The sequence below is a fragment of the Streptosporangium sp. H16 genome, from assembly GCF_051918855.1.
Lineage (GTDB): Bacteria > Actinomycetota > Actinomycetes > Streptosporangiales > Streptosporangiaceae > Streptosporangium.
This window is the reverse complement of record NZ_JBPXMD010000030.1, coordinates 1-56158: the sequence shown is the minus strand read 5'-3', so window position 1 is coordinate 56158 and position 56158 is coordinate 1. Positions and strand designations below refer to the sequence as shown.

53 protein-coding genes, 1 tRNA gene and 1 pseudogene (1 of these 55 cut by a window edge) are annotated in these 56158 nt (G+C 69.4%); 33 read left to right on the top strand and 22 right to left on the bottom strand.

Annotated elements, in window-relative coordinates; all coding sequences use genetic code 11:
- Window positions 1-932, bottom strand: the 5' portion of a protein-coding gene (locus ACTOQ2_RS34750) for a TAXI family TRAP transporter solute-binding subunit (protein WP_440105064.1). It extends 103 nt beyond the left edge of the window; 932 of the gene's 1035 nt are visible here — the first part of the coding sequence; its start codon is at window positions 930-932; its stop codon lies off the left edge, out of view.
- A 223-nt stretch (window positions 933-1155) separates the two neighbouring features.
- Here ACTOQ2_RS34750 and ACTOQ2_RS34745 point away from each other — a divergent pair, with 223 nt between their 5' ends.
- Both ACTOQ2_RS34745 and ACTOQ2_RS34740 read left to right on the top strand, forming a co-directional pair.
- Window positions 1156-1983: a helix-turn-helix domain-containing protein gene (locus ACTOQ2_RS34745; RefSeq protein WP_440105063.1), complete on the top strand. Its 828-nt coding sequence runs from the start codon at window positions 1156-1158 to the stop codon at window positions 1981-1983.
- 118 nt (window positions 1984-2101) lie between these two features.
- Window positions 2102-3535 (top strand): aldehyde dehydrogenase family protein, encoded by a 1434-nt coding sequence (locus tag ACTOQ2_RS34740; protein WP_440105062.1) that lies wholly within the window; start codon window positions 2102-2104, stop codon window positions 3533-3535.
- A 31-nt stretch (window positions 3536-3566) separates the two neighbouring features.
- Here the strand turns inward: ACTOQ2_RS34740 and ACTOQ2_RS34735 are convergent, their stop codons facing one another.
- On the bottom strand, window positions 3567-4037 hold the full coding sequence (locus ACTOQ2_RS34735; protein WP_362697335.1) for a VOC family protein: 471 nt from the start codon (window positions 4035-4037) through the stop codon (window positions 3567-3569).
- A 213-nt stretch (window positions 4038-4250) separates the two neighbouring features.
- Between ACTOQ2_RS34735 and ACTOQ2_RS34730 the strand changes: the two genes are divergently transcribed.
- A complete protein-coding gene (locus ACTOQ2_RS34730) occupies window positions 4251-7025 on the top strand; it encodes an ATP-binding protein (protein ID WP_440105060.1) in 2775 nt (924 codons plus the stop codon).
- 112 nt (window positions 7026-7137) lie between these two features.
- Here the strand turns inward: ACTOQ2_RS34730 and ACTOQ2_RS34725 are convergent, their stop codons facing one another.
- Window positions 7138-7971: an oxidoreductase gene (locus ACTOQ2_RS34725; protein WP_440105059.1), complete on the bottom strand. Its 834-nt coding sequence runs from the start codon at window positions 7969-7971 to the stop codon at window positions 7138-7140.
- 246 nt (window positions 7972-8217) lie between these two features.
- Between ACTOQ2_RS34725 and ACTOQ2_RS34720 the strand changes: the two genes are divergently transcribed.
- Window positions 8218-9084, top strand: coding sequence for a helix-turn-helix transcriptional regulator (locus ACTOQ2_RS34720; RefSeq protein ID WP_440105057.1), 867 nt, complete (start codon window positions 8218-8220; stop codon window positions 9082-9084).
- A gap of 91 nt (window positions 9085-9175) precedes the next feature.
- On the opposite strand, the gene ACTOQ2_RS34715 is transcribed toward ACTOQ2_RS34720, so the two are convergent.
- Window positions 9176-9805, bottom strand: a complete 630-nt coding sequence (locus ACTOQ2_RS34715; protein ID WP_440105056.1) for a TetR/AcrR family transcriptional regulator — start codon at window positions 9803-9805, stop codon at window positions 9176-9178.
- A gap of 71 nt (window positions 9806-9876) precedes the next feature.
- Here ACTOQ2_RS34715 and ACTOQ2_RS34710 point away from each other — a divergent pair, with 71 nt between their 5' ends.
- Window positions 9877-10560: a hemerythrin domain-containing protein gene (locus ACTOQ2_RS34710; RefSeq protein ID WP_440105055.1), complete on the top strand. Its 684-nt coding sequence runs from the start codon at window positions 9877-9879 to the stop codon at window positions 10558-10560.
- A 190-nt stretch (window positions 10561-10750) separates the two neighbouring features.
- The gene (locus ACTOQ2_RS34705) at window positions 10751-11356 is read left to right on the top strand and encodes a DsbA family oxidoreductase (protein WP_440105054.1); all 606 of its coding nucleotides are present in this window, start codon (window positions 10751-10753) and stop codon (window positions 11354-11356) included.
- 822 nt (window positions 11357-12178) lie between these two features.
- Here ACTOQ2_RS34705 and ACTOQ2_RS34700 read toward each other — a convergent pair.
- The 4 genes from ACTOQ2_RS34700 to ACTOQ2_RS34685 form a co-directional block, all read right to left on the bottom strand.
- Complete coding sequence (locus tag ACTOQ2_RS34700) at window positions 12179-13165, bottom strand: NAD-dependent epimerase/dehydratase family protein (RefSeq protein WP_440105053.1); 987 nt, start codon at window positions 13163-13165, stop codon at window positions 12179-12181.
- Window positions 13166-13380: 215 nt separating this feature from the next.
- Window positions 13381-14322: a SpoIID/LytB domain-containing protein gene (locus ACTOQ2_RS34695; protein ID WP_440105052.1), complete on the bottom strand. Its 942-nt coding sequence runs from the start codon at window positions 14320-14322 to the stop codon at window positions 13381-13383.
- A gap of 35 nt (window positions 14323-14357) precedes the next feature.
- Window positions 14358-15248 (bottom strand): peptidase inhibitor family I36 protein, encoded by an 891-nt coding sequence (locus tag ACTOQ2_RS34690; protein WP_440105051.1) that lies wholly within the window; start codon window positions 15246-15248, stop codon window positions 14358-14360.
- A gap of 101 nt (window positions 15249-15349) precedes the next feature.
- Window positions 15350-16195 carry a peptidoglycan-binding domain-containing protein gene (locus ACTOQ2_RS34685; protein WP_440105049.1) on the bottom strand — a complete coding sequence of 282 codons (846 nt, stop codon included), beginning with the start codon at window positions 16193-16195 and terminating at the stop codon, window positions 15350-15352.
- Window positions 16196-16400: 205 nt separating this feature from the next.
- On the opposite strand from ACTOQ2_RS34685, the gene ACTOQ2_RS34680 reads away from it, so the two are divergent.
- The gene (locus ACTOQ2_RS34680) at window positions 16401-16652 is read left to right on the top strand and encodes a hypothetical protein (RefSeq protein WP_440105048.1); all 252 of its coding nucleotides are present in this window, start codon (window positions 16401-16403) and stop codon (window positions 16650-16652) included.
- 355 nt (window positions 16653-17007) lie between these two features.
- Here ACTOQ2_RS34680 and ACTOQ2_RS34675 read toward each other — a convergent pair whose 3' ends face one another.
- Both ACTOQ2_RS34675 and ACTOQ2_RS34670 read right to left on the bottom strand, forming a co-directional pair.
- Window positions 17008-18216 carry a cellulose binding domain-containing protein gene (locus tag ACTOQ2_RS34675; RefSeq protein ID WP_440105047.1) on the bottom strand — a complete coding sequence of 403 codons (1209 nt, stop codon included), beginning with the start codon at window positions 18214-18216 and terminating at the stop codon, window positions 17008-17010.
- A gap of 319 nt (window positions 18217-18535) precedes the next feature.
- On the bottom strand, window positions 18536-19471 hold the full coding sequence (locus ACTOQ2_RS34670) for a PaaX family transcriptional regulator (protein WP_440105046.1): 936 nt from the start codon (window positions 19469-19471) through the stop codon (window positions 18536-18538).
- A 497-nt stretch (window positions 19472-19968) separates the two neighbouring features.
- On the opposite strand from ACTOQ2_RS34670, the gene ACTOQ2_RS34665 reads away from it, so the two are divergent.
- A complete protein-coding gene (locus ACTOQ2_RS34665) occupies window positions 19969-20925 on the top strand; it encodes a hypothetical protein (RefSeq protein ID WP_440105045.1) in 957 nt (318 codons plus the stop codon).
- A gap of 425 nt (window positions 20926-21350) precedes the next feature.
- On the opposite strand, the gene ACTOQ2_RS34660 is transcribed toward ACTOQ2_RS34665, so the two are convergent.
- Complete coding sequence (locus tag ACTOQ2_RS34660) at window positions 21351-22004, bottom strand: HNH endonuclease family protein (protein ID WP_440105044.1); 654 nt, start codon at window positions 22002-22004, stop codon at window positions 21351-21353.
- 151 nt (window positions 22005-22155) lie between these two features.
- Here ACTOQ2_RS34660 and ACTOQ2_RS34655 point away from each other — a divergent pair, with 151 nt between their 5' ends.
- Entirely contained in the window at window positions 22156-22851 is a 696-nt protein-coding gene (locus tag ACTOQ2_RS34655; protein ID WP_440105043.1) for a hypothetical protein, read from the top strand.
- Window positions 22852-22951: 100 nt separating this feature from the next.
- Here the strand turns inward: ACTOQ2_RS34655 and ACTOQ2_RS34650 are convergent, their stop codons facing one another.
- Window positions 22952-23482 (bottom strand): hypothetical protein, encoded by a 531-nt coding sequence (locus tag ACTOQ2_RS34650; protein ID WP_440105042.1) that lies wholly within the window; start codon window positions 23480-23482, stop codon window positions 22952-22954.
- A 91-nt stretch (window positions 23483-23573) separates the two neighbouring features.
- Here ACTOQ2_RS34650 and ACTOQ2_RS34645 point away from each other — a divergent pair, with 91 nt between their 5' ends.
- Entirely contained in the window at window positions 23574-24236 is a 663-nt protein-coding gene (locus tag ACTOQ2_RS34645) for an HAD family hydrolase (RefSeq protein WP_440105041.1), read from the top strand.
- On the opposite strand, the gene ACTOQ2_RS34640 is transcribed toward ACTOQ2_RS34645, so the two are convergent.
- Window positions 24217-25485, bottom strand: a complete 1269-nt coding sequence (locus ACTOQ2_RS34640; RefSeq protein ID WP_440105040.1) for a transcriptional regulator — start codon at window positions 25483-25485, stop codon at window positions 24217-24219. The two genes, ACTOQ2_RS34645 and ACTOQ2_RS34640, sit on opposite strands and share 20 nt — an antisense overlap.
- 237 nt (window positions 25486-25722) lie before the next feature.
- On the opposite strand from ACTOQ2_RS34640, the gene ACTOQ2_RS34635 reads away from it, so the two are divergent.
- The 6 genes from ACTOQ2_RS34635 (at window position 25723) to ACTOQ2_RS34610 (ending at window position 28585) form a co-directional block, all read left to right on the top strand.
- Window positions 25723-26412 (top strand): hypothetical protein, encoded by a 690-nt coding sequence (locus tag ACTOQ2_RS34635; protein ID WP_440105039.1) that lies wholly within the window; start codon window positions 25723-25725, stop codon window positions 26410-26412.
- Complete coding sequence (locus ACTOQ2_RS34630) at window positions 26409-26843, top strand: hypothetical protein (protein ID WP_440105038.1); 435 nt, start codon at window positions 26409-26411, stop codon at window positions 26841-26843. Before ACTOQ2_RS34635 ends, ACTOQ2_RS34630 begins: the two co-directional genes overlap by 4 nt.
- A 303-nt stretch (window positions 26844-27146) precedes the next feature.
- Window positions 27147-27476: a hypothetical protein gene (locus tag ACTOQ2_RS34625; RefSeq protein ID WP_440105037.1), complete on the top strand. Its 330-nt coding sequence runs from the start codon at window positions 27147-27149 to the stop codon at window positions 27474-27476.
- Window positions 27477-27699: 223 nt separating this feature from the next.
- Window positions 27700-27831 (top strand): hypothetical protein, encoded by a 132-nt coding sequence (locus tag ACTOQ2_RS34620; RefSeq protein ID WP_440105036.1) that lies wholly within the window; start codon window positions 27700-27702, stop codon window positions 27829-27831.
- Complete coding sequence (locus ACTOQ2_RS34615) at window positions 27828-28211, top strand: NUDIX hydrolase (protein ID WP_440105035.1); 384 nt, start codon at window positions 27828-27830, stop codon at window positions 28209-28211. Before ACTOQ2_RS34620 ends, ACTOQ2_RS34615 begins: the two co-directional genes overlap by 4 nt.
- Window positions 28212-28375: 164 nt before the next feature.
- Window positions 28376-28585: a hypothetical protein gene (locus tag ACTOQ2_RS34610; protein ID WP_440105034.1), complete on the top strand. Its 210-nt coding sequence runs from the start codon at window positions 28376-28378 to the stop codon at window positions 28583-28585.
- Window positions 28586-28757: 172 nt separating this feature from the next.
- On the opposite strand, the gene ACTOQ2_RS34605 is transcribed toward ACTOQ2_RS34610, so the two are convergent.
- Window positions 28758-28830: transfer RNA gene (locus ACTOQ2_RS34605), tRNA-Arg, on the bottom strand.
- Between the two features lie 431 nt (window positions 28831-29261).
- Here ACTOQ2_RS34605 and ACTOQ2_RS34600 point away from each other — a divergent pair.
- Both ACTOQ2_RS34600 and ACTOQ2_RS34595 read left to right on the top strand, forming a co-directional pair.
- Complete coding sequence (locus ACTOQ2_RS34600) at window positions 29262-30392, top strand: sensor histidine kinase (protein ID WP_440105033.1); 1131 nt, start codon at window positions 29262-29264, stop codon at window positions 30390-30392.
- A 120-nt stretch (window positions 30393-30512) separates the two neighbouring features.
- Entirely contained in the window at window positions 30513-31148 is a 636-nt protein-coding gene (locus ACTOQ2_RS34595; protein ID WP_440105032.1) for a response regulator, read from the top strand.
- Between the two features lie 214 nt (window positions 31149-31362).
- On the opposite strand, the gene ACTOQ2_RS34590 is transcribed toward ACTOQ2_RS34595, so the two are convergent.
- The 3 genes from ACTOQ2_RS34590 to ACTOQ2_RS34580 are packed head-to-tail and all read right to left on the bottom strand — an operon-like array spanning window position 31363 to window position 33732.
- Window positions 31363-31827 carry a MaoC family dehydratase gene (locus tag ACTOQ2_RS34590; protein ID WP_440105031.1) on the bottom strand — a complete coding sequence of 155 codons (465 nt, stop codon included), beginning with the start codon at window positions 31825-31827 and terminating at the stop codon, window positions 31363-31365.
- Window positions 31828-31837: 10 nt separating this feature from the next.
- Complete coding sequence (locus ACTOQ2_RS34585; protein WP_440105030.1) at window positions 31838-33256, bottom strand: hypothetical protein; 1419 nt, start codon at window positions 33254-33256, stop codon at window positions 31838-31840.
- On the bottom strand, window positions 33256-33732 hold the full coding sequence (locus ACTOQ2_RS34580) for a SigE family RNA polymerase sigma factor (RefSeq protein WP_440069503.1): 477 nt from the start codon (window positions 33730-33732) through the stop codon (window positions 33256-33258). Before ACTOQ2_RS34580 ends, ACTOQ2_RS34585 begins: the two co-directional genes overlap by 1 nt.
- Before the next feature lie 171 nt (window positions 33733-33903).
- Between ACTOQ2_RS34580 and ACTOQ2_RS34575 the strand changes: the two genes are divergently transcribed.
- The 3 genes from ACTOQ2_RS34575 (at window position 33904) to ACTOQ2_RS34565 (ending at window position 38546) form a co-directional block, all read left to right on the top strand.
- Window positions 33904-35208, top strand: coding sequence for an esterase-like activity of phytase family protein (locus ACTOQ2_RS34575; protein WP_440105029.1), 1305 nt, complete (start codon window positions 33904-33906; stop codon window positions 35206-35208).
- Window positions 35209-35584: 376 nt separating this feature from the next.
- Entirely contained in the window at window positions 35585-36010 is a 426-nt protein-coding gene (locus ACTOQ2_RS34570) for a hypothetical protein (RefSeq protein ID WP_440105028.1), read from the top strand.
- Between the two features lie 1720 nt (window positions 36011-37730).
- A complete protein-coding gene (locus tag ACTOQ2_RS34565) occupies window positions 37731-38546 on the top strand; it encodes a hemerythrin domain-containing protein (protein WP_440105027.1) in 816 nt (271 codons plus the stop codon).
- A 137-nt stretch (window positions 38547-38683) separates the two neighbouring features.
- On the opposite strand, the gene ACTOQ2_RS34560 is transcribed toward ACTOQ2_RS34565, so the two are convergent.
- Window positions 38684-40432: a pyruvate, phosphate dikinase gene (locus ACTOQ2_RS34560; protein WP_440105026.1), complete on the bottom strand. Its 1749-nt coding sequence runs from the start codon at window positions 40430-40432 to the stop codon at window positions 38684-38686.
- Between the two features lie 17 nt (window positions 40433-40449).
- On the opposite strand from ACTOQ2_RS34560, the gene ACTOQ2_RS34555 reads away from it, so the two are divergent.
- A complete protein-coding gene (locus ACTOQ2_RS34555; RefSeq protein WP_440069512.1) occupies window positions 40450-41076 on the top strand; it encodes a transcriptional regulator in 627 nt (208 codons plus the stop codon).
- Between the two features lie 240 nt (window positions 41077-41316).
- Here the strand turns inward: ACTOQ2_RS34555 and ACTOQ2_RS34550 are convergent, their stop codons facing one another.
- Window positions 41317-44631 carry a S8 family serine peptidase gene (locus ACTOQ2_RS34550; RefSeq protein WP_440105025.1) on the bottom strand — a complete coding sequence of 1105 codons (3315 nt, stop codon included), beginning with the start codon at window positions 44629-44631 and terminating at the stop codon, window positions 41317-41319.
- Between the two features lie 121 nt (window positions 44632-44752).
- On the opposite strand from ACTOQ2_RS34550, the gene ACTOQ2_RS34545 reads away from it, so the two are divergent.
- The 5 genes from ACTOQ2_RS34545 (at window position 44753) to ACTOQ2_RS34525 (ending at window position 48498) form a co-directional block, all read left to right on the top strand.
- The gene (locus tag ACTOQ2_RS34545) at window positions 44753-45775 is read left to right on the top strand and encodes a TrmB family transcriptional regulator (RefSeq protein ID WP_440105024.1); all 1023 of its coding nucleotides are present in this window, start codon (window positions 44753-44755) and stop codon (window positions 45773-45775) included.
- A gap of 234 nt (window positions 45776-46009) precedes the next feature.
- Complete coding sequence (locus tag ACTOQ2_RS34540) at window positions 46010-47263, top strand: hypothetical protein (RefSeq protein WP_440105023.1); 1254 nt, start codon at window positions 46010-46012, stop codon at window positions 47261-47263.
- Between the two features lie 104 nt (window positions 47264-47367).
- Complete coding sequence (locus ACTOQ2_RS34535; RefSeq protein WP_440105022.1) at window positions 47368-47892, top strand: N-acetyltransferase family protein; 525 nt, start codon at window positions 47368-47370, stop codon at window positions 47890-47892.
- Between the two features lie 104 nt (window positions 47893-47996).
- A complete protein-coding gene (locus tag ACTOQ2_RS34530; RefSeq protein WP_440105021.1) occupies window positions 47997-48164 on the top strand; it encodes a hypothetical protein in 168 nt (55 codons plus the stop codon).
- Window positions 48165-48366: 202 nt separating this feature from the next.
- Complete coding sequence (locus ACTOQ2_RS34525; protein WP_440105019.1) at window positions 48367-48498, top strand: hypothetical protein; 132 nt, start codon at window positions 48367-48369, stop codon at window positions 48496-48498.
- 300 nt (window positions 48499-48798) lie between these two features.
- Here ACTOQ2_RS34525 and ACTOQ2_RS34520 read toward each other — a convergent pair whose 3' ends face one another.
- Entirely contained in the window at window positions 48799-49413 is a 615-nt protein-coding gene (locus ACTOQ2_RS34520) for a TetR/AcrR family transcriptional regulator (protein WP_440105018.1), read from the bottom strand.
- A 99-nt stretch (window positions 49414-49512) separates the two neighbouring features.
- Between ACTOQ2_RS34520 and ACTOQ2_RS34515 the strand changes: the two genes are divergently transcribed.
- On the top strand, window positions 49513-49923 hold the full coding sequence (locus ACTOQ2_RS34515) for a nuclear transport factor 2 family protein (RefSeq protein ID WP_440105017.1): 411 nt from the start codon (window positions 49513-49515) through the stop codon (window positions 49921-49923).
- A 541-nt stretch (window positions 49924-50464) separates the two neighbouring features.
- Here ACTOQ2_RS34515 and ACTOQ2_RS34510 read toward each other — a convergent pair.
- A complete protein-coding gene (locus ACTOQ2_RS34510) occupies window positions 50465-51205 on the bottom strand; it encodes a TetR/AcrR family transcriptional regulator (RefSeq protein ID WP_440105016.1) in 741 nt (246 codons plus the stop codon).
- An 88-nt stretch (window positions 51206-51293) separates the two neighbouring features.
- Between ACTOQ2_RS34510 and ACTOQ2_RS34505 the strand changes: the two genes are divergently transcribed.
- The 4 genes and pseudogenes from ACTOQ2_RS34505 to katG all read left to right on the top strand — a co-directional run bounded on the left by ACTOQ2_RS34505 (window position 51294) and on the right by katG (window position 55367).
- The gene (locus tag ACTOQ2_RS34505; RefSeq protein WP_440105015.1) at window positions 51294-52157 is read left to right on the top strand and encodes an NmrA family NAD(P)-binding protein; all 864 of its coding nucleotides are present in this window, start codon (window positions 51294-51296) and stop codon (window positions 52155-52157) included.
- Between the two features lie 243 nt (window positions 52158-52400).
- Window positions 52401-52556 (top strand): annotated as a pseudogene (locus ACTOQ2_RS34500) (tyrosine-type recombinase/integrase); the annotation flags it as partial.
- 93 nt (window positions 52557-52649) lie between these two features.
- Window positions 52650-53081, top strand: a complete 432-nt coding sequence (locus ACTOQ2_RS34495; RefSeq protein WP_440105014.1) for a Fur family transcriptional regulator — start codon at window positions 52650-52652, stop codon at window positions 53079-53081.
- Between the two features lie 15 nt (window positions 53082-53096).
- Window positions 53097-55367: a catalase/peroxidase HPI gene (gene katG, locus ACTOQ2_RS34490; RefSeq protein WP_440105013.1), complete on the top strand. Its 2271-nt coding sequence runs from the start codon at window positions 53097-53099 to the stop codon at window positions 55365-55367.
- A gap of 84 nt (window positions 55368-55451) precedes the next feature.
- On the opposite strand, the gene ACTOQ2_RS34485 is transcribed toward katG, so the two are convergent.
- Complete coding sequence (locus ACTOQ2_RS34485; RefSeq protein WP_440105012.1) at window positions 55452-55682, bottom strand: hypothetical protein; 231 nt, start codon at window positions 55680-55682, stop codon at window positions 55452-55454.
- A 240-nt stretch (window positions 55683-55922) separates the two neighbouring features.
- Between ACTOQ2_RS34485 and ACTOQ2_RS34480 the strand changes: the two genes are divergently transcribed.
- Window positions 55923-56158: hypothetical protein (locus tag ACTOQ2_RS34480; protein WP_440105011.1), on the top strand; the 236-nt coding region annotated here is incomplete at its 3' end.

The window sequence follows — 56158 nt, the reverse complement described above, 5'->3', positions numbered from 1 at the left end:
GCCTCTGGAAGGGCCTCGGCGTCGCGACTGGCGGAGATGATCGTGCCGGTGTGCGTGAAGATCGTGTCGGTGATGGCGTGGACCAGGTCGTCGGGCAGGTCGTTGCGCACGAGAAGCACGTTCGGCACGGCGACGGTACGGGTGGCAGGGACGCCGGCGTAGGCGGTCGCGGGGATCATGGCCGGAGTGTAGGGACCGGGGAACGCCGCGAAGAGCGCGTCCGCCTGCGCGTCCAGCGGGATCAGCCGGATCGGGTGCCGCTGCGCCAGCTCCGTGACGGCGGGGGTCGGGACGCCGGTCAGGGAGAACATCGCGTCGATCTCGCCGTCGCGCAGCGCCGCCGCCGATTCGGCCTGGCTGAGGTACCGGCCGTCGGCGTTCACCCGGCCGAGCTCCAGAACCCGCAGCGACGTGAACTCGGTGCCCGAGTCGCGGGCGCCGAGGGACACGCGCCTGCCCTCCAGGGCACGGAACCCGTCGATCGCCGAACCGGCCATGACCACGAGATGCAGGTGACTGTCATAGAGCCGGCATATCGCCGAGAGTCCCTCGGGCGCGCTGCCGTCGGTCGTGATCAGCGCGTCCAGGCTCGTCAGCCCGAGGTGCACCTCGCCGGCCCGCAGCATCCGGATGTTGTCGGTGGACGCCCCGCTCGGCACGGTGACCAGGGTGGCACCCGGCACCTGCTCGGAGACGTGTTCGGCCAGCGCGCCGCCGATGCGCCGGTACACCGCCCCCGCAGGCCCGGTGGCCAGTCGCAGGTGGACCCTGTCGACCTCGGGCTGCCGGGAGCAACCGGCGAGCAGCCCTCCGGCGGCCAGGAGCACCGCCCGCCGGCTGAGCCGTGGCTCCCGGTCCAGCGCCGTGCCTGGACGGTACGGACGGCGACCACCGGTCACCGACAACGTCGGCGTCTCGTCAACACACCGCATCCGCGCCACCCTCCGGCAAGGCCTCGTCGGCGTCAACCCCGCCCAGGCCGTCCACCGCCGTCTTCGGGACCTGGTCGGACAGGCTCCGTGAGGTCTCTCGGTCCATGGTCGTCCAGACTCGTGCCCGGCATCCGCGTTGGCAAGATCACGCAGAGGATGCCGGGTCAGGCCTGGGGCGGAGCGCGCGTCGCCGGTCCGCCACCTGGGCTTTTACCATGAAAACATGACAACACCCGACAACGAGCTCAGGAGTTTTCTTCGTGCGAGCCGGTCCCGGATCGAACCGGGTGACGTCGGCCTGGCCGGCGGCACCCTGGGCCGCCGGGTCCAGGGCCTGCGCAGGGAAGAGGTCGCGGTCCTCGCCGGCGTGAGCGCCGACTACTACGCCCGGCTCGAGCAGGGCCGGGAGCGCAACCCGTCGGCACAGGTCGTCGATGCCATCGGCCGCGCGCTGCGGCTGTCCACCGAAGCTCTCGAACACATGTTCAGGCTCGCCGGCCTCAACCCGCGCCTCGTCAGGGAAAGCCCTCGGGACCTCGTACACCCCTCGCTGCTGGAGTTGCTGAACGCCTTCCCGTCCTCGGCGGCCTACGTGCTCGGCCCGGCGTTCGACGTGCTCGCCGCCAACTCGATCGCCGACGCCCTGCTCGCGCCCTTCGGGGAGGAGCGCAACATGCCGCGCGTCCTCTTCACGCACCCGGAGGCGAGGACCGTGTTCGTCGACTGTGAGCTGCTGCGCCGCAGCACCGTCCACGCGCTTCGGCTCAACGCCGGGCGCTTCCCCGGCGACGCCGCCATCGGAGGGCTGGTGGAGGAGCTGTCCGAGACGTCGCCCGAGTTCAGGGAACTCTGGAACGGTCACGAGGTCGGCAGGCTGACGCGGGCCTTCAAGGTCTTCGTGCACCCGGTGGCGGGCCGGATCGAGCTGACGTACCAGACCTTCGACGTGCATGACGCCGCCGGGCAGCAGCTCCTCGTCGGCACCCCGCGGCCGGGCTCCCGCAGCGAGGAAGCGCTGGTCCACCTGGCCTCCCTCACCCCGGCGAGCTGATTCCTAGGAGCGCGACACCCAGGCAGCGGCTGCCTTCCGGCCGGGGCACCGGCCACGGAGCATCGGTACGACGGCGGGAGACCTCGCCGTGGACCGGGTTCCCAAGGAGCAGACGCACATGCCAACCCCGACACAGACCGCAGCCGCGGCGTACTCGATGACCATCGACGGCGTGGCCGTCCCGGCGGCGTCGACCTACCCCGTGATCGATCCGGCCACGTGCCGGGTCGTCGGGGAGGCGCCGGACTGCACCCGCGAGCAACTGGACGCCGCCGTCGCCGCCGCCCGCCGTGCTCAGCCGGGCTGGGCGGCCCTCCCCGTGGCGGACCGCCGGCGGTACCTGCGCACGATCGCCGAGGTGATCGACGCGAACGCCGAGAAACTCGCCCGTCTCGTCACCCTGGAGCAGGGCAAACCCCTGGCCGCCGCCACCGGCGAGGTCGCCGGGCTGGGTCACTGGCTCCGGGAGACCGCGGCTCTCGATCTTCCCGTGACGGTGAACCAGGACGACGCGGAGCGGCGTTCGATCACCCGCCACGTACCGCTGGGGGTGGTCGCGGCGATCACCCCGTGGAACTACCCGATGGGCCAGCTGTCGTTCAAGCTCGGCCCCGCCCTGCTGGCCGGCAACACCGTGATCGTGAAGCCGTCGACGTTCACCCCGTTGTCGGCGCTGCGACTGGGCGAGCTGCTGCGCGACGTGCTGCCGGCCGGGGTCGTCAACGTCGTCACCGGCGCGGACGGACTGGGCCCGTGGGTGACCCGGCATCCGGGCATCGACAAGATCAGCTTCACCGGGTCGACCAGGACCGGGCGCGACGTCATGGCCGGTGCCGGCGCCTCGCTGACCCGCGTCACGCTGGAACTCGGCGGCAACGACCCGGCGATCGTGCTGCCGGACGTCGACGTCGACCAGGTCGCCGAGCAGCTGTTCTGGGGCGCGTTCGGCAACGCCGGCCAAATCTGCCTGGCCACCAAGCGCCTCTACCTGCACGCCGACGTGTACGACCGGATCGCCGCGCGGATGGTCGGCCTCGCCGAGCGGGTGACGGTCGGCAACGGCCTGGACGAGGGCGTGCGGATCGGCCCGATCTCCAACCGCCGCCAGTACGACACCGTCGTCGACCTGCTCCGGGACTCCCGGGACCGTGGCCACGAGATCCTCACCGGCGGGCTGCCCGAGGACGAGCCGGACGGACTGTTCCTCCGCCCCACCCTGATCGGCGACCCCCCGGAGAACGCCAGGATCGTTCAGGAGGAGCAGTTCGGCCCGGTGCTGCCGCTGCTGAGATTCCACGACGTCGAGGACGCCGTCGCCCGCGCCAACGCGAGCGAGTACGGCCTGGGCGCCTCGGTGTGGTCCGCGGACCCGGACGCCGCCCTCGCCGTGGCCGAGCGGCTCCAGGCCGGCACCGTCTGGGTGAACGAGATCATGCACCTGTCGCCGCTCGTGCCCTTCGGCGGCCTCAAGCAGTCCGGCATCGGGGTCGAGAGCGGTCAGGCCGGCCTGCTCGAGTTCACCGAGCGACAGACCCTCACGGTCAGGCGGTGACCGCGATCGCCCTGCCGGCCACCCGGCGCGATCAGTGCGCGTGATCGTCGCCGATGCGTTCGGAGATCTCGAACATGTTCCCCCACGGGTCACGGAAGAAGGCGAGGCGTGCGCTGATGTCGTCGATCTCGAACGGCGGGTTGACGATGTCCACGCCGCGCCGGCGGAGCTCGGCGAGGGTGTCGTCGACGCTGTCCACGGAGAGACAGACGTGGTTGTAGCCGTTCACCGACAGGCTGGCGTCGACGTCGCCGAACCTGGGCTGGGCCGCCGCACCGGGGCCGCCGAGGATCTCCAGGCGGAAGTCGTCCTGGGCGGGCGGCAGGATGTAGGCGAGGGTCAGGTCGCCGTACGGCCAGGTCTGCAGGACCCGCCAGCCCATCGTGTCGACCCAGAACGAGCGGGCCTCCTCAAAGTCGGGGTAGCGGATCCCGGTGTGGTGCCCGCGCATGGAGGCGAACGGCGACGCGCTGTCGTGCGGCGGGCTGGGAGGCAGTGGCATTGCGGGCTCCTTCGTATGGTCACCTCCGTTTGGGAGGCGTCGAAAGTCAGTGAAGCGTCGCGAGCCGGATCTGATATCCGTCAAACGACTGTCCTCGTGACCGAGAGGCTCCGGAACGTGACGGTACGACGGAGAGGGGCACACCGTGCCCTGAGCTGACCGCACCGTTTCGTAGGATGGTCGTTCTACCCAATATGGAGGTGAAAGACGCACGTGAACCCGGCCGCGACCGCGTCCGAGAGCCTCGTCGGCCGCGAAGAGGCTCTCGCGAGAGTGCGCGCCCTCCTCGGTGACGACGTGATCGGTGGCGGGGCGGCGTTGTTGCTCGGTGATCCCGGTGCGGGCAAGACCGCGGTGCTGGGCCGGATCGCGGCCGACGCCGAGGGCGAGGGCGCTCGGGTCCTGTGGGCGTCGGGTGTGCGGTTCGAGTCCGATGTCAGCCATTCCGGCCTGCACCAGCTGCTGTTCGGCATCCACGAGAGCTTCGGCGTTCTCGATCCGGAGCACCGGGACGCGCTGCGAACGGCGCTCAGCTTCAGCACGGGTCCGGCGCCGAGCCGGATGCTGGTGTGCAACGCGACGTTGTTGCTGGTACGGGCGATGGCGGCGCATCGGCCGCTGTTACTGGTGGTCGACGACCTGCCGTGGGTGGATCGGGCCAGCGCGGCGGTGCTGGGTTTCGTGAGCCGACGTCTGGCCGGCAGCCAGGTCGGCTTCCTGGGCGCGGCGCGTTCGGGGACGGCGGGGTTCTTCGAAGCCGCGGGCCTGCCGCGGCACGAGCTGGGTCCGGTGGACGACGGCTCGGCGTGGGAGATCGTCGGTCGTCGTTTCCCGGGGTTGGCGCCGTCGGTCCGGCGGCGGGTGGTGGCGGAGGCGGCGGGAAACCCGCTGGCGTTGCTGGAGCTGCCCGAGGCGCTGACGGGTGATCAGCGGCGGGCGGCGGCGCAGTTGCCCGCGGTGCTGCCGTTGACCGAGCGGCTGGAGAGCCTGTTCGCCGAGCGCGTGTCGCGCGTTCCACCGGCCGGCAGGGAAATGCTGCTGCTCGGTGCTCTGGACCGCAACGGCGGGCGGGACGCGATGCGTGCCGCCGGGGAGAGCTGCCTCGACCTGCTGGCGCCGGCGGAGCGGGAGCGCCTGGTCCAGCTCGCGCCGGACTCGCGACACTTCACCTTCCGCCATCCGCTCATCCGATCGGCCGTCGTGGGCGTGTCGACGACCGCGGAGCGGCAGCGTGCGCACCGCGCCCTGGCCGAGGCGCTGAGCGGGCATCCGGAGCAGCGGGCGTGGCATCTGGGTGAGGCCGCGGCCGGTCCGGACGAGGAGGTGGCGGCGCTGCTGGAGCGGTCGGCGCGGCTGGCCAACTCGCGGGGCGACGCGGCCGGCGCGATCGTACGGCTGAACCGGGCGGCCGCTCTGAGCCCGGAGCCGTCCGGCCGGGCGCGGCGGCTGGCCCTCGCGGCCTACCTCGGGGCCGAATCGGTCGGCGAGGCCGGCGCCGACCTGTTCCTCGAGGAGGCAGAACGTACCGGTGGCGCGCCGTTGCTCGCCGTCACCGCCTCGGCCGCCCTGCTGATCAACGGTGACGGCGACGTGCCGACGGCGCACGGCCTGCTGGCGTCGGCGATCGAGACCGGGGACCACGGCTACGACGGACGCGACGACGCGCTGACCCGGTCGATGCACACCCTGCTGCTGCTGACGCGGTACGCCGGCACGGCCGAGGCGCTGGAGCGCTATCTCGCGCTGTTCGACCGGCTGAAGCCGCCCGTCGATCCCGACCTCGAACTGCTCACCAGGATTTTCGCCGACACGGCCGACCCGGATCCGGCGGTCATCGCCGATCTGTCGGCCCAGCTGGCCCGCCTGCACCGGGAGGCGGACCCGAACCGCGTCGTCCGCATCGGCTCCGCGGTGCAGTACCTCGACCGGCTCGGCACGGTGCGGAACGACCTGTGGCGAGTGGTCAGGCAGGGCCGGGCCGGCGCGGCGCCGACCCGCCGCCAGATCACCGCCCTCGCGATGCTGGGCCGGGAGCTGTTCCACGCGGGACGGTGGGACGCGGTCGCCGAGATCGCCGACGAGGGCGACCGGCTGTGCGCGGAACGCGGATTCCCCTTCCCCCGCTGGATCTTCCGCAGCCAGCGGGGACTGATCGCCGCCGCCCGCGGCGAGGACGGATCCATCAACGACGAGCTCGTCCGATGGGCGATGGCCCGGCAGGCCGGCGGTGTCGAGATGTTCGCCCGGCACGGGCTGGCGCTGCACCACATCGGGCAGGCCGACTTCGAGGCGGCCTACCGGGAGGCGACGTCGATCGCACCGCCCGGCTCGCTGCCCGGCCATCTCCCGCAGGCGCTCTGGGTCGCCCTGGACCTGGTCGAGGCGGCCGTACGCACCGGCCGGCAGGCCGAGGCGGTCGCGCACGCCGCCGTACTGCGCGGGGCCGGAGCGACGCGGTTGTCCTCGCGGCTGGGCCTGATTGCGGCCGGCGCGACGGCGCTGGTGGCCGAGGACGACGAGGTACGCGCGGCGTTCGGCCGGGCGCTGTCGTCGCCGGACGCCGCGCGGTGGCCCTTCGACCAGGCGCGGGTACGGCTGGCCTTCGGTGAGCGGCTCCGCCGGATGGGCGCGGTGGGGGAGGCGCGGGCGGAGTTGCTCGGTGCGGCGGACGTCCTCCGCCGGTTGGGGGCGGTGCCGTGGTCGAAGCGGACGGAGAACGAGTTGCGCGCGACGGGGCTGTCGCGTCCGCGCGCGAACGGCCTGCCTCCGGCGTTGACGGCGCGGGAGCGGGAGATCGCGGAGCTGGCGGCGGCGGGGTTGACGAACAAGGAGATCGGTAAGCGGTTACACCTGTCGCATCGGACGGTGGGTTCGCACCTGTACCAGCTGTTCCCGAAGCTGGGCCTGCGCGGCCGCGCCGGCCTTCGCGACGCGCTGCTGGCACTGACCGAACCGGCGGCGGCGGACCGGCTGTCCTCCGGTTCCTGAGCATCCGAGGCGCCCCGGAGGTGGGCCTCCACAAGGAGCATCCGAGGCGCCCCGAAGACGGGCGCCACGAGGGACCTCCCGCCGGGCCGGTGGGAGGTCCCTTTCGTACGGCTCAGGCGACGTGGTCGGTCGAGCGGGCCAGTTCCCGCCAGGTCTCGAGCTCCGCGCCGACGGCCGCGAGCTTGGCGCGGATGTCGGCCAGCGTCGAGGTGCCCAGCGGGATCCGGGCCGGCATCTCGTCGAGATCCGCGACGGCCAGGATCGCGGCCGCGGCTTTCACCGGGTCGCCCTCCTGCAGCCCGTGGTTCTCTCCCGCCCAGACGCGCGACGCCCCGCCGGTGACGGCATAGTCATCGATGATCCGCTCCACGTGCCGCAACGACGTCGAGCCGAGGAAATCGGTGCGCAACGGGCCGGGTTGCACCGAGGTCACCTGGATGCCGAGCGGGGCGAGCTCCAGGCCCAGCGCCTCCGTGAGGCCCTCGACCGCGAACTTCGTCGCGCTGTAGACACCCCAGCCGGCCCACGCGACCACGCCGCCGGTCGAGCTCACGTTGAGGATCCTGCCGTGACCGGCCGCGCGCATCACCGGCACGACCGCCCGGATGACCGTCAACAGGCCGAAGACGTTGATGTCGAAGACGCCGCGCGCCTCGGCGTCACTGGTCTCCTCGACCGCGCCGACCAGCCCGCGCCCGGCGTTGTTCACCAGGACGTCGATGCCGCCGAACCGGGACACCGCCGCTTTGACGGCCGCGTCCGCCTGTCCCTGGTCGGTGACGTCCAGCGGCACCACCAGCAGGTTGTCCGGACGGCCGGGCAGTGCTTTCTCGACCGCCCGCGGATCCCGCGCGGTCGCCACGACCGAGTCGCCGCGCTCCAGCGCGGCCTTCACGATCTCCAGGCCCAACCCACGCGACGCACCGGTGACGAACCAAACAGACACGATGTTCTCCCTTGCCGGATGTTGCTGACGCATCCCATTAGGGCCCCGCCGGGAGGCGAAACGAAGAGGCTGGCTGGTACCCGTCATCCTGGCTCTGACAGAGCCACGGAGCCGGCTACGCCGTCGTCGGGGGCACGTTCTTCCTGATCTCCGCGCTGCGCCTGCGCGCGGAGGCCGGGCTGCCTGGCTCCGGCAGTACCACCCAGAGCCCGCTCCCCGGCGGCCTGGCCAGCCATACTGGTTCGCATGGCGACCGGTAACGAACTGCGCGATTTCCTCACCTCGCGACGCGCGGCGCTCTCCCCCGAGGACATGGGACTGCCCAGCCCCACCACGGCCCGCCGGGTCAAAGGGCTGCGCCGTGAGGAGGTCGCGATCCTCGCCGGGGTCAGCGTCGACTACTACGTCAAACTCGAGCAGGGCCGTGTCGGCAACGTCTCCGAGCAGGTGATCGACGCGGTCGGGCGGGCGCTGCGGCTCGACGAGGTCGAGGGCAGGTATCTTCGATCACTGCTGCACCCGGGCATCGAGCACGCCGCTCGCCGCGGGCCCGCCGTGGTCAAGGCGCGGCCCGCCCTGCTGTCCATGATCCACGCCATCGACGTGCCGGCCGTCGTCCACGGCCCGCACCTCGAGGTGCTCGGCATCAACCACGCCGGCAAGGCACTGCTGGACGACTTCGCCGCGATGCCGGTCGCGGAACGCAACACCGCCCGATGGATGTTCCTGAACCCGCGCGCCCGCGTCGTCTACCGCGACTGGGCGGAGATCGCCGCCGACATCGTCGCCGTCCTGCGGGCCGGCGCGGTGCCCGGCACCGACAACGAGACCCTGTCGAGAATCGTCGGTGAGCTCAGCACCCGATCCGAGGAGTTCGCGAGCATGTGGGCCGACTACCGGCTCTCCGAACACCAGCACGGCGTCAAACGGTTCTTCCACGAGGCCGTCGGCGACATGCGGCTCAATTATCAGACGCTGCACCTGCCGGACAGCCACGGACAGACCATCGTCATCTACACCGCCGACACGGGATCACCATCCGAGGAGAAGCTCCGGCTCCTGGCCAGCTGGACCGCCGAGGCGCGCTCGGAACCCGCGCGAAGGACCGCATGAGACGAGGCGCGGCCGGGCCTGAAGCGGGCCGTGCGGCCAGGTCGCCGTACCGTCGCCCAGGGCGATGCCGGGTGTTCGCGGGCGGGCCCCGTCACGTCGACCCCCTGCCGGCCGTCGGGACCAGCAGGGCGGCAGCGGCCTGCTCCGCCAGCCAGGCGGCGCCGTCGGCCCAGTCCCAGCCGAGCTCGCGGACCGTTTTCCACCCGCCCCGGCCGAAGTAGAACCAGAGAATCTGCTCGGTCCTGACCTGGTCGGTGCGAACGGCTCCGAGCGTCACCAGGTGTTTGGCGATGCGGGCCAGCCGGCTCCGGTAGCGCTGGACGGCGCGCTCGGCCACGGCCGCCACCGCGGGATCGGCGGTGGCGTTGTCGAACAGCAGGTTCAGGACGCTCTCGTGGCGCCGCGTCATGTCGCCCGTGCCCTCGGCCGTCCGGCGCAGGATGTCACGGCCGTCGGCCGAGCCGAGTGCGGCGTTCAGGGTGGCCTGGATCTGCTCGTCGCCGGCGCTCTCCGCGACCAGTGCCTCCATCAGCGCCGCCTTGCCGCCCACACTCGTGTACACGGTGTTCAGGGCGACTCCCGCTCGTTCGGCGATCCCGGCCACCGTGGCTCTCGCGTACCCCTGCTCGGCGAAGAGCTGCTGCGCGGCTCGCAAGATCGCGGCGCGGGTCTCCCGAGCCGCGACGGCCCGGACCGTCGAGGTGTACGCACGCTTTGCCATGAAATCACTATGACAGTAGAACATTGATAGTAATGAACATACATTCATAGTATATGGATTACTATGAAAATATGTTGATCGACCCGAACTCCCCTGTGGACAAGCCCGAGACCCAGCAGATGAAGGTCATCCACCGCGCGATGCGCCGCGAGTTCGCGCAGCTCCCCGAGCTGATCGCCGCCGTGCCCGCCGGCGACGTCGCCCGCGCGCGCCTGCTCGGCGCCCATCTCGACCTGGCGCTCGTCATACTGCACGAACACCACGAGGCCGAGGACGAGCTGCTCTGGCCGATCCTCATCGAACGCGTCCCGCTCGAGAAAGACCTGATCGAGGTCATGCGGCGGCAGCATGACGTGATCGCCCGAGCCGTCGGCGTCGTCGAGGCCGAGCTGCCGAGCTGGACCGCGGAGGCGAGCCCCACGGCCCGCGACCGCGTCGCCGGTGCCCTGCGCGACCTCGGCCCGGCCCTCACCGAGCACCTCGAACTGGAGGAGAGCGCGGTGCTCCCGCTCATCCACGAGCACCTCACCGTGCCGGAGTGGCTGGCGCCGCAGGAGTACGCGATGAAGCACGGCCCGAAGAGCCTCACCGGCAAGCTGACCATGGCCGGCATGGTCCTGGAGGACGCGACACCGCGCGAGCGGGCCTGGTTCCTCGGCGAGATGCCTGCTCCAGCCAGGTTCCTGTGGCGCGTGATGGGTGCCCGGCGGTATGGGGCCCACGTGCGCGCGGTGCGCGCCGGAGCGCTGGGCTAGGCACGGATCGGTCACCGACCGGCGAGGTTTCCACGGTTCGGCCCCCGTCAGGGTGGCTCAAGTCGCCGGGCCAGTCATTCGACCTACATCCCCGAAGGCCCTCCGCCGCTCTACTGGTCGCCAATGATGTTGATACGACACGGATGAGAGGAACATCTGCCGACCGGCCACGACATGTTTTGGGACGTTCATGAAAATTGAGATATACGCCGATGTGCTGTGCCCGTGGTGCTACATCGGTAAAAGACGCCTGGCGGCCGCTTTGGCGCAGCACGATGACCGCGACAGCCTCGAAATCGTCTGGCGCGGCTACGAGCTCGCTCCGGAGGCGGGCCGGACCCCCGGCCCGACCGCCGCCGAGGCCATGACCGGCTGGTTCGGCGAGCAGGCGCCCGCCCGCATCGCCCAGATCCAGTCGCTGGGCGCCGCGGAAGGCCTGGAGCTGAACCTGCGTCTGGCCCGCCCGGTGAGCACCTTCGACGCACACCGGCTGAGCAAGCTGGCCGCCGACCGCGACCGCGCCGACCGGATGATGGAGCTCCTGCTGCACGCGTACCACACCGAGGGGCTCAACGTGGCCGACCCGCAGGTCCTGCGGCGCCTGGGCGGCGAGGCCGGGCTGGACGGCGATGAGACGCGCGCGGTCCTGGCCGGTGACGACTACGCCGACCAGGTACGCGCCGACCGGCGTCGCGCGGCCGAACACGGTGTCACCGGCGTTCCCAGCCTGGTGATCGACGGCCGGCCGCCGGTCTCCGGAATTCAGCCCATCGCCGACCTGCTGCGACTGCTGTAGCGCGGCCCCGCCGGAGGCACTTCGCCACGACGTCGCCCGGCCGATACGCGGACGCCGACTCCGATGAGAAGTACCGCTCCGGCATTGATCAGAACATCCAGGGCGGCGAGGTCGAGGTTGAATTCATACCTGTGGAGAGCGCGAGAAACCATCTAAAAGCCGATGACCGGGGAAGTCATCGCAGCCACTCGAAACACCGAGGACCACGAGCTTTTGCGAACGCGGTGGACAAGCGTGATCAGAAAGGGGAGAAGAACGACGGCGAGGGCTCAGGGGCGTCGCCTCCGCTCACGAATCGCCGCCTCCGGGCGTAGTCCAAGCCCGATCAGCGCTGTGAGCCATGGCCACAACGGGGACCCGCCGTCGAAGAGCAGGATGCCGAAGGACAGAACGACGCCGCCGACCAATGCGACAGATCCCATGACGCGGATAAACGTAATGTCGTCGTCGGGTCTGGGGCCAGGAATGTGGGGAGGCGGGGTCTCTGAGGGAAGCGCTCCAGCCCGATTCCGGGCGCGGCCCGAGCACGGCGTACGCGAGACCGGCCCCGGGCCGCACGCGCGGTGTGCGACCGAGCGCAGGTCCATCCCCGGGCGGTCGCCGGCCCGGGGATGGACCGACGTCACCTCACGTCGCGACGGTGAAGGTGTCGATGTCGAAATGGTCGGCCCGCTGCACACCGGACTGCGACGTGAACGCCTCGCCCTCCACCGTCCGGGCGCCGGTGCCGCCGTCGCCGCGCGCGTTCAGGGAGACGCGGACTCACGCGACGGCCATGTCGATCGTTCACATCGGAGAACCCGCTCGGGGAGGGTCGAACCGTCAGCCGAGGGCCTCGAGCAACTCGCGCTCGCGCCGGACGCTGAGGCCGGCGCGTCTTGCCCGGTCCAGACCCTGCTCGCGTTCCCAGAGCAGCGTGTCGGCCAGCAGTTCCGCCCGGGGCCGATGACGGAGCCCCGCGGCGCGCGCCGCGGACCCGTTCCGGGCCGAGAATCCTTCCCAGCCCGGCTCGACCAGCCACATCGGCAGCGACTCGGCCCCCATGTACTCGGCCACGCCGTTCGCGAGTAGCCATGTCGAGTCGGCGGTGACCACCGGACCGGTGTGCCCGCCGACAGCGCGGGACAGCTCGATCCACTCCCCGAAGGGAACGAGCGGACCGACGGCGTCGTACGTGCCCGTGCTTCCCGCCTCCGCGGCGGCGAGCAGCCAGGCGGCGAGGTCTCGCACGTCGACCGCCTGCGTCGGTCTCGCCGGTGCGTCGGGAACCAGCATCGGCCCCTGCGGATCACGTGCGGCACGGGCCACCCAGTAGCCGGAGCGTCCGCTGTGATCACCCGGGCCACCGATCAGACCGGCGCGTGCGATGAGAAGGCGGTCGCCAACCACGGACGCCGACGCCTGCTCGCAGGCGACCTTCGCCTCGCCGTACAGCGCGCGGTCGACCTCGCTTCGGCCGGTCGGAGCGAGCAGGGCCGCGGACTCGTCCGCACCCGGCACGGCATGGGAGGCGTAGGCACTGACGGATGAGACATAGACCCAGTGCCTGGCCCTGCCGCCCAGTACGTCGAGCGCCTCACGAACGAAGCCCGGCTGCCACGACACCTCGACGACCGCATCCCATTCGCGGTCGAGCAACGGTTCGTACCCCGAAGGATCGCGCCGGTCGGCGGCCACCAGCCTCGCTCCCTCCGCGACTGCTCCGCTTTCGCCGCGAGCGAGACACGTCACCCGATGACCGAGCTCAATCGCCTGCCGCGACACTTCCCGGCCCACCCACGCTGTTCCACCCAGAATCAAGATCTCCATCCCGACACCCAAGCACCGTGATCGCCGAACACCCGGGCGGGTTCACTCACAGCGGACCCGATGCGCTGACAGCGGACCCGATGTCGGCGACATGCATCGTTGACTGATGGCGATGATGTCCATGGTGACGCCGCGACGGGTATGACCCGCCGCTGACGCCTGTTCCCCGCCGTGCGTCGCACGGCGGGGAACCAGGGGCGGACGGTCTGCGGAGGTCAGGGGGTCAGAGTGATCCCCCGGTAGTAGTGCTTGAGGATCCTGGAGGAGCTCCAGCCCGCCCTGGCCTTGTCGCGGGAGCCGGTCTGCGACATCCAGTCGCCGGTGACCCAGTGGCCGCACGCCGTGGTCGTGGAGCAGTACTGGGCCCGGAAGATACTCCCGTTGCGCGTCATCCGGGTGCCCCACGTCGCGTCCACCGCGGCGTTCGTCGCCGCCGTCGCGGAGCCGGGCCTGTACACCTGGCTGTTCGTGTTGTCGGAGACGTCGTAGCACTGGCCGCTCGGCGTCTTGCTCGCCGATCTCAGCGCCCAGTACCAGCCGAAGTTCTTGACGGCGATCGCCCCGGCCCTGAGGGACTCCTTGGGCCAGTACGACGGCCACTCGTTGGGCAGGACGTTCTTGATGTAGGTCTTGAACTCCACCCGGTCCACGCGATTGAGGGATTTCCGGTAGACGAGGATCGTCGTGGGCAGCCTGCTGTGCGTGCCGTCGGTCTTGCACCCGGTCGGCGATGTGAAGCCGCCCATGAACTGGTGCGAGGCGTTCTGGTTCTTGAGGGTGGGGCTCAGGTTACCCCTGGCGCCTGCCTTGAAGTCCTGGTAGGTGCCGGTGTAGCCGCTGTTGAAGTACACGCGGACGGTCTTGCCACTGCGGTTCCAGACCGAGGCGGCGGCGTTCTTGATGCACTTGCCCTTGCCGGCGCCGGCTCCCTTGAAGTCGTAGCAGGAAGGCTGCGTCGTGGCGTAGTCGCCCACCGAGCCGGTGAAGTCGGAGACCGACCCCTGGTTGTTGCTGTTGAAGTAGTAGCAGAACTCACCGCTCTCACACACGCCGTTACGGCCCGCCGCCGAGGCGGGCGCCGCGGAGGCGAGCACCGCCCCGCCGAGCGCCATCGCCGCGGTGAGCCGCGAGATCAGCCGAACAGTTCGTGAAGGCACAGTTGTCTTCCTCGCTTCTCAGAGGTCTCGGCGCGTTATCGGATGCTGTAGCCCTGGGAGTTCCAGAACGAGGTCGGGTTCGGGTTCTCCAGGTGCGGGTCGCCGACGCTCTTGGCCGCGCGCGTGTGCCGTCCGGGGCGCATCTCCACGTGGGTGTGCGCGGACGAACTGCTCGACACCCCGCGCCACGCCTCGTCGGCGATGACCTGGTTGCGGCTGACCTGCTGGCCCACGCGCAGGGAGGACCGCGGAGCGGAGTGCAGGTAGATCACCGTCTTGTTCAGCGAGGCGTTGTAGATGGCGATCGTGGAGAGTCCCGCCCTGCCGTTGTATCCGCGGACGACGTTGATGACCTGACCGCCCACCAGGGCGTGGACATCCGCGCCCACCCCGCGGACGATGTCGATGCCCTCGTGCCGGCCGGAGGTGGAGGTGTAACCGTCGAAGCCGCAGCTGATCCTGCCGCTGGCCGTGTACAGCGAGAACGACATGTTGCTGCGCGATGACGATGACGGGCTGAACTGGTGCGAGGCGTTCTGGTTCTTGAGGGTGGGGCTCAGGTTGCCCCTGGCGCCTGCCTTGAAGTCCTGGTAGGTGCCGGTGTGGCCGCTGTTGAAGTACACGCGGACGGTCTTGCCACTGCGGTTCCAGACCGAGGCGGCGGCGTTCTTGATGCACTTGCCCTTGCCGGCGCCGGCTCCCTTGAAGTCGTAGCAGGAAGGCTGCGTCGTGGCGTAGTCGCCCACCGAGCCGGTGAAGTCGGAGACCGACCCCTGGTTGTTGCTGTTGAAGTAGTAGCAGAACTCACCGCTCTCACACACGCCGTTACGGCCGGCCGCCGAGGCGGGCGCCGCGGTGGCGAGTGCCGTCCCACCGAGCGTCATCATGGCGGTCGCCGCGGCGAGGATCCTGGTGAAAGTTCTCATGCTGTTCTCCTTCTGCCTGCTCATGTCTGGTTCTGTCTGCTTTTGACTGCTTCTGACTGCTTCTGACTGCTTCTGACTGCGGAGCCTGGGGTTCGGATGAGTCAGCGACGCCGGTACTCCTCCCAGGTGCGGATGGTCACCTTCGGACCGTCGTCCGGGCCACGGCCGGCGAGCCCGTTCAGGCCGAGGTAGTAGTCACCGACCTGGCGCTGGGCCTGGCTGGAGAGTCCGGTGTCGCTGATGGCGACGGCGTGGATGTGCCACGGCCAGTCGGCTTGGTCGGGGCTGCGCACCCATGCCGCGAAGCCGACACGTCGCAACGCGCGGACGACCGCGGTGCGGGTGGCGGAACTCATCCCCTTGACCGAGATGTCGACGACGCCGCCGCCGTCGTGGGTGCCCGCGGACGTGGGGTCGCCGCCGGGGTTGTACGACCCCTGATCCAGCTTGAAGTCGCGGCCGAGCAGCCGCTTCGCCTCGGCCAGCATGCTTCGCGTGCGGGTGTTGACGACGAAACCGTCGGTGGACACCCGGGTGCCCGGGTCGATGACGTGGGCGACCCTGAAGCGGCCGGCCCCGAGCCTGGTGAGCGACGCCTTGCCCGGCAGGCCGTTGGCGGCGAGACCGGTGAAGCCGAGCGACTTCTGGTACTTCGCGAAGGCGGTGACCGTGGTGGTGCCGAAGTAGCCGTCCACCCACTTCGCGTCGAGCAGGCGCCGGTCGCGCAGCGCCCGCTCGACGAGGAGCACACCGGCCTTGGCGCCCGGGGTCAGCGTGTCGTCAGGCCGCCGCGGGTCGATCTGGGCCGCCTTGACGGCGGCTTCCATGTTCACGCTCGGAAGGGCCCCGGCGTCGGCCGCCTGCGCCGCCGACATCCCGGACACTCCGGTCAGCGAAGCGAGCAGGGCGGCCGCCACGAGGGCAGCGGCGCGTGGAGGCAGCTTCATCGTTACTCCTGGTTTCGGGCGCTGGGGGCGATCCCTGTGCGGCCGAATCCAAGGTTTCGGTTTGCTCGCGTGTCCACAAGAAGATCGGTGTTGTCAGCCTGTTCGACAGACTCTCCGTACAGGCGTACGCGCCGTCTGACAGGTGATTCGACGGCGAATGAGACGCACAGCCCGCGACCGCGCAGGTTCCGGCGGGTGCAAGAACATGTCCGAGCTTCGCGACGGTGTGATGAAACGTGGCAGGACATGGTCGTACGTGATCCGCGTCGAGGACCCGGAGACCGCTGAGGGCAAGCCCGGGTGGGTGAGCGGCTTCGCCACGGAAGACGAGGCCGAAGCGGCTCGCGACGAGGCGCGTCAGCGCTCAGCGTGGCAAGCGCTCAGCGTGGCAAGCGCTCAGCGTGGCAAGCGCTCAGCGCATGGCGAACACTCAGCGTGGCAAGCGCTCAGCGTGTGAGTACGTCGACTCACGATCAAGGGCTCGATGGGCGGGACGGCCGCTCCCGCCTCCACCCCAGCCGACGCGCACGATTGCGATCCACAGCTCGAGCCTGATCGGGACATACGGATTCCGGAATCCAACGAAGGTCGTTGAACGTACGGACATCCAGCACCTGGCCGCCAGGTGCTGGATGTCCGCGTTCCCTTCGCCTGCTCCGGCCTTGAGCCGGGCCGTGCCGTTCTGTGCTGCACCATCATCAATGACTTTTATAAGGATGCACCTGACGAACTTCCCGCAGGTGCTCGGACACGGCTGCTTCCGCAGTAGGTCGGCTTGGCCCCCGGCGGGTCCTGCACAGGGCGGGCCGGGATCAGCCGGCGGTGCAGGTGACGGTGGCTCCGGCGCCGGTTCCGTTGCCCTGGAACCCGAAGTTGGTGCTCTGTCCGGCCGCCAGCCGCCCGTTGTAGCTCTGGTTGGTGACGGCCACGGTGCCGCTGGTGCCGGAGTTGACGCCGTTCCACAGGGAGGTGATCGTGGCCCCACCGGGCAGGGCGAGGGCGACCCTCCAGCCGTTGATCGCGGCGCCGCCTGCGGTGACGTTGACGGCGGCGACGAACCCGCCGGCCCATTGGTCCTGCACCGAGTAGGTCGCCGAGCAGCCCTGGGGCCCGCCGCTGGGCGTCGGGGAGGGGGACGGGGACGGGCTGACGGTGGGGGACGGGGAGGGGGTACCGCCGTCGAGCGTGAGGTTCTTCTGCTGGATCTGCCACTGGGTGTTGCACAGGCCGCAGTTGGGGCCGACGAAGTTGGCGCCGGCCATCGTGTCGCCCTTCAGCCGCCACTTGAGGTACAGCACCGCCACGCGGCCGAACTCGCCGCCGTTGGGCTGGCCGTAGGTGCCGCCGTGCCCGACGTTCAGATTGCCCATGAACGCGGGCAGCCCCGCAGGCAACTTGCCCCAGTCGTCGACGGCGTTCGGGTAGGCGATGTCACTGGGCCCACCGATGAAGTAGGCGATCGGCTTCGTCAGCCGCCTGAGCTGGTAGTCGTCGGCGTCGTTCAACAACCCGCTGCTGAAAATGGTGGTCGTGGTGATACGTGGGTCGTTGGAGACGGCGTAGGCCTCCAGCCCCCCGCAGGAGAAGCCCCCTGCGGCGATCTTGCTGGTGTCGAGCCTGCCGTAGTACTTGCCGCCCTGGCGGCTGTTCTCCGCGACCGCCCAGTCGATGGACTGGGTGAGCATCTGGGACGTCGTCGAGCCGGAGCCGTTCGGGCTGCCGCTGGCGATGGCCAGGAATCCGTGCGAGGCGATCTCGCGGAGGAAGTTCAGCTGCGACGTCCCGTTGGCGGAGCAGCCTCCGTTGCCCCACACGAAAACGGGAAGTTTCTCGGACGGGAGGCTTTCTGGCCGGTAGATGGTGTGATTGGGCAGGCCGGTCGAGGTCTCGTAGCCAGCCGGATAGGGACCCGAGTTGAGGGCCGCCGCGGCGCTCGGCGTCATGGTGAGCGCCACTGTTCCGGCACCGACCGTGGCGACCACGGCCGCCAGTACCGCGCTGATGATCGAGCGTTTTCTCATTTCGCCCTCCAAGGGTGTCAAGACAGCGCTCTACGTCCGATGTGGCATGCGCGGCGCACGCCGGCAGAGCCCGACGGAGCCCGACAGCGGCACGACCACTCCCACCGCGGCCAGGCCGGCCGGCGCCGACCGAATCTGAAGATCGATGTGGCGGGCCATCGACGACAAGTCGCGCTCGTGTCAGGCGGAACGAGCCGACGAGATCAACGTGCAGTTACTATCACTGCGGTAATAAAAAGTGTCAAGCAAGCGCACTCAGTCGGTTGAGCGGTACGCGCCCTGGCGGCCGGGCAGTCGTTCAAGTGAATGAAAGTTTCTTTCAGCCGTCCCCGCCGGCCGGGGCCGATACGGAGTTCTCCGATACCTGAAAGTGGGTGATCCAGGACGCGGCGTCCGGCCAGTACGGTGTCGCGACCCGGATGAGCCGCGCCTCGGCGAGCGAGCCGAGAGCGGAATGGATCTCCAGCATGAGGTCCCTGGCAGCCTGGCGGGGCCACGGTGCCGGCAGGAGGTGCTCGGGGAGGTTCGGGTCGATGTCGGGGAACTTCCGCCAGGAATCCATGACGGAGGTCCGGGCCACCAGCGCCCGGGTCGCGTCGACCTCCCCGTTGCGGACGGCCACCCGCAGGTCCGAATACCGCGCGATGAAGGCCTCGTAGGCCGAGGCCAGACCGGCCAGATCGTAGGCGGCGGCCGGACCGTGCGGGCCGGTCTCCTCGTCGAAACGGGCGTGCATCACCGACCATCGACTACCGTCGACGTCGTTCAGGATGTCGTGCAGCGCCTGAGTCACCGGACCGGAGCCGGATCCGGGCCGGATCCACACGCTGTCGTACAGCCGCGCGAAACCCAGCGACCCCAGAGCCTTGCGGACCGCGTGCCGTGGGGCCTGGCCGGACTGGGGGATCGAGAAGGAGACCGTCACCCAGTCGCCGGTCCACCGCGGCGGGCGTGCGCCGAAGCTCAGAAAGTGATCCATCCGGGAGCGATGCCTGGCGATCGCCTGAGGCGTGAGGTGGTACACGGGCGGCCGCCCGGATCCCCGCACGGCGATCAGTCCACGCTTGGTCAGCCGGGACAACGCGGCCCGCGCGCTGGACTCGCTGATGCCGAACTCCCTGAGCATCGCGACCACCGCCACCGACGGAAGGTCGGCGTCCGAGGAGTCGAGGTACTCACCGAGCAAGGTCGTCAGCAGGTGCTGCGGGTTGGGGCCGGCCTGTGCCCGCGGGGCTCCGACATCGTCCGAAGACACGTGGACACTCACGTCATCAGCTTGCCTCACGACAACGCCCAAGCCACTCTCCTCTCAACGAGTGGCACAAGAATCCAAGGACCCGCCTCCACAGGACCACGGGCACACCGCTCGGTTTCGCACGCCTCACCAGGTGTCCCGCCCGCCTCCGCAGGACCAGGGGCACACCAGAGCCTCCACCGAACCTGGATCGCTTCACTCGTCCGGGCACCTCTGTGACAAATGTTCCGCGCCGCGTTCAGGACCGGGCCGCCCGCTCCGGCGTTCGGACCGCGCACAGGCCGGTCGCCGTCCTCATGCCGACGCCGGCGGTCGGCCTGCACCGCCGCAGAAAGCGATCTCCCGCTCAGTCGACGGTCATCCGCTACCCTCGCTCAAGTTGATCGTTTCCGGGAGAGGGTGCCGTGACGCAGGAGCCCGGATCAGAAGCGCGATCACCGATGGCGGCGGTGCCGCGCTTCGGTGCGGTTCTGGCGGTGTCAGGGCCGGTGATCCTGATGACGTTCGGAGCCGGCAGACAGAGCGTCGGCTGGTTCTGTTCCGCGACGGGTTCCGCCCTCTACCCGCCGGAGGGTCCTTACGCGCTGGTGAACGTGCCGGGAGAATTGCTGTTCTGGGGTGTTCTCCTGCTGCCGGTCGTCGTGGCCGGTCTTCTCCTGCGCGGGTCACGTCGGGCCATGCTCACGGCGGTCGCAACGGTCGGCGCTGTGCTCGCGCTCGGACTCTTCATCGCGTTTCTTCTGCCGGGCCTTGACCCGTGCACCGGACAGGAGCGTACGGCCGTACCGCCCTGGCTCTTGATCGTCTGCTATTCGGTGGCCGTGGGGGCGCTGCTCCTGGCGGCCCGTTCACCGCTGCATCGGGGACCGCTGCCCGCAAGATGGCACGGGACCATCCTGTGGGCGGGAGCCGTCGGCGCCGCGGTGTGGGCTGCGGCATTTCACCGCTTCCCGGTCACGTTCGGCAGGTTTCTCACGGTCGTCTACACCGGCGCCGAGGCGTCGGAGTCGTTCTGGAACGACCTCGCATGGTGGTCCGGTTGTGCCGACATGATCGGCCTACCGGTCGTTCTCGTCGCGTTGGCGGCAACCGCGAGAGCGGCGGCCTCCGCCCGATGGGAACGACCGGCCGGCACCATGGTCGCGGCGGTTCTTCTCCTCTTCCCGCTCCTCGACGTCGCGGAGTACGTCCGCTGGTACGGCGAGGACATCCAGATACCCCTCGTCGATTCGGTGCGGTGGCACCTGCTTCTCGCGGCCGTTCTCGTCGTGTCAGCCGTCTGGAGCCCCCGGCAGCGGATCTCCTGGGCCGGAACCGTTCGCCTGGCGCGGCACATGATCCGCGGGCAATCGAAGGACGTGATTCCCGGACGGGCGAAGAACGTCGCCGTCGCGGTCGTGATCGCGGCCACCGCCGTCTGGCTGGTCCTCTCGTCCTTCGCCCCGACACGGTAGGAGGAGCGCAACGACACAGGTTTCACCCGGCACAGAGCAACATCTACGCCAAAGCACTTGGTCACGAGTGAACGACGCCACCCAGGTCGGCGAGTTCGCGGCCTGGTCGGACAGCAGAGGCGGGCTGATGGGATGTGATCGTGTAAGGCGGTGTCGCTGTACAAGCCGCCGTGCATCGTTCAGCGTGACCGATCGACGGCGGCGGCTCGTATGCTGATCTTTCGTCGTAGGCGGAGGCAACGGACACAGACACCGTTGATCGGCTACACATGCTGATGCGCTCTCACAGCGCGCGCAGATCTTGATCCCTGTCTGCCCGTCACCATCGGTGACCTGCATGTGGCGGCGACGATCGACGTCAGGTGGGCCTGGCCTCGTCCAACCGCGACAATCGTCGTTGACCGGACCACAGCCGAACCGAGGTTTCAGCAGGTGCGGAGCATGTTGAGCAAGGCCACCTTCTCGTTGCGGGTCACGAAGAGCCGGTAATGACCCTTCACCGTGATCCACGAGGTCGCGTACCGGCACCAGTGGGCGCGACGTTGCGGGCGCCAGCTCTGCGGGCCTTTGCCGCCTTTGGCGATGTTGGCGGAGTGGCTGACGGTGAGCAGTTCGGGGCGGACCAGGTCGTTGGCGAAGGCGCGCCGCTTGGCCTGGCTCCATCGTTTGGCGCCCGAGCGCCAGGCGTAGGCGAGCGGCACCAAGTGGTCGACGTCCACGTACTTCTCGCTCTTCAGCCACTTGCCGTCGTACGGGCTGTACCAGCGCCCCTTGACCGGTTGGCAGGCCGCGTTGCGGCGTACGTTCCGCCCGTCTCGGGCCAGGACCATCTCCCGCGTGTTGCACCTGCTCTTGCGGTGCGCCGATCGGGACTGGAACCGCTCGCGGCCGTAGCCCCGGATGGACAGGGGCCTGGCGACCTTGAGCTGAGCCAGCATGCGCCGGGCGAGGGCCGCGGACTCCGCCTGTGATCGCTTGCGCGGTTCGGCCGCCGCCTGCGGGGTGGTGAGGACGGCGGTGATCGGGACGAGCACGAAGGTGAGTACGGCGGTGTGGGCTGCACGTCTCAGGAAGATCATGACTTTACCTATACCCGACGATATCCCTGACCCAGCAATCGGCAGGAGCGGCCAGGCCTGGTCGGGGCGCTGACAACATCTGTCCCCGGGCGACCGGGCCCAACTACGCCGCCGAAATCAGCCGCCGCACCTCACCATAGGAGGACACCGGATGACCAGCCATGACCCCCTTGCGGACAGCGAGGTCTGGGATCCCTTCGGCACATTGCGCCGCGCATTGTGGATCGGCGGTGGCCAATGGGCCGGAAAGTCGACCGTGGCCCGGCTTTTGGCCTTCCAACATCGCATCACCGTCTATCACTACGACTACCACGACGCCCGCGGCCACAACGATCGCCGGATCGCCCGTCGCGTCGACCTCGGCGAGCCAGCCATCAAGCCCGACCCGGACAAGATGTGGGTCCACACCACCCCGGAGGAGATGGCCACCACGACCCTGGCCGGTTTTCCGGACCGGTTCGAGTGGGCTCTGGACGACCTGCGCGCGCTCGTCTCAGGCCACCCGATCATCGCCGAAGGCTGGGGACTTCGCCCCGAACTCGTCGCACCCATCATCGACTCGCCGCGCCGGATGGTCGTCATGGTGCCCACGCCGGAGTTCCGCCAACACCAGCTCCAGGAACTACCGCGTGCCGCCTCGCTCGGGCACCGCGTCAGCGATCCGGCCTGCGCACAGGCCAACCGCCTCAACCGGGATCGCCTCGTCGCGGAGGACGCCGTCCGCACCGCCCACCAACTCGGCATCCGTGTGATCGAAGTCGACGGTTCCCGCGACGCCGCCACGATCGCGGGGATCGTCGCCGACCATTTCAGCCCCTACCTCCCGGGGCAAGATCGCAAGTCTTGATCAATAGAGGTATTCAGGGGATTCCGATACCCGGCGTCACCATTACATCTGATGGAGGGGGGCGAGCGGGCGGCGCCGGCAGCGATCTCCCCTGGTCAGGCTACGCGTCACAGCCTAGTCGGTGCCGCACGAATTCTGGATGGGCATCGCCGACATCGATGCTGTTCTCATCAAGAGCGTTAGAGATGTGGAAACGGCCGGCATCGAAGACGAACTCCACAGCGAGGGTGCCGTCCGCCAGGTCATGACAGGATGGCCGCCACTCAAGCAGAGCGACTTCACGCAGTTCCAGGCCGACGAACGGCTCAAGCCGCTCGTCGGCGCTGGACCACGCCGGGGTGAACTCGGCCCACTCCCAGCCACTGATAGCGACCGTCGTGTCGATGGTGTTCCAACCGATCGACAGCTCATCGAACTTCGAGTGGCAGATCTCAACCTGGACACCGTCGAAGTCCAGGACGATCGGGCAATCGGCGTACCAGTCCCCGTCCTCGACAAAACGTACGAGCGCGAATTCCGTCAGACGTCGGCCGCCAAGCGCGGCCAGACCTGGCCCGTGTCGCTCACGGACGGCTTCAAGTCCGACGAGAAAGGTCGGCTCGAAGCCGGAAATCCCCATCACGTTAGGCAATTGTCCAGGCTCCTTACGGAACCGGCCAGTCGATCCGTCGTGACCAAAGGTGAACTGGCCGACACACTTGGAGCCCCAATAGGCTCGTATCATGATCCGCGCTGTGGTCTTCGACGTCGGCGAGTGCCTGGTGGACGAGAGTCGCGAGTACGGCACCTGGGCCGACTGGCTCAACGTCCCCCGCCACACCTTCAGCGCCGTCTTCGGCGCGACCATCGCTCGCGGCCTCGACTACCGCGAGACGTTCCAGGTGTTCCGGCCGGGCTTCGACCTCTACGAGGAACGCGAGAAGCGCGCCGCCGCCGGACAACCAGAGACCTTCGACGAGGGGGACCTGTACACCGACGTCCGGCCAGCCCTCGCCACCCTGCGCGACGATGGGCTCTGGCTCGGAATCGCAGGCAATCAGACTGTCCGCGCGGGCCGGATCCTGCGCGAGCTGTTCACCGCCGATGTCGACCTCATCGGCACCTCCGACGACTGGGGGGCCTCCAAGCCGGATCCGGAGTTCTTCAAGCGGGTCGCCGAAGTCGTCCCCTTTGAGACACACGAGATCCTGTACGTCGGCGACCGCCTGGACAACGACGTCCGCCCGGCGATTGCAGCCGGGATGCGTGCCGCGCTGATCCGGCGCGGTCCATGGGGGGTGATCCAGCAGGCCGACCCGGACGCCGACCGCGTGCCCTCGCTGCGGATCGACTCCCTGGCCGAACTACCGGACAAGGTGCGCGCGCTCAACGCTGCAGCGCGATGAGGGTCGTACGCCATTCGTACAACCGATCGTCCAGTTGCGTGACGCACTCGCGGTCACCCCACGGCTCCAAGGCCCGCCGCACCTCGCGGATCCGCTCCATGCCCGTCGCGTACCACGTGATCGACAGCTGATCGAGCGCCTTACCCGCGCGGGCACAGGCGGCCTCCGGATCCCCCTCGGCCGCGGCGACCGCGGCCAGGTCCCCGAGCACGACGGTGCGCTGTTTCCTGTGCTCCTCGGGCAGATTCTCCAGAACCTGCAGCAGCGTCTGTTTGGCCTGAGGAAGATGACCAGCCTTGAGCTGGGTGTTGCCCTTGAAAGCGGCCAGCCGGATCGGCGAGAACCAGTCGAACCACTCCGGCAGCGGGGTCTCGTCGACGCCGACCAAGGCGTCCTCCGCGTGGCTGACGGCGCGCAGCGCCTCCCGGTGCTTGCCGCATCGCGTCTCGCACTCGGCTTCCACCGCGTACAACCACGCCGTGAACAAGGCAGGCACCGCATCGGCGCGGCGCGCGTAAGCGCGGGCAGCACGCAGCCTCTCGGCCGCGCCGTCCCGATCTCCCGCCCACCCGGGCACGAACGCCGAGTGCCCCAGAATGGCGGCACCGAGCAGCTGTTCGTCAGCGACACCGGCCGCCTGCAGAGCCTCGACGAACCTGGCGTCGGCCTCGGCCGGTTGCCGCAGGTCGAAGAACTCGATGCGTCCCACGAGCAGCAGCGACTCAGCCAGAGCCGCCGCGAGATCTCGGCGAGGCCTGCCGCCCATCTCGCTCAGGAGCTGAGTTCCGAACCTCGCGTGCTCCGCTGCGGCGGAGCGGATCAGGGGCGGCTGGACACGCCAGTACAGCCGCCGGTACGCCCTGGTCACCGCCGCGTAGTCCACCGCCACCGCGGCGGGCTGCGTCGCGGCCGTCGGGGTTGAGGGCGGCAGCGGCAGCACGACAGGGTGAGTGGCCGCCCCAGACCGGACCGGCGCGGCCTGGCTGGAGTGATCACCCCAGGGCGGAGTAAACCCGAGCTGGTCGACCGACATACCGAGCGTGTGCTCCAGCAGGCGCTGATGCACCGCGTGCGGCCACGGCGGAGTGCTGCTCTCCCAGCGACGAACCTGCCGGAGACTCACCTCCGCATCGGCCACGCCAAGCTCGGTGCCGGCGCGAGCGAGCGCGTCGACCAGGGCCTGCTGCGAGGCGTACCCAGCGTGCTGGCGAGCCGCCTTGAGCTTGACGTTGCCTGACTCTCTGGACACGGCGGCCTCCATGGTTAATCCATTGAAGGACTTCAGAGTACCTAAAGGTCCTCTGAGTGGACAGAAAGATTTGTATATGACCTATGCAGGTCCTACAGAAGTCCCCTCAACGGCCTTCCAAAGGCCACACGGTAACTCCAGCATTACAGACAGCGAGTTCCATCGCCTACAAAACGAGCCCGTCCGGCGCTGCACACGACCGAACGGGCTCTTGATCAGGAAGGTTCTCCTGACCCGATGAACAACCCTATTGCTCCGGTTCTCGACCGGGTCGCGGTGGGTGGCTGTGCCTGCTTCGCCGACGCGTCACCGCTGCCGATGGGATGCGCCGTCTGCGGACACGCCCCCTACGCCCACCACTGCCCCGGCCAGGCCGCCGACCACGAGTACGCGCAGCCGACCGGCACGCTGATGGCCCAGCGTCTGGAGGCGCGCCGCCGCACCGGCCCGCAGCCCTTCCCTCTGGCCGAGCAGCCCATCATCGTGGCGCCCGCCGAGGTCATCCCCCTGATCCCCGCGCAGCGCCGCTCCGAGCCGCCCGCACCGGCCGCTCCCACCGCACCCACGCCACTGCCCAAGCGGATGCCCTCCCCCTTCCCCCGCTCGGCCCTACGGCCCGCCGCCACCGCACCGGCCCGACGCGACGACAGCCGACGCCCCGCACTCCGCCCGGTCGAGACGCGAGCCGACCGCGCGACACGCCTGGCGCTCGCCCGCGATACCCTCGCCCACCGCAGGGCCCGCATCGCGGCCCGCGCGCACGACCACAGTGCCTCATCTCCGAGCATCGGCTTGAAATCGGCCACCTGGCCGCTCACCCCCCAGACCCTCCGGCCGGGATCCGCCGTCGCCCCCGGCCGGGGCCGGCCCCCGGACGCCCCTCCGCCCCGACGGCACCAGCCCCACCGCTGGGAGGTCGCAGCATGAACGCGACCCCGCAGGGCAACCTCATGAGCAGGCGCGGCGGTGGTCCAGCTTCCCAGGCGAACGCCGCCGCGCCGTCAACCGCAGCCGAGCAGCCGACCGCCGTCCAGCTCGCCGAGGACCTCGCCACCGTCCTGGGCAACGTCTACGGCATCTCGGCCGACGTCCACCCCCTCGCCTCCGGCAACGCCGTCGTGTCCGTCTTCCTCGGTCTGCTGGCCTACACCGACGGCAAGAACTTCTGGTGGACCAGCCTCGAACTCAGCGACTCCGGCTCGCCCGTGCTCAGCTCCGCGTTGACACTGCCCATGGCTGCGGCCCAGCTCGCCGAGCATTACGTGATCCTGCGCGCCCGCCCCGCCGCCAGCATCCTGGAAAGCGAACTTCCGCTGCTGGCCGACGTGATCCCGGCGCAGCATGTTGTCCCGCGCTGACGCCGACGCGGCATGCGCCGCCAAGCAGGTGCAACAGTACGCGCCGACCTGGCTGGTCATGTGGAGCCTGCGACACCGCCGGTTCGAGGCATGGCAGTGTGCCGACCCACGTGAGTGCCACATTATCCACGCCCAAAGCGCCGCCGAACTGTGGGACCTCATGCAGCAGGCCGAAGTCGAGCCGCAGCGGATCTCACCACCGCCGCTCCTGGCCCTGAGGCTCGTTCCCCACCCCCGCGTCCTGCCCATAGGACCCGACGAACGAGTCCCATTTCACCACTTCCCGCAGGAAAGAGGCCGGTCGTGATCCCGTTCCACGACACCCCCGCAGGCGACCGGGTGGACGCGTCCATCCGGCGTCCCGGCGCGATCACCGCCCTGAGGCGTCTGCGAACCGAGCTGCACGAACACCGGATCTACCCGGAGATCTCCTACGACGAAGGCCCGCCCCGCCTCGTGGTCAGCTCGAAGCTGATCGTGTGGACCGACCACAACGGCGAGTTCTTCACGTGGGGCGCCACCTTCATGGAAGAACCCGCCGAGTCCGCTGCGGCCGATGACGTGCCGCAGGTCGCGACCCGGATCGCCGAACAACTCGGCGAGCACCACACTGAGCCGAGGACGGCTCCATGAACAGCGCGGCGGCACGGCGAGTGGCCTCCCGTGCCGTCGCGCTCACGACTCCCCTCCAGTGGAGGTACACCATCAGGGGCCGCCCGCGGAGGCAGACGCGACCGTACGACCTCCTGCTTGGAAGGGCGTGACCTCGGTCGAAATGATGGTGCCCCGTCAGCTCTTTCCAGCGGAGCACCATCCGACGACGGGAAGATGGGGCTGTTCGGCATGGTGTTCAACCATGATGGCAGCGCGTTCGTCCGCTCCCACGCCTGGGGAAGAGCGCTCCGCCCCCGCCACCCTCGGTGCCCGCGTCGCCGCCGACCTGCTTCACCAGGGCGCCCGCAACCTGATCATCGCCACCCGGAAATGATCTCCGCGAACACACAATCCGTCCCCGAGCAGGGGCCATACGACTGCGCTGTCACCACCCACCTCCTTGTGCTCGACGAAGCGGGGCGGTGGCTTCTATCGCGTACCGCTCGCGACCATACCCGCTGGCAGCTGCCTGGCGGGCGGGTCCGGCGTGGTGAGAGCCCGGCCGCCGCGCACCGCGAAGCCGCCGAAGAAACCGGCCTGCTGGGCTTGCGCACCGAACGCCTCCCGGCCGTCGCGTGGGTTCTCGCCGACAGCGACGAGCGTCATTACCGGATCGCAGCGGCGACGGTCACAATGACGCCGAGGGCGATGACGACCAGGGAGCCCCTGCCCCAGGGAATCGCCGCGAACTCCACTCAACCGCCTCTCGAATAGACACGGCTCACGCCGATCAGGTGACCACATCCGGCCAACAGTAACCCGAAGAGCGAACTCGGGCGTCACACACGCACCATCGCGTAACGGGAGAAGCCATGACCTATCCGCCACAAGGCCCCTACGGACAGCAACCACAGCCCCACGGATACGGGCCTGTCCAGATGACGACCGTGCGCGAACGCGGCTTCAACCCGATCACGTTCATCGTCCACGCCTGCCTGTGGTTCTTCATCCACTGGTGGGTGACCGCCCTCACCCTCGGCTTGTGGCTCATCGTCGCCATTCCGGTCACCTTCATCGGGTGGCGGGTCACCCGCACCATCCCCGTCCAGCATGCGCCCGGTTACTACCCGCCACCGTACGGTCGCTAGGACCTGTTTTCAAAGAGTGTGTGGGTGAGCTGGCTGGTCAGCGAGTGCGTTGAAGGTCGGCCAGCCAGTCACAGACATAGGGAAGCGCCCTGTTAGCAAGAAGCCAGGACGATCAAGAAACCAAGAAGGCCCCTGACGGCGTAATGCCTGTTCAGGGGCCTTCTTGCATGTGTGCGGCCGGAGGTACTCGAAACCCCAACCTTCTGATCCGTAGTCAGATGCTCTATCCATTGAGCTACGGCCGCTCGCTGCGTAAGCAAGCATAGCGGGTTTTGGGCGATGCCTCGAACCGGTTAAACGATCGCCCTCTGATCCGCGCGTCGACGCCGGGTTCCTCGGTGGGGACGGGGATCCGGGCAGGGGCCGAAGAGGCCGTACCTCGGCGGGCGGGCTGGGCGGCGTGGAGGATCGAGGTGAGGACGCCGGGGAAGCGGATCTCCATCTCGGCGAGTCGGAGCTCGTGACGGCGGAAGCCGCCTTCCGGGGTGACGCGGAGGAGGCCGACCTCGCTCCCGGCGTCAACGGCTCTTCTCGGGAGATTCCGCGGTACCCCTACCGCGCCCGGGGCATCGTCGGCGCTGATGAGGTGCCGAGGAGCCGGATACATCCTTGTGTGTACGGGTGACCCGTCCCGCGCCGGAGCCGCGGGCCGCGTCGGGGTGATGAGATGGGAGGCATGAGACGAGACGACGCGCTGTGGGCCGTGGCGTGCTTCGTCAGCGGTCTCCTCCTGCTCGCCGCGGGCGCCTACCAGCATCGATGGGCCTCCGCTCCGCTGCTCGCCGGGCCGCTGGCGATCGCGTGCGCGGGGGTCGCGGTACGGCGGAGCAGGCCGCTGCTCTCGCTGGGACTGGGGGTCGTGGCCTTCCTCGGCGACTTCGCCATGGGCCCGTCCCTGGGCACGGTGCTGATCATCACGGACAACCTCTACGCGGGGGTCAGGTACGGTCCTCGGGCGCTGGGCCGGTGGATGCTCGGCATCACCTCGGTGATCGCCGTCGTGGCGGGCGTGATCGCGGGGGCCCTCTTCAGGCACTGGTCGGCCGCCGCCATCTTCCTCGTCCAGGGCGGCCTGGTCGGGGTGACCCCCGTCTTCACCGCCATGCTCACGAGGCAACTGCAGGACCAGGCGCTGTCCGAGCGCGCGAGGGCCGAGCAGGTGGCACGGCTGGCGGAGCTGGACCGGGCGGCGGCAGTGCAGGCAGAGCGGACCCGGATGGCGCGGGAACTGCACGACATGATCGCCAACCACTTCAGTGCGATCGCCATCCAGTCCACCGCCGTCCTCTCCCGCAGGGACCTGGACGCGCGAGCCGTACGGGAAGTGCTGGCGTCCATCAGGGAGAACAGCGTCGAGGGCATGAGCGAGATGCGCGCCATGATCGGGTTGCTCCGGCAGGACGGCGAGGAGCCGGAGGCGACCAGGCGGCGGTTGGCCGAGGCCGGAGAGCTGGCCGAGCGGGCGCGGGAGGCGGGACTCGACGTCCGGATGCGCGTGAACGGCGAGGCAAGGGAACTGCCCGCCTCGGTCGACCTGGCCGGTTACCGGATCGTCCAGGAGTCGCTGACCAACGCGCTCAAGCACGGCGGCAAGGCCGCCGACGTGGTGATCGGATACCGGCCGGGGCTGGTCACGCTGACCGTGGACAATCCGATCGACGGCGCGGGGCGGGGGCTTCCCGGCGCGGGTGCGGGGATCATCGGCATGCGGGAGCGTACGGCCCTCGTCGACGGGGTCTTCGAGGCCGGGCCGTACGACGACGGCTGGCGCGTCCGCGCCGAACTGCCCACCCGGGAGATCACATGACCACCCGACCGCCCACCCGGGAGACCGCATGGCGACCCGGCCGCCCGGGATATCGCATGACGACCCGACCACTCGGCCTGGGGATCGCGTGACCACCCGACCGCCCGCCCGGGAGATCGCATGACCATCCGAGTTCTCGTCGCCGACGACCACGCGGCGGTCCGTGCCGGGATCGTCCTCATCCTCGACGGCCACGAGGACGTCGAGGTCGTCGGCCAGGCGGCCAACGGGGAGCAGGCCGTCGCGATGGCCCTCGACCTCCGTCCCGATGTGGTCCTGATGGACATCCGGATGCCGAAGCTCGACGGGATCTCCGCGACGCGCGAGCTGAGCGGGATCACCGACGTGCTGATCCTGACCACGTTCGACCTCGACGAGTACGTCTTCGGGGCGCTGCGGGCCGGAGCCGCCGGGTTCCTGCTCAAGAACACCGACGCCGACGCCCTGGTGGACGCGGTGCGGGTGGTGGCCAGGGGCGAGGGGCTCATCGCGCCCGCGGTCACCCGGCGGCTGATCTCCGCCTTCGGCGCGTCGGTGCCCGAGCGCAGGTCGTACGAGGTCGACGGTCTCACCCCGCGCGAGCGCGAGGTACTGGCCTGCATCGGGCGGGGCCTGTCGAACGCGGAGATCTCCGCGGAGCTGGACATGGCGGAGGCGACCACGAAGACCCATGTCAGCCGGTTGCTGAACAAGCTGGGTCTTCGCAGTCGCGTTCAGGCCGCGATCCTGGCCCAGGAGCTCTCCACCGAGAAGTGACCCGGCCCGGCCCGCAGGCGCTCCGCCGAGAGGTGACGCGCCCTGGTCAAGAGCCCTCCGCCGAGAGGTGACGCGGCCTGGCCGGGAACCCTCCGCTGGGACGCAACCCCTGGTCGGGTGCCCTCCGCCGGGAGGTGACGCGGCCTGGCCGGGAGCTCTCCGCGAAAACCCGGTCAGGAACCCTCCGTGGAAAGGCGATCCGGGAGAGCTCTGGTCAGGAGTCCCCTGCCGGGACGTACAGGGAGAGGGTCTCCGCGACGCAGGCCGGTTTCTTCCCGCCCTCGATCTCCACGGTCATGCGCACGTTCGACAGGTATCCCGAGGGGGTGCCCTTGAGGTCGACGAGCTCGGCTCCGGCGCGGATCCGCGCGCCGACCGGGACCGGCGCGGGGAATCGGACCTTGTTGAGCCCGTAGTTGATGCCCATGGCCAGGCCGCCCACCTGGATCAGTTCCGTCATCAGGGAGGGCAGCAACGACAGGCTCAGGTATCCGTGGGCGATGGTGGCGCCGAACGGCCCCTGCTTCGCCCGTTCCACGTCCACGTGTATCCACTGGTGGTCGTCGGTCGCGTCGGCGAACAGGTTGACCTGCTCCTGGGTGATCTCGCGCCACTCGGTGTAGCCGAAATGTTCCCCGACGGCGGCCTTGAGCTCGGTGATGTTGGCGAAAGTTCTCATGTCCGGAACTTTATTTCGTTGAGGGTACGGCGAGAAGGTTCACCACCGTGAACTCCTTGCCGCCGCCCACTTCCCTCGTCGTGCACGCCCTGCCCTTCCCGGTGGGGGCGGGCGCGCCGGACGGGCGGGGAAAGCCACGGGCGTCGACCGTCTCACAATCCTCGGCGGTCCTCTCCTCGGCGTCCCAGTAGAGGATCGAACTGGGCGAGGAGGAGATTCCAGTCCCGTAGCCCCCGCCTCCCTCCCGGATCTGCGATATCCCGGCGGCGAGGCCGGTGGCCGCGTCGTACACCGTCACCAGGGGAACGTACGCGTCCGGCTTCTCGCTGAAGGAGGTCCCCATCACCCCGAACCTGTCGACGACTCCTCTCCCCACGCTGAAACCCGGCAGGAGCCTGCGGTCAGAACCGTCCGACCTCTGCACCACCGCCGTGTCCCCCTTTTGCCCGAAACACCAGACGGGGCCGCACCGGAAGTCGCTCCCCCCTGCCGGGACGCTCACCTCGGTGGTCCGGCCCGTCTCCAGGTTGACCGTCCTGGTCTGGTTCCCCGCCCCGCCCTCGCCCTCCCTCCCCCCGACGTCGACGGCCAGCGGCCAGGTCAGCAGGTGGAGTCCGTCGGTGTTCCCGAGCCTTTCCGGGGTTCCGCCACCCACCGGCATGCGGTAGATCCCCCCTCCGCTCACCGACCACAGGAGGAAGTTCGAGTCGACGGCGATCCGTGTCACCTTCGAGAGGTCACCGGTGACCTCGCCGACCCGCTTCGCGACGCCGCCGGAGCGGGGGACGACCCAGAAGTCGGCCCATTCGTCGGAGTCGTTGGGCGTCTCCCCCCACCAGGCGATGTAGTCGGAGCCCACCTCGAAGTCCTGCACGAAATAGCCCTTCACCCCCGTGACGGGCATGGTCGTGAGCACGGTGCTGCTGCGGTCGGCCGTGTCGTACACCTCCAGGCGGCCCGATCTCTCGAACGACGACTCGGCCGAGAGCAGCAGCTTCGTGGCGCTCAGGCCGGTGACCGGGCGGTACCTGTGGCCGTCCGCAGCCCGGACGGGGATCGTGGAGACCGCCATGGGCCAGACCTCCGCGACGGGCCGGACGTCGATCGGCGCGGCCTCTTCCCTTTTCGCCGGTCCTCCCGCTCCGTTCTGGACCGGCTGCTCGGTGTCTTTGGCCGCGTCGCCCGGCGGCGCCGCCTGGGTCAGGCTCGCACCCTCTCCGCCCCTGTTGGGGAGGGTGTCCCTGACCACCGCCATACCACCGACCACCGCGATCATCCCGGCGACCGCGAGCACCGACTGCGCCCGCACGCGCCGGCGCCGCCTGCGCTGCCTGCCGATCGTCACCACCAGGTCCTCGACCGGCTCGGGCGCGGACCTCGCCGCCCTGGCCAGCGTACGGATCAGCGCCTCCTCGTCCCTGTCGCTCATCACACTCGCTCCCCCTCAAGAGCGGCCGCCCTGATCCTGAGCTTGTCCAGCGCGCGGGCCGCCTGGCTGCGCACCGTGCCCCGCGAGACACCGAGGAGATCGGCGATCTCCTGGTCGGAGAGGTCCTCGTAGTAGCGCAGGACCAGCACCGCCCGCTGTTTGGGCGGCAGGCGCTTCAGCTCGTTCCACAGGCCGACGTCGTCTCCGAGACGGTCATCGGTGTAGGCGGCCTCAGGCACCGTCGCGACCAGCCGTTCCCTGTGCAGCCGCCGCCAGACGCTGATGTGCAGGCGGGCCATGGTCGTACGGACGTACCCTTCCGGGTCCTCTCTTCTCCTCACTCTCGGCCACGCGTCCCCCAGACGCATGAGAGCCTCCTGTGTCAGGTCGGCCGCGTCCTCGGCGTTCCCGGTGAGTACGTAGCCGTACCGGTACAGCGCCCTGCCCCGTGCGGCGACGAAATCGGCGAACTCCACGCATCCAGGGACGCTTCAGGGACACGTTCTGTTGCATTCCTTTTCATCTGTCTCAGGTATGCCGCTTTCCGGCTGGCTTCTGCCAGCTTTTCGTACGGTCCGCATCTTGTTTTCGCTGTACGGCCCGCGACGCAACACCGGCCGTTCACGCGGGTTCCCTAGCGTGCCGCCATGAGACGACGCATGACGATCACCATCGGCGCGGCCGTGCTGGCACTGGCGGTGTCCGCACCGGCGGTGGCCGACCCTGGGCAGCCCGGCTCCGGCCTTCCCACCTCCGGCGGCGCCGGTACCCAGCAGGCGGATTCACAGCAGTCGGGTTCCGGTCACTCCGGGTCCGGTCACTCCGGGTCCGGCCACTCCGGCTCCGGCCACTCTGGGTTCGGGCGCGCCACGCTCACCGGGTTCGCATCCATGCCCGCGCTGACCTTCGTCCCCGGCAGCGAGCCGTCGGGGTCCCAGCTCGGCACGGCCCCCATCAACGGGGTGACCCCGCCGTTCGCCGGGCAGCCGGTGCAGGGCTTCAGCGGCATCGTGCGGCGGCACGACGGCACCTTCGACGTGCTGTCCGACAACGGCTTCGGCGCCAAGGACAACAGCGCCGACTTCCTGCTGCGGGTGCACCGGGTGAAGCCCGACTTCCGCCGCGAGAAGGTGTCGGTGCTGGGCGGGTTCAACCTGAGCGACCCCGACAGGCACGTCACCTGGCCGCTGACCCGGCCCGACCGGAAGCTGACCGGCGCGGACTTCGACGTGGAGTCGATCGTGCGGACCCTCGACGGCACCTACTGGATCGGGGACGAGTTCGGCCCGTTCCTGCTGCACTTCTCCTCCTCGGGCAGGCTGCTCGAGGCTCCGGTCCCGCTGCCCGGCGTGAAGGCCCCGGAGAACCCCTCCCTCAACGGCGAGCAGCCGAACCTGGGACGGAGCAAGGGCTTCGAGGGCATGGCCCGCTCGGTCGACGGCCGCACGCTGTACCCGCTGCTCGAAGGCACCGTGACCGGCGACGCCCCCGGGACGCTGCGGATGAACGAGTTCGACCTGCGCAGGCGGGCCTACACCGGCAAGCGCTGGACCTACAAGCTGGAGAGCCCCGACAACGCGATCGGCGACATGATCGCGGTCGACCAGTACCGGTTCCTCGTCATCGAGCGTGACAATCTCCAGGGGGACGCGGCCAAGACCAAGCGCATCTACATGGTGGACACCCGCCACGCGGACCTGCGCAAGACCCTCGTCGCCGACCTGCTCGACCTGGCCAACCCGCGCGGCCTGGGCGGGTTCGGGGAGACCTTCCGCTTCCCGTTCCAGACCATCGAGGACGTCGTGATCCTCAACGACCGGACCCTGGGCGTGCTGGACGACAACAACTTCCCGTCCTCCGCCGGCCGCACCCCGGGCAAGCCCGACAACAACGAGTTCATCACCGTGCGCCTGTCGCGCCCGCTCCAGGCTGACATCCGCGTCTATCTGTGACGCCCGCGAACCCTTCCTCCCCGCTCCGCGAGCCCTTCCTCCCTTCCGGGAGGGAGGGCTCGTCCCTTCCGGAAGGGAGGAAGGGCCCGGCTCTTCCCGAGGGGTCCGGCGCTGAGCCGTCACGCTCCTGGCGTGATCCGACCCGGTGAGCATTCCCGGCATTCCCGTTTCCCTCACCACGCGAACAATTACGACAAAACAGCAAATAGCAATAGATAAGATCTCATCAGTCTTCACAGCGCCATTTATTTGCTCTGCCCCAACCGTTTCAATGCGCTATCTCATGGTCCGGGGGGTATCTCCTAGCTGCTGCCACTTATGGGGCAGTGAGGGATATCAGATGTTTTCGGAACCAGAAATGAGATGGGGAAATAACGTGCTTCCTCGAAAGAGCGGACGGACACCGGGGGCGAACCCCGGCAGGCAGGTGGGCGTCCTCGCCATCGCGGCAGTCGCCGGCATCCTCATGACGTCGAACCAGGTACCGGCCGGCGCCACCATCGGGCAGGCCCGGGTGCTCGGCTCGATCTCACAGCTGAATGCCGACAGCACTCCCGGCGACCGGTTCTCCGGCCGCCCCGACCCCTCCCGCCGCCAGCATCGCGGGCACGAGACGAGGCCTTCCGACAGGTGGCGGGGAAGGTCGCAGCGCCACCAGGATCGTCCCCACGACCGCTACCGCGGACGTAGGGGCGACAACGCGGCACCCGCCGGGCGCGAGCGCCTTACCCGTTCCGAGCGGATGATGCGGGAACTCCAGGAAGACCCGTCGTTCCCGGAGATCATCGTTCGCGAGAAATGAGCCGATAGGCGACCGCCCGTACTGGCCGCGACAAGGCGTGAGAGGACGAGGCCGAGAGAACGAGGCACCGAACCCCGAACGCCACCGAGGCGAGGACGGGGCACCGAGATCCGGCGGGTGACCGGTACGGCATGACGAAGAAGAGCGGCCGGCCGCCCCGGCACCGGATCGGGCGCCGCCGAGTCGCAGAAGGAACGCGTGTGCCGTACCGGCGCGTGTCGGTACGCATCGGTACGCATCGGTATGGCACGCATTACCTCGCCCCCTCCCGGCGACCCGGCTCCCGTCCCCGCGGCCCCCTCTCCCCCGGGCAGCTGAAATCATCCATTGAACACCATGGATGAATAATTATTACAAATACGACTAAATCATAGATGAGGTGCAGGTTTTCCTTCACAACACTGTTTATTTGCTCTTCCTGAACTATGGCGGCGCGTTATCCGCATAAGCCTCGGGTATCTCCTGTCCGTCGTCACTTCCGTGACCGCATGACAGATCCGAATGTTTTCGGAATTAGCAATGATATGGGGAAATAACGTGCTTCCTCGTAGTAGCAGATGGGCGCCAGCCCTTTCCGGTAAGCGCGCCGGCGCTTTGGCCATCGCAGCGATGGCCAGCATCCTCATGATGTCGTCGAATCAGGCGCCGGCGAACGCCACCGGGGGGACGAACCTTCTCGATCTCGCCCCCTACAGCGACACCGGGGGCGCCGGCGGCAAAGCCCGTTCTCAACATTCCGCGCACCCTGGCGAGAAGCCCCTTCTTCGCCCGTGCCGGCCCTGCCGATGCCCCAAGGGTGCCCGTAACTGTGACTGCCCGGGCGGTCGCGGCGGGGACGGGTGCGGCAGGGACGACCGAGACCGGGACCGGGAGCGAGAGCGAGAGCGGGACGACGATGACGATGACGCAGTGATCGCCATCCCTGTCCCCATCCGCACACCTGTCAGGCCAGCCGGCACTCCCGTCGGCACTCCCACCAGGTCCGACCCCGGGCCCCCGGGACCGGCAGGACCCGCAGGACCAGCGGGGCCCCCAGGACCGGCAGGACCCGCAGGACCAGCGGGGCCCCCAGGACCGGCAGGACCGGCAGGACCAGCGGGGCCTCCAGGACCCGCGGGACCGGCAGGACCGGTGGGACCAGCAGGACCAGCAGGACCCGCGGGAGCGGACGGACTGGCCGGACCCGCAGGACCGGTGGGACCAGCAGGACCAGCAGGACCCGCGGGAGCGGACGGACTGGCCGGACCGGTGGGACCAGCAGGACCGGCAGGACCCGCGGGAGCGGACGGACTGGCCGGACCCGCCGGACCCGCAGGACCCGCAGGACCCGCGGGGCTGACAGGCCCTCCGGGACCGGCGGTACTCGTAGAGTCGCCCCGTCCCACGGGGTGCGCGATGGCCAGTCCCCTGGTCGTTTTCCAATCCACGTGCGCGGTCGCTCCTGTCAGCCTTCCCGTCGTTCCCGTCAGCTTTCCCGGGCCTCTCTGCATCCCCGCTCCTGCCAGCACCATCGGCGTTCTCCACACGTCAGGAAGCATCGGGTGCGTGTAGCTCGTGGCGAGGCGGCGCGCTTCCATGACCCGCGCGGGACAGGACGCGAGCCGCTTCGATACGGGCACGACCTCACGGAATCCGTACGGCACCGGACCGCGTCGCCATCAAGCCCGATGACGACGCGGCCGTAGTCGACCGGCACGGCCACCGATGTGATCCATCCGGGATGGAAACCGATGATCACGCGGTGGCCGTGCCGGCGCGCGTCCACGGCCCGGCAGCCGAGCGTCGCCCTTTCCAAGAGCACGGCAAGTCGGTTCCAAGGCTGTTCTCGCAGACTTGGTCCGCCGCCCTTGGCACAGGACGAAAGATGCTTGCGATGAATGCCACAGAACGCCCGTACACCCACGAAATGGTGGTAGTCCACCGCGTCTTCCGGCGAGAGTCCGGTTTGATGCCGAGATTCGTCCGGGCGGTGCCCGAAGGCGACACGGCTCGCGCGGCCGAGATCGCCGAGCACTACCTCGACTACGCCGAGGGGTTGCACCACCACCACAGCGCCGAGGACGAGTTGGTGTGGCCGCTGCTGCTGTCTCGGGTCCGTCTGGAGAAGGACATGGTGGTACGGATGGAGGACCAGCACGACCGGATCACCGAGACCCTGACCCGGATCGCCGAGGTCCTGCCCGAGTGGCGGCGCACCGCCTCGAAGGGAGCCGGTGAGAAACTCGCGATCGCGATGGAGGAGCACCGCACCGCCCTGGTCGAGCATCTGAACGACGAGGAGCGGTACGTGCTGGCGCTCGTCGCCGAGCACATGTCGGTCGCGGAGTGGGAGGCCGTCGGTGCCCGCGCGGTGGAGCAGATCCCCAAGAAGAAGCTGCTGCTCTCGATGGGCGCGATCCTGGAGGAGGCCACCCAGGAGGAGCGCGGGTTCTTCCTCGCCAAGTTGCCGGCCGTCGCCCGGCTGCTGTGGAGAGCCGTCGGCCGCCGCCAGTACGCCAAGCAGGTGTCGCGTCTCCGAGGGCCGCTGGCGGCGTGAGCCCGGCCGGCGGGGGCCGCCCGATGAACCCCCGGCCGGAGTCGAGGAACGCGCCTCGCGCTGGAACCGGGTGCACGTCAGGGCCTCCGTCAGTCCCAGGTCGTTTCAAACCCGGCTGGTTTCAGGCCCGGGTCGTTTCAGGCCGGCAGGGCAGCGCGGGCCGCCCTGAGGCGTTCCGTCTCGTCGCGGTCCGAGGCGTCGCCCGAGACCTCGTCGGCCCATGCGAGCAGGCGGTGCAGGTGGGAGTCGGTCATGGCCGTGACGACGCGGTGGCTGCCGACGAGGACCTCTCCGCCGGTCCCGTCGATGGTGATGAACGTGCCTTCCGGGACGGTGCGCCCCCCGGCTCGCACGCAGGCGGCGGCGACGTCGACCGTGAGGTCCGCGGCTCCCACGACGGCGGGCTTGCCCATCGCCCTCGCGACGACGGCGGCGTGGCTGGCCGGCCCGCCGCGGGCGGTGACGACCCCCACGGCGGCGGCCAGGCCGTGCATGTCGAGCGGGGAGGTGTGCGGGCGCACCAGGATGACCGGGCCGTCGGCGGCCATCCGCGCCGCCTTGTCGGCGGTGGTCGCCACCCTGCCGACCGCGACCCCCGGGCAGGCACCCAACCCCCGGGTGAGGATGTCACTCGCGTCGGCCGTCTCGATCCGGGGCGTACGAGCGTGGCGAAGATGGTGCGGAGATATCCGGAGCAGCGCCTCGCGGCGGCTGATGACGCCCTCTTCGGCCAGCTCCACCGCGACGCGGACGGCGGCGCGTCCGACGAGGTTGCCGGGCCGCACCTGCAGGACCCACAGCTCACCCGCCTCGAAGGTGAACTCCAGGTAGCAGGTGTCGCGGTAGTGTTCCTCGATCCGGCTCATGGCTTCCAGGAGGCCGGCCCACACCGCCGGTTCCCGTTCGGCCAGCTCGGACAGTGGCCGGGTCACCGACCTCCCGGAGACGACGTCCTCACCCTGGCGACCGAACAGGACCTCACCGAACGGAACGCTCTCACCGGTGTTGGGGTCGCGGCTGAACGCGACACCGGTGCCACTGTGGTCGTCGCGGTTCCCGAACACCATGGCCTGCACGACGACGGCCGTGCCGAGCTCGTGCGGGATGTCGTGCAGTTCGCGGTAGATCTTGGCGCGCGGTGTGTCCCAGGACGAGAACACGGCCCTGACGGCCGGCTCCAGCTGCCTCGTCGCGTCGTCCGGCACCGGCCCGCCGGCTCGTTCGCGGATGAGGGCCTCGACTCCCCGGATCGCGTCGGCGAGGCGTGTCTCCTCGTTACCGGCCTCGTTACCGGCCTCGTTACCGGCCTCGTTACCGGCCTCGTTACCGGCCTCGTTACCGGCCTCGTTACCGGCCTCGTTACCGGCCTCGTTACCGGCCTCGTTACCGGCCTCGTTCCCCGCACCGCGCTCGGCCGCCTGGCGCACGGCGGCTTCCAGGCTTTCCGGTTCCGTACCGAACACCGCCGAGGCGTAACCGGACAGGAAGCGCAGGCGCGAGTCGAGCGCGAACCGCGGATCACCGGTCTCGGCCGCCAGCCCCGCCGTGGCCTCGGCGGTGAGACCGAGGTTGAGGATCGTGTTCATCATGCCGGGCATCGACACGCTGCCGCCCGAGCGGACCGACACCGCCAGTGGCCGGTCGGGCCCGCCGAGGCGCCGTCGCGTGGTGGCTTCGAGACCGGAGACGGCGGCCGCCAGCTCGGCGTCGAGTCCGCCGGGAAGCTCCCCGTCACGCAGGAAGGCACGACACGCCGCGGTGCCGATGACGAACCCGGGGGGCACGGGCACGCCGAGACGCCGCAACACGACAAGGCCGTACCCCTTGCCGCCGAGGACGCTCGCAGTCTCCTCGACCTCGGCAGAAAGCGGGTGAATCCACACCATCGAGGTAGCATATCGACGTGTCGAACCCACCCCATGTGACCAGCGTCGACCTGTTGACGCTCCACGCGCTTCGCTGCATCGGGTTCGCCGGCCTCGCCCGCGTGGCACGGGCGACGGGGCTCCCCGAGCCCGACGTCGAATCCGAACTGATCGATCTCGCGGTGGCCGGCCTCGTCACGCATGCTTCGGGTGACTTCGGCGGGTGGGGGCTCACCGAGGCCGGTCTCGCCGCGGACGCCGAGCGGATCTCCGCCGAGCTGGACGCGGCGGGCACCCGGGCGACGGTGGCCAAGGCGTACGACGGCTTTCTCGTGCTCAACCCGGAGCTGCTCGATCTCTGCACGGCGTGGCAGATGCGATCCGTCGACGGTGTCGCGGTACCGAACGACCACACCGACCCCGCCTACGACTCACGGCTCCTGGAGCGGTTCGCGGACCTCGACCGGCGTGTCGACGGCGCCTGCGCGGACCTGTTCGCGGAGATGCTCCGGTTCCAGCGGTATCGGACCCGGCTCACCACCGCGCTCACGCGCGCCAGGTCCGGCGCGCTGGACTACGTGTCGGACGACCTCGAGTCCTATCACAGCGTGTGGTTCCAGCTTCACGAGGACCTGCTCGTCACCCTGGGCATCCCGCGGCACTGAACCGTCCCGGCCCGTCCAGAGGTCTCCTTCCCGGTCAGGTCCCGGCGGCCCTGTTTCAGTACCGACGGTCCCGGCCAGATCCCGGCGGTCCCGGCCAGGTCCCGGCACCGGTCTCCGGTCGGGTCCCGGCGGTCGTCCTCGAACCGTCCGACGGTGAGAACCCACCCTGTCCGACGGCGAGAACCCCGCCGCGTCCGGTTGGGCGCGGCGGGGTTCTCGGGGCTTACTCGATCCTGGGGCTTACTTGATCCCGTAGGCCCTGATGACGGTCTCGGTGAAGGCGTTGCCACCGGTGTCGGCGGCCTTGACGCGCAGCGAGGCGAACTTGCCGCGCGCGCCGGCCGGGTGCCAGGTCTCGGCGGCCCAGGTGCCCTTGCCGGTCGGATGCACCAGCGTGGGCCACCAGGTGCGGCCGTCGTCGTAGGAGATCTCCGCGGAGAGCGTGCTCACCTTCAGGTCGGGTGAACCCTCCTGGCGCTGGACCCGCAGCGGGATGCGCATGTGGCCCGTACCGGCATAGTTTCGGTCGTCCAGCTCCGGGCTCATCCTGACGACCATCAGCGGCAGCACCTGCCGCCGGCCCGGCTCGGGGGTCTTGGACCTGAACCGCCACTCGGCACTGACCCGCGTGGAGAACTTGGTCATGACCGGATCGCGGTCGGCGGTCTTGGTGAGACGGTACTCGCTCTCCTTCCCGTCGGCGGGCACCTCGATGTTGCCGGGCAGGTAGGTGTCGGTGAAGATCTCCTTGCCGTCGCGATAGAGCTTGGCCTGCGGGGCGGTGTACTCGCCGTAGGAGTTGCGTTCGGGCACGCTGTCCTCGAACAGCCCGCCGGCGAACTGCAGCATGTTCTCCTCGCGCCAGGAGTAGTCACCGCCGGGCATGAGCCCGGCCGCGAAGACGCCGGCGTTCCAGCGGTCGGAGGTCTTCTGGCCGGCGCGGTAGACGGTGGTCTCGCCGAAGAAGAACTGGTCGATGTTCTCCCAGACGTCCAGCGCCTTGTACTGGATGAAGGAGGGGTACCAGCCGGTGTCGCCGGGCGTGTAGTACTCGGTCCGCTGGAACGGGAGCGGGAAGTGGGACAGGCTGCCGTACGGCATCCAGGCCAGCTCCGTCCCGTACAGCACGGGCAGGGCGAAGTGCTCGCCGAACTTGGCGTCCTGCTGGGTGGCGTACGTGGAGGTGACCTTGGCGAGGTCGCGGCCGCGCGGGCGGTAGCCAGGGTCGGCGGGGATGCGCGGCTCGGCCTTCATCAGGTGGTAGAAGTACGGGCTGTTGTTGTAGGTGCCGTCACCCTTCGGCTTGGCCCACTGCGTCCAGCGGTAGTAGGCGAACTTCTTGCTCGCCGTGCGGGTCGTGGGGATGGCCTTGATGCCCTCGATGCGGTCCGCGCCCCACATGTCGGCCAGCTCGACGTCCACGCCCATGGGCTGGACACCGTCGGCGAGCTGGAGCATGCCGAGCATGCCGATGGCCAGTCGCGCGGTCGGCTCCTCGGTGCGCACGTCCACCGGCTTGGCCTTGCGGGCGTCGGCGGTGACGGTGCGGTCGGCATCGAGGGTGAACTCCGGCTCCGCGGACATCACCATGGTGCCGTCGTGGTCGAGCATGAGGGAGACGATCGTGTAACGGCGTCCCTTCTGCAGCCTGAGGTCCAGCGTGCCACCGGAGATGTCGTAGTTGACCTGCTCCTTGGTGTCGAGGTCGATCACTCCGGCGAAGGAGTTCTGCACGGGCTGCCCGTCCGAGCCGGTGAAGGCCAGCTTGAGGCCGCGCTTCTCCGGCTCGACCCGCATGCCGATGCCGGTACGCACGGAGACCTCGCCGCCGGTGGCGATGACCGTGCCGCTGTACATGCCGATCGCGCCAGGTTCGGCGGTCACCTCGACCTGCGCGGTGCCGTGCGCGGGCACCTCCACCGTGGTGGCGCCGAGCTTGAACGGCGTCACCGTCTCACCGCGACCGTCCTTGGCCTTCACGCTCAGGTCCAGTCGTACGGCGGCGTCGCCGTCGTTGCGGTAGGTGAGCGTGCTCTTCTTGGGCCCGGAGCTGGGCAGCTCGACTTCTCCCAGGCTCAGCGAGGCGGGCTCGGCCGTGACCCGCTGGTCGACGGCGCGGGCGACGTCCACGCGGCCGGAGCCCTGGACGTAGGCGCCGAGCTCCTCGCCGGGCGCGGTGGAGGCCATCAGCGCCGCCTTGATCTGGCCGGCCTTCCAGTCGGGGTGCAGTCCGGCGACGATCGCCGCCGCTCCCGCCACGTGCGGGGTGGCCATGGACGTGCCGCTCATCTCCGTGTGGAGGTCGTCCACCGGGAAGCCGCCCGAGGTGCCCGCGGCCCTGGCCGCGACGATGCCCACGCCGGGCGCGATCAGGTCGGGCTTGACCGCGGCGTCGCCGACGCGCGGGCCGGTGCTGCTGAACTGGGCGACCGTGTCGGCGTCGCGGTAGGAGGCGCCGACCGACAGCGCGTGGTCGGCGCTGCTCGGCGAGCCGAGCGCCTGGGGGCCGTCGTTGCCCGACGCGATGACGAACAGCGTGCCGTACTGCTCCGACAGGGTGTTGACGGCCTGCTCCAGCGGGTCGACACCGGGGATGTCGGGGCCGCCGAGGCTGAGGTTGGCGATGCGGGCGCCGCTCTCCGCCGCCCAGGTCATGGCCTCGATGATGCCCGAGTCCGGGCAGTATCCGCTCTGCTCGCAGACCTTGCCGATCAGCAGCTTCGCGCCGGGGGCGACGCCCTTGTGCTTGCCGCCGGAGGCGGCGCCGGATCCGGCGATCGTGGCGGCGACGTGGGTGCCGTGGCCGTTGAGGTCGCGGACGTCGGGCTCGGCGGTGAAGTTCTGCGTCTTGGTGACCAGGCCCCGCAGGTCGGGGTGATCGGGGTCGTAGCCGCTGTCGAGCACCGCGACGGTGACGTCCTTGCCGGTGTGGCCGGCCTCCCAGGCCTTGGGCGCGCCGATGTGCGGGACGCTGACGTCGAGGGAGAGCTTGGCCTTGCCGTCCAGCCAGATCTTCTCGGGCGCGGACGCCGTTCTGGCCTGCCCGGACAGGGACTTCCAGAGCGTGCCGGCGGCGGCGCGGGGCTCGCTCCTGGCGATGCCGTTGATCGCGGGCAGCGGACGCCCGCCGGCGGCGCGCAGCGTGGCGGCGTCGGTCTGGCCGGAGTACGTCACGATCAGCGGGAGCGCCGGGCTGGCGGCGTCGTCGTAGCCGAGTTCGGCGAGCCGGGTGACGTTGAACAGCCGGGGGTCCAGCCTGCCTTCGGCCAGCAGGGGCATCGCGTCCGCGGGGACGATGCTGAGCCCTTCCTTAGCCCGGCGGTGGACGAACTTGATCTTCTCCCTGCCGGGGCCCGGCTCGACGTCGAGCTGGGTCTGCTTGCCGGGGAGCACGCGGAGCGTGACCTTGTCCCCGGTGATGAGAGTGATCGTCTTGGGCGGTCCTGCCTTCGCGGCGGCCTGCCCGGCCTGGGGGGAGGCCGAGGTCTTGGGGGTGGGGGCGGGGGTGGGGGACGCCTGGACCGGCGCGGCGGCCGCTATCAGGGCCGTTACCACACTGCCGATAAGGACGGTTCTCTGAAGCACATCCCGATTTCTAACGGTATGCGAATTTTGGTGACAAGGTGGTTCATGTGGCCTATTGCGGCAACTGCCGAAAGTGGCCAAGCTCGTAGGCATGCTTGATGACGGTCCGGCACTGGCGGTCGTGGGGATCAGCGCGTTCGACGAGCGGATCTACCGTGAGGTGCTGGCCTGCCCCGGCATCACGGTGCAGGAGCTCGTCATGAGGAGCGGGGAGAGCTCGGGGCGCATCCAGACGTCGCTGACCAGGCTCCGCACCAAGGGCCTGGTCAGCCGCCTGTGGGGACGGTCGCCCCGCTGGACGGCGACGAACCCGGGAACCGCCATCCGCTCGCTGGTACGCGGCATGCAGAGCAACCTGGACCGGCTCACCGACACGGCCGACCAGCTGGAGGAGACCTTCCGCACCGTCGGCCAGGACCTGGAGGAGGGCGGCCAGTTCGAGGTCCTGGCGGGGCCCGAGGACCAGGCCAGGTCGTACGTCCGGCTGCAGCAGGAGGCCAAGGAGGAGGTGCTGACCTTCGACCGGCCTCCGTACGTGCTGGACTATCACAACCCGGTGCAGACCGGCCTGCTCCGCAAGGGCGTCCGCTACCGGACCATCTACGTGCCCGAGGCGTTCGACCACGCGGGGGCGCTCGACGAGGTGGGCAGCCTGGTCAAGGCGGGCGAGGAGGCACGGGTCCTGCCCGAGCTGCCGTTCAAGATGGCGATCGTCGACCGGTGGCAGGCGGTCGTGCCGCTGCACATGGACCTGCCGCTGACGCGCGGCGTGCTGATCAGGGGGACCACCATGGTGGTGGCCCTGGTCGAGCTGTTCGAACGCCTGTGGCAGGAGGCGCTTCCGATCTACCCGCAGTCCGCGCCCCGTGACGGCGCGCCGGAGCCGGCCGGCGAGCCCTGCCAGGACGAGGAGAAGGAGGGGGCGAAACTCGACGCGGAGGATCGCCGGCTCCTGGCGCTGCTCTCGGCCGGGCTCAAGGACGACGCCATCGCCCGCCAGCTCGGCACCAGCCCGCGCAGCCTCCGCCGCCGCCTGCGCCACCTCCTGGACGAGCTGAACGCCGAGACCCGCTTCCAGGCCGGCGCCCAGGCCAGCCGCCGCGGCCTCGTGTGACCCCTCGACCGGCGGGATGCCCGCGCGTACGGGTCCGCGCACCCAGATTCGGCCGGGCCGACCCGGTCGCCGGACACCCTCCGAACAAGCAAGCGTGCGATTGGTGATCAAGGCGTACGCGATCTCTCAATAAAACACGAGTCGGCCTCATAGAAATCTTGACGCCATTGGCGCAACATGTTGTGATCTAGGCAGTCGTTGTTCCATGGTCATTTAGTAGGAAATGGGGCAGTTGTGAGGGTTCTCCGGCGTGCGGCCGCGATGGTCGCGCTCCTGGTGGGCGCGGTCGGCGTCCAGGTCATCCAGGGCGGAGCGGCGCAGGCGGCCCTGCCCACCGCCGCCGTCGCACTCGGCGACAGTTTCGTCAGCGGGGAGGGCGCGGGAGACTACCAACCCGTCGTCGACACCTCCGGGACGGCACAGGGCTTCCCCGGCTGGTCGGCGGCGAACAGCAACGCCTACTTCTGCCACCGGTCGGCGAACGCCTCGTTCTTCAAGGCGTCGTTCCCCGGCATCCAGGACCGCTTCAACCTCGCGTGTTCCGGCGGCCAGCCCGCCGACATCGCCAACGCCTCCAGTGCCCGCCCCAAGGGCCGCTCCGTCGCCTCGCAGCTCGACCAGCTGCGCGCCGTCGCCCAGACCCACGACATCGACGTCGTCCTCATCGGCCTCGGCTCCAACAACAGCCAGTTCACCTTCGGCGACGTGGCCACGCTGTGCGCCAACCGCTTCATCGCCGACGCCTGGACCGGCTGGTGGGAGTTCTGGGCCTACCTGGGCGGCGACGTGCCGCAAGAGCCCTGCACCGTCTCGGACCTGGCCTCCGACGCCGAGGTGGCCGCCGCCACCACCGAGACCACCGCCGCCCTGCGCCAGATCCTCGACACCCTCGCCCAGGTCGACGCCGACGGCGTCCACCAGGTGGTCCTGCAGAACTACACCAACCCGCTGCCGCTCGACGTCGCCCCGCAGTACCGGGACGAGGACAACCGCACCGACACCCGCGACAAGTTCCGCGACCTCGGCGCCGAGCGGTACGCCGCCGGCTGCCCGATCCATCGCGCGAGCCTCGCCCCCGGGCACGTGTTCTCCCAGAACCTCGGCAACCTCGTCAGGAACGCCTACAACACGCTGGCGGCCGAGCGTCCGGCGGCCAACCTGCGCGTCCTGGACGTCCAGAAGGCCTTCGACGGGGCCCGGCTCTGCGAGAACCCCGGCAGCCCGGAGAACGCGCTCGCCACACCGATCCGGATACAGGAGTCGCCGAACGGCAACTTCGTCACCAGCCTGTCCGGCTGGGACAAGATCCGTGTCCAGAAGGCGGCGAACACCTGCGGCACCTACTTCCAGACCTGTCAGGAAGCGTGGCACCCCAACGCCGCGGGCCACGCCGTCCTCGGCCAGTGCCTGACCGGCGCCCTCGCCGCCGCACCCCGCACGGTCGTCACGTGCGCCCGCAACTCGAACGGCTCGCTGACCATCTCCTGACGTCTCCTCTCGACACACGACGGCGCGTGCCCTGCCTCCGGGGCACGCGCCGCCCCGCGTACCGCGACGACCGGCTCGGCCGCTGCTCCCCATAGTGTGATCCCGTGACCAGGAACTTCGCGATCTTCCAGGCTTCCGTCGACCATGGGGATGTGCTGGGCGAGATCCACGCGGAGTCCTGGAAGGCGGCCTACGCGGGCTTCTTCGCACCGCAGTTCTGCGCCGAGGCGGTGAGACACCGGCGCGGGAAGTGGCACGACGTGCTCGCCAAGGGGCAGGACACCGTCCTGCTCGCCGCGCTGGACGGGCGTCCGCTGAACTTCTCCTACTTCGGTTCCTCCCCGACGCGGCCGGGAGCCGCCGAGATCTTCGGCTTCTACGGCCACCCGGACGGCTGGGGCACCGGCAGCGCGGGCGCCCTGATGACCGCGACCCTGCGCAGGCTGCGCGAGACCGGCTTCAGCCGGGTGCACCTGTGGACGCTGCGCGATACGTCCCAGTCACGCCGTTTCTACGCCAAGAGCGGCTTCACCGAGTCGGGCGCGGTCCGCGGACACGACTTCGGTGACGGCAACCTGATCGACCAGGTCGAGTACGAGGTCGCCTTGACCGCGAGAACGCAGGAATGACCCCGCGGTAACGAACCCGTTCTCCGCCGAGTCCGTCTCGGCATGCCGGCCCGTCACGACATCTCGATGACCGGCCGGCCGTACTCGCCGCCTACGCGGTGCGGATGCCGGAGGCCGAACTGGGCTGGCTCCCCACCGCCTGGATCTCCACCACCACCGACCCGCAACCCACCGGCACCCTCACCACCGCCCGGGACACCTGGTTCGGTGTCCCGGCGCACTTCTCGCACGGCACGGCCGAGCAGACGAAGTCCGGCCCCACCGTCACGTAGGGACGCAAGCACGAACCCCCGGTCGACCAGGGCCACCGGCGGCATCCCGATCCTCGGTGAGCCGATGCCGAGCGACGAGGCGCCTGACCGTCGATCGCCTCCGACCCCGTACGGAAATCAGCCGACCTCAGGCAATCATGAGACCGATCTCATGGCATAGCCTGCGAAGGCGGGCAAGTCCGACCGGAAAAGGGAGCGGCGCATGAATATGGGGATGACGGGCTGGCTCGCGCTGGCGGCCTTCTGGCTGATCGTCGGCCTGATCCTGTTCTTCATCATCTATGGAGCCGTGAGGCTGGCTCTCAAGCATGACCGTCGAAGCCGAGGGCGCTGAAACGACGAAGAGCGGCACGGATCGATCAAGAGGGAATGGACCAGGGCTCGACCGGCATGAGGGTGAGCACACGGTGAGCGAGTTCCGAGTTCCCTGAATTCCCACCACCCGGGATGGGAAGGCGAGGCTTCCTCGGCCCACGCCAGAGGACCTTGCTCGAAACGGGGTCGAACGGGGCTGGATCGCAACTGAACCGCGATCAGAGAGCATTGAGGGTGAGGGTCGTGTGACCTCACCTGGCGTGCGGTGGCGGCCGGTCGCCGGGAGTGACCACCGTCGGCGGAACCCCGGTGAGCGAAGTCATTCGTCGATGGGCTGCGGGCCGGCCGCCTTGTACAGGCGCCGGACGCTCTCCCGCAGTGCTCCGCCGGCCTGCGCGGAGGTCATCCGGCCGGCGGCCACCTCGTCCCCGGCCGCATGTCCCAGGGCCATCGTGGCCGCCAGCAGCCAGGTCGGCGAGAGAGCGGGGTCGAACTCCCCGGTGTCCTGGCCGCGCCGGATCAGTCTCTGCAGCCGGTCGATGATCGGAACGTGCCTCTCGTAGGACTTCCGCGGGTCGGTCGTCGCCACCGACGGGTGCAGCAGTAACGGATATCGCTCCAAGAGGTGCCAACTGGTGTCCAGCCATCGCAGGAGGGCCGCGGTCGCCGGTCCGGCGTCGATGTCGGCGGCGTCGATCGCGGCGATCGCGTCATCCGTGATCTGGTCGACCACCGCGCTCAGCAGCGCTTGCCGCGAGGGGTAGTGGGCGTAGACCGTTTGGCGGGCCACCCCCGCTGCGGCCGCGATCTCTTCCACGCTCGCGTCGGGCCGCTGTCCCAGCACCCTTACCGCCGCCCCGAGCACGGCGACGGCGCTGCGGTCGGCGTCGGAACGGCGACGACGCCTGGGCCTGTCGCTGCTTATCTCAGACACGATTGTCAAGGATAACTTATGGCGGTAGCTTGGACATAGCTGTCAGAGATAAGCGAGGGGCGCGCTCGCATCGCGCCGACCACACTTCCGGAGGTACGCATGGCCGGCACGCACATGACGCCCGCGACTGATCTGGCCGGATACCTGACCCGCTACCCCCACGAGATCACCTTCGGCGACGAGGAGCCGGAAACGGTCATGGACCGGTATCACACATCCGACTACGAGCTCGTCAACGACGGGATTCTCCTTGACCGGAGGCGACTGCTCGACCACATCCGCCCCGCCCGCAAGCGGGCGGCCGCCGTCCAGGTGGAGGTGGACGAGGCGATCGTCGATGGCGACCGGGTCGCCGCGCGTTACCGGCTGATCGCGTCAATGCGCAAGGGGAACGTCATCACCACCGAGATCTACATGTTCGGCCGACTCGCCGATGACGGACGGCTGCGCCGAGTCACCCAGCTGACCCGCACGAGCCCGGCCACGGATGACCACGCCGTTCGGGGGTGACCTGCATGAGCGAGCCACAGCCGAGAGGACGACCCGGAAGCGCGAGTCGCCCTGGGACGACGGCGACGGGAAGATCCGGCCCCAGCCGTCCACGAACCCGGCTCATGCTCTTGACGGTCATCCCGGAGCCGGAGTGTCCCCGCCGGAGGCCGCATCGCTATGTGAAAGATCAGGCCGTCGATAAGGAGCGCTGCGAAACGGCAACGCCTCGCGGCGAGAGTTCGTGTCGCCGGATATCGGGGGGCGGTCCTCATGCCGGTCAGCGTGCCGGATGACCTTGACGTATGAGACCAGAGCGACGGGAGATCACGAAGAGCGGCGCGGCACCGGGGTCGTCGGGTACGGCGGGCGCGCGGTACGGCCGGGCCCGGGGCGGCGGCGGGATCGGCGCCCACGCCACCGCCCAGGCGTGCGGCAGAGGCATGCGCCGAATCAACTCGGCACGCCGTCGACGCTGTTGCTGTGACGGGCGGCAGAACCGCCGGGACAGAGAACACCTCTCACGGATGCGGTCAACCTCGGACGGCACCTGATCGCGGTCTCAGCCGGGGCCGGCCGCGGCACCAGGAGTGGTCGAGCCGTCGCCGACTCGATCCAGCCACTCCGACAGCAGGGCGCGCTCGGCGCCGGTGAGCATCGTCAACTTCGGGGTGACGGTCCGGAACGCGACAGCGGCCGCAGTCGCGCTGTCCGTGGGAAGCATCGGCGCGTCGGTGAGAATCGATCGCGTCACCGCCTCGTACATCGCGTCGGCAAGGTCGAGGTCCCGGTGTTCCGGTGGGGTGGCGAGCAGGGTGAGCACGACGCCGGTGCCTGCGGCGTGGATGAGTTCGACGGCGCGCCTTTCCGGGACCCGAAGCCGACCTGTCGCCGCGACGCGCCGCACCCGGCCGCGCAGAATTTCCAGCCCGGCGGCCGCCGCCGGTGAACGAGCCCCGCGTCCGGGGTCGGTGAGGAGACCGAACAACGCCGCGTTGGCGAGACCGAAGCCGATATGCGTGTCCCACCCCGCCCGCAGGTCCGCAACCGGGTCGCCGCTTTCCTTGGCGAAGGACTTCTCCGCGACGTAGGTGGCGAAGACGTGTTCGGCAACGGCGTCGAGCAGCGCGTCCTTGTCCTCGAAGAATCTGTAGATGGTCGGCGCCTGCATACCGGCCGCCTGCGCGACCGCACGGGTGGTGACCGCGCTCGCGCCCTGCTCACGCAGGAGCCGCGCCGCGCACTCCATGATATTCGCCCGCGTCTTGTGCCTGCCGGCGCCATCCGGCCTAGCCTCCACCATACATCCGATGGTAACGCATTCTTGTTATCGCTGTTGCTAACACTGATAGCATAAATATCATTACATCGTTAGCAGGAGAGGGTGAATCATGATCATCGTTACCGGCGGTACCGGCCGGCTCGGCTCCCAGATCGTTGATCGGCTGCTCGACCGGGTCTCGGCGGACCGGGTCGGCGTGAGCGTCCGCGACAGCGACCGCGCCGGCGACCTGGCCGCACGCGGGGTACGCGTGCGACGCGGCGACTTCACCGACCCCGGCTCCCTCGCCGACGCGTTCGAGGGCGCGACGCAGGTGCTCATCGTCTCGACCAACCAGACGGGCGAGGCAGCGGTCGCCCAGCACACCGCGGCGATCGACGCCGCCCGCGACGCCGGCGCCAAGCGCATCCTCTACACCAGCCACCAGGGCGCCGCCGAGAATTCGGTCTTCGCGCCGATGCCCGACCACGCCCTCACCGAGTGCTACCTGTCGAAGACGGGCACACCGTTCACAGCCCTGAGGAACGGGTTCTACGCCGACACCGTCCGGCACCTACTCGGCCGGGCGCTCGAAACCGGCGAACTCGTCGCACCGGCCGACGGACCCGTCTCCTGGACCGCGCACGCCGACCTCGCCGAGGCGGCCGCGATCATCCTCGCCGACGAGGGCCGGTTCGACGGTCCGACCCCGCCACTGACCGCACCGGACGCGCTCGACCTCGCGGACATCGCGGGCATCGTCACCGAACTCACTGGGCGCACCATCCGCCGCGTCGTCGCCGACGACGCGGCGTGGACGGCCACGATGATCGGCCACGGTGTGCCCGCGGACCAGGCGAACATGCTGCTCGGCATGTTCCACGCCACGCGCCGTGGGGAGTTCTCCACCACCGGACCGGAGCTCGAGAACCTCCTCCGGCGCCCGGCCACGCCGGTCCGTTCGATATTGGAGGAACTCACCGCCCAGCCGTGAACTCTCCTCCGCGATGTGGCCGCCCCGCGAGGCTGCCACATCGCGCTCATCCCGGTATGAGCGAACGTGGCGGCTCCCTCCTGGACCTACGATCATGGACGACAAGGAGCCCGGTGCGGGACCGCGGAAAGCGGCGTGACTCCTGATCCAGGCATTCGCGGACATGGACCTGGAGGAGACCGCGGTGGCGCGGCGGGACAACCGTGAGGGTCGGGCCGATCACCCGGAAGCCGATCACCCGGAATCGGTGCTCCCCTGAATGGGGCGGGACTCGACCGGCCGGAGCCCCACGACCTGCGCCATGCCCGCGCCTCGTTCCCGCTCACCTCCGGTGCCTCGCCTCAGGTCGTGACGGAGGCGCCGGGTCACAGCCGGATCGAGCTGACCATGAACACGTACACGCATGTGCTCCAGGACATCAAAGGGGACCTACCAAGACTTGAATCAGTCAATATCTTAAATTGTTCATGTTCATGGGGGTATGTTGGAGTCATGACCGCATCCCAGCCCCCGACCACCGCCGAGGAGCTGCGAGGTGCCGGCCTACGGGTGACGGCGGCCCGTGTCGCGCTGCTCGAAACCGTCCGAAACGGTGACCATCTCGATGTCGAGGCGCTCACCTCGGGAGTGCGTGACCGTATCGGCCAGGTCTCCCTGCAAGCCGTGTACGAAGGCCTCCACGCGCTCACCACCGCGGGGCTCGTCCGCCGTATAGAACCGCCGGGCAGTCCCGCCCTGTTCGAGGGGCGGGTCGGCGACAATCACCACCACATCGTGTGCCGATCGTGCGGTGTCGTCGCCGACGTCGACTGTGCGATCGGTGAGGCGCCCTGCCTGACCGCGTCCAACGATCACGGCTTCGTGATCGACGAGGCCGAGATCATTTACTGGGGCGTGTGCCTCAACTGTTCCACCGCCAGCTGATCCGGAAGGATTTCCATGACCGAGAACCACGACGCGATCGTCAACGACACGAAGAGCGGGGGTGAAGCAGGCGGCTGTCCGATCGCGCACGACTCCGTGACCGCGCGTGGCAGCGAGAGCGAGAACCCGGCCATCGACTCGCCGACTCCGAAGACCGGCGGCCGTCCGCACACGAACCGGGACTGGTGGCCCAACCAGCTCGACCTCTCGCCATTGCGCGCGCACTCCTCCAGGAGCAACCCGCTGGCAGGGGACTTCAGCTACGCCAAGGAGCTCGAGCAGCTCGACGTCGAGGCCCTCAAGCAGGACATCACCGAGGTGCTCACCACCTCGCAGGACTGGTGGCCGGCCGACTTCGGCCACTACGGCGGCCTGATGATCCGGATGAGCTGGCACGCCGCGGGCACCTACCGCATCCACGACGGTCGCGGCGGGGCCGGCGACGGCTCCCAGCGTTTCGCCCCGCTCAACAGCTGGCCCGACAACGCCAACCTCGACAAGGCCCGCCGGCTGCTGTGGCCGGTCAAGCAGAAGTACGGCCAGAAGATCTCGTGGGCCGACCTGCTCGTGCTCGCCGGCAACGTCGCCCTGGAGTCCATGGGGTTCAAGACCTTCGGCTTCGGTTTCGGCCGCGAGGACATCTGGGAGCCGGAGGAGATCTTCTGGGGTCCCGAGGACGCCTGGCTCGGCGACACGCGCTACGTCACCGAAAACGAGATGTCACCGAACGTCGGCGCGACCGAGATGGGTCTCATCTACGTCAACCCGGAGGGTCCCCGCGGCAACGCGGACCCGGCCGCGGCGGCGCACTTCATCCGCGAGACCTTCGGGCGAATGGCGATGAACGACGAGGAGACCGTCGCTCTCATCGCCGGCGGCCACACGTTCGGCAAGACCCACGGCGCCGGGATCGCGGACGACCACGTGGGGCCGGAGCCCGAGGGCGCGCCGCTGGAGTCGCAGGGGCTGGGCTGGCTGAGCACCTACGGCAGCGGCAAGGGCAAGGACACGATCACCAGCGGTCTCGAGGTGACGTGGACCGACGTGCCGACACAGTGGAGCAACCGTTTCTTCGAGATTCTCTTCGGCTACGAGTGGGAGCTCACCACGAGCCCCGGTGGCGCGAAGCAGTGGGTCGCGAAGGACGCCGAGGCGATCATCCCAGACGCCCACGACCCGTCGAAGAAGCACAGGCCGACGATGCTCACGACCGACCTGTCGCTGCGCGTCGACCCGGCGTACGAGAAGATCTCCCGCCGCTTCCTGGAGCACCCCGACGAGTTCGCGCTGGCCTTCGCCAAGGCCTGGTACAAGCTGCTGCACCGCGACATGGGTCCGGTCAGTCGCTTCCTCGGACCGTGGGTCGCCGAGCCCCAGCTGTGGCAGGACCCGGTGCCGGCCGTCGACCACGAACTGGTGGGTGACGGCGACATCGCCTCCCTGAAGGCCAAGGTCCTGGAGTCCGGCCTCACGACCGCCCAGCTGGTCTCCACCGCCTGGGCCTCCGCCGCGAGTTTCCGGTCCACCGACAAGCGCGGCGGCGCCAACGGCGCCAGGCTCCGTCTGGAGCCGCAGCGGAGCTGGGAGGTCAACCAGCCCGAGCAGCTCGCGACGGTCCTGGACACCCTCGAGGGCATCCAGCGTGAGTTCAACGAGGCCGGCGGCGCGAAGATCTCGCTTGCCGACCTGATCGTGCTGGCCGGCTCGGCCGCCGTCGAGAAGGCGGCGCGCGAGGCCGGCGTGACGGTGACGGTACCGTTCCGCCCGGGCCGCACCGACGCCACCCAGGAGCAGACCGACGTCGAGTCCTTCCGGGTCCTCGAGCCCCGCGCCGACGGGTTCCGCAACTACCTGTCCTCCGGCGAGAAGACCCCGCCGGAGGTGCTGCTCGTCGACCGTGCCTACATGCTCAACCTGACCCCGCCCCAGATGACCGTCCTCATCGGCGGCCTGCGCTCTCTCGGAGCCAACGTCGGCGGTACCCGGCACGGCGTCCTCACCGACCGGCCCGGCGTGCTCACCAACGACTTCTTCGCCAACCTGCTCTCCCCGGGCACCCGGTGGAAGGCATCGGAGTCCGAGGAGCACGTGTACGAGATCCGCGACGTGAACACCGATGAGGTGAAGTGGACCGCCACCGCGGTCGACCTCGTCTTCGGCTCCAACTCCCAGCTGCGAGCCCTCGCGGAGGTCTACGCCAGCCAGGACGCCTCCGACAGGTTCGTGACCGACTTCGTCGCGGCCTGGACGAAGGTCATGGAACTCGACCGGTTCGACCTCGCCTGATCCGCTCCCACCTGACGAGCCCGGTCGAGCCACCACGGTCGACCGGGCTCGTCCGCTGTCGGACCCGGCCAGACCACGCGCGGGTCACGGGAGACGCGCGGCGAGCCGGTCCATGTGCATCCGGTCGTTCAGCGTGCAAGGGTTGATTCCCAGGTCCCGAGCGACCTGCGCGACCTGCGCGACCTGCGCGACCTGCGCGACCTGCGCGACCTGCGCGACCTGCGCGACCTGCGCGACGAGCTTGCCGGTCTCCTTGACGATGCGCACCGCGCCCGCCCGAAACTCCGGATCAAACCGGCGCCCCTTGCTTGCCACGACCCGGCCTTCTCTCAGGTTCGGTCTCCACGCCATGAGGGGAAGCCCACGCGGCCGGTCCTTCCGGAACGGGGTTGAACGGGGCTGGATTGCAACCAGAACTGCAACTAGGAACCGGTGAGCGCGAGGCGATTCCCTGTCAGGTGGTACGTCCGGTTTGTCGGCACGCGACCGGCTAACGTGATCGCTGTCGAGCGGCGCAACGGGGGGCCGGCTGATCACAGGGGCGGAGGATGTCTCGTGCGAAGGACGATCGTGTGCCTGTCCCTGGTGCTGCTCCTGTCCTCCTGTAGCTGGTTCTATCGCGTCTCGCCCGGAGAGTTCGAGGATCGCGCCCGGGAGGTGGTGGCGCGCTGGCAGGGATCGGCCGCCGACCGAGCCTGGCGTGAGGGGTTCGTCTCGTTGGAAGTGATGAATCCGCAGGGATGGGCCCGGGTGGGCCCCATTCCGGCCTGGGTGAACAGAAGCGCGCACAA

Bases quoted from the DNA above. Each gene is read 5' to 3' on its own strand.
- ACTOQ2_RS34665 (WP_440105045.1), top strand. From the start codon at position 19,969: ATGACGTTCGGAGCCGGCAGACAGAGCGTCGGCTGGTTCTGTTCCGCG.
- ACTOQ2_RS34715 (WP_440105056.1), bottom strand. From the start codon at position 9,805: ATGGCAAAGCGTGCGTACACCTCGACGGTCCGGGCCGTCGCGGCTCGG.
- ACTOQ2_RS34630 (WP_440105038.1), top strand. From the start codon at position 26,409: ATGAACGCGACCCCGCAGGGCAACCTCATGAGCAGGCGCGGCGGTGGT.
- ACTOQ2_RS34700 (WP_440105053.1), bottom strand. From the start codon at position 13,165: ATGGAGATCTTGATTCTGGGTGGAACAGCGTGGGTGGGCCGGGAAGTG.
- ACTOQ2_RS34735 (WP_362697335.1), bottom strand. From the start codon at position 4,037: ATGCCACTGCCTCCCAGCCCGCCGCACGACAGCGCGTCGCCGTTCGCC.
- ACTOQ2_RS34600 (WP_440105033.1), top strand. From the start codon at position 29,262: ATGAGACGAGACGACGCGCTGTGGGCCGTGGCGTGCTTCGTCAGCGGT.
- ACTOQ2_RS34705 (WP_440105054.1), top strand. From the start codon at position 10,751: ATGAAAATTGAGATATACGCCGATGTGCTGTGCCCGTGGTGCTACATC.
- ACTOQ2_RS34655 (WP_440105043.1), top strand. From the start codon at position 22,156: ATGACCAGCCATGACCCCCTTGCGGACAGCGAGGTCTGGGATCCCTTC.
- ACTOQ2_RS34740 (WP_440105062.1), top strand. From the start codon at position 2,102: ATGCCAACCCCGACACAGACCGCAGCCGCGGCGTACTCGATGACCATC.
- ACTOQ2_RS34530 (WP_440105021.1), top strand. From the start codon at position 47,997: ATGCCGGAGGCCGAACTGGGCTGGCTCCCCACCGCCTGGATCTCCACC.
- ACTOQ2_RS34710 (WP_440105055.1), top strand. From the start codon at position 9,877: ATGTTGATCGACCCGAACTCCCCTGTGGACAAGCCCGAGACCCAGCAG.
- ACTOQ2_RS34645 (WP_440105041.1), top strand. From the start codon at position 23,574: ATGATCCGCGCTGTGGTCTTCGACGTCGGCGAGTGCCTGGTGGACGAG.
- ACTOQ2_RS34745 (WP_440105063.1), top strand. From the start codon at position 1,156: ATGACAACACCCGACAACGAGCTCAGGAGTTTTCTTCGTGCGAGCCGG.
- katG (WP_440105013.1), top strand. From the start codon at position 53,097: ATGACCGAGAACCACGACGCGATCGTCAACGACACGAAGAGCGGGGGT.
- ACTOQ2_RS34595 (WP_440105032.1), top strand. From the start codon at position 30,513: ATGACCATCCGAGTTCTCGTCGCCGACGACCACGCGGCGGTCCGTGCC.
- ACTOQ2_RS34565 (WP_440105027.1), top strand. From the start codon at position 37,731: ATGGAAACCGATGATCACGCGGTGGCCGTGCCGGCGCGCGTCCACGGC.
- ACTOQ2_RS34675 (WP_440105047.1), bottom strand. From the start codon at position 18,216: ATGAGAAAACGCTCGATCATCAGCGCGGTACTGGCGGCCGTGGTCGCC.
- ACTOQ2_RS34685 (WP_440105049.1), bottom strand. From the start codon at position 16,195: ATGAAGCTGCCTCCACGCGCCGCTGCCCTCGTGGCGGCCGCCCTGCTC.
- ACTOQ2_RS34690 (WP_440105051.1), bottom strand. From the start codon at position 15,248: ATGAGAACTTTCACCAGGATCCTCGCCGCGGCGACCGCCATGATGACG.
- ACTOQ2_RS34510 (WP_440105016.1), bottom strand. From the start codon at position 51,205: ATGGTGGAGGCTAGGCCGGATGGCGCCGGCAGGCACAAGACGCGGGCG.
- ACTOQ2_RS34545 (WP_440105024.1), top strand. From the start codon at position 44,753: ATGCTTGATGACGGTCCGGCACTGGCGGTCGTGGGGATCAGCGCGTTC.
- ACTOQ2_RS34635 (WP_440105039.1), top strand. From the start codon at position 25,723: ATGAACAACCCTATTGCTCCGGTTCTCGACCGGGTCGCGGTGGGTGGC.
- ACTOQ2_RS34720 (WP_440105057.1), top strand. From the start codon at position 8,218: ATGGCGACCGGTAACGAACTGCGCGATTTCCTCACCTCGCGACGCGCG.
- ACTOQ2_RS34615 (WP_440105035.1), top strand. From the start codon at position 27,828: ATGATCTCCGCGAACACACAATCCGTCCCCGAGCAGGGGCCATACGAC.
- ACTOQ2_RS34505 (WP_440105015.1), top strand. From the start codon at position 51,294: ATGATCATCGTTACCGGCGGTACCGGCCGGCTCGGCTCCCAGATCGTT.
- ACTOQ2_RS34560 (WP_440105026.1), bottom strand. From the start codon at position 40,432: ATGGTGTGGATTCACCCGCTTTCTGCCGAGGTCGAGGAGACTGCGAGC.
- ACTOQ2_RS34590 (WP_440105031.1), bottom strand. From the start codon at position 31,827: ATGAGAACTTTCGCCAACATCACCGAGCTCAAGGCCGCCGTCGGGGAA.
- ACTOQ2_RS34495 (WP_440105014.1), top strand. From the start codon at position 52,650: ATGACCGCATCCCAGCCCCCGACCACCGCCGAGGAGCTGCGAGGTGCC.
- ACTOQ2_RS34515 (WP_440105017.1), top strand. From the start codon at position 49,513: ATGGCCGGCACGCACATGACGCCCGCGACTGATCTGGCCGGATACCTG.
- ACTOQ2_RS34660 (WP_440105044.1), bottom strand. From the start codon at position 22,004: ATGATCTTCCTGAGACGTGCAGCCCACACCGCCGTACTCACCTTCGTG.
- ACTOQ2_RS34610 (WP_440105034.1), top strand. From the start codon at position 28,376: ATGACGACCGTGCGCGAACGCGGCTTCAACCCGATCACGTTCATCGTC.
- ACTOQ2_RS34620 (WP_440105036.1), top strand. From the start codon at position 27,700: ATGATGGCAGCGCGTTCGTCCGCTCCCACGCCTGGGGAAGAGCGCTCC.
- ACTOQ2_RS34585 (WP_440105030.1), bottom strand. From the start codon at position 33,256: ATGAGCGACAGGGACGAGGAGGCGCTGATCCGTACGCTGGCCAGGGCG.
- ACTOQ2_RS34680 (WP_440105048.1), top strand. From the start codon at position 16,401: ATGTCCGAGCTTCGCGACGGTGTGATGAAACGTGGCAGGACATGGTCG.
- ACTOQ2_RS34525 (WP_440105019.1), top strand. From the start codon at position 48,367: ATGAATATGGGGATGACGGGCTGGCTCGCGCTGGCGGCCTTCTGGCTG.
- ACTOQ2_RS34575 (WP_440105029.1), top strand. From the start codon at position 33,904: ATGAGACGACGCATGACGATCACCATCGGCGCGGCCGTGCTGGCACTG.